The sequence below is a fragment of the Butyrivibrio sp. FCS006 genome (assembly GCF_000424525.1).
Lineage (GTDB): Bacteria > Bacillota > Clostridia > Lachnospirales > Lachnospiraceae > Butyrivibrio.
Window position 1 is genome coordinate 230,686 of record NZ_AUKB01000013.1, and the last position, 57,671, is coordinate 288,356.

At 45.6% G+C, this 57,671-nt stretch carries 47 protein-coding genes (2 of these 47 only partly in view); 45 read left to right on the top strand and 2 right to left on the bottom strand.

Going from position 1 to position 57,671, the window contains the following annotated elements; translation table 11 throughout:
• The 9 genes from G633_RS0105755 to G633_RS0105795 form a co-directional block, all read left to right on the top strand.
• Positions 1-552, top strand: partial view of a hypothetical protein gene (locus G633_RS0105755; protein ID WP_026519333.1) — the 3' portion only. Its footprint begins 198 nt before the window's first position; the window shows 552 of its 750 coding nt (coding positions 199-750); its start codon lies off the left edge, out of view; it ends in the stop codon at positions 550-552.
• 77 nt (positions 553-629) lie between these two features.
• On the top strand, positions 630-1,241 hold the full coding sequence (locus G633_RS0105760; protein WP_022767737.1) for an Hpt domain-containing protein: 612 nt from the start codon (positions 630-632) through the stop codon (positions 1,239-1,241).
• A gap of 47 nt (positions 1,242-1,288) precedes the next feature.
• A complete protein-coding gene (locus tag G633_RS0105765; protein WP_022767738.1) occupies positions 1,289-3,424 on the top strand; it encodes an HD domain-containing phosphohydrolase in 2,136 nt (711 codons plus the stop codon).
• An 11-nt stretch (positions 3,425-3,435) separates the two neighbouring features.
• Entirely contained in the window at positions 3,436-7,695 is a 4,260-nt protein-coding gene (locus tag G633_RS17525; RefSeq protein ID WP_051199990.1) for a hybrid sensor histidine kinase/response regulator, read from the top strand.
• 24 nt (positions 7,696-7,719) lie between these two features.
• Positions 7,720-8,478 carry a response regulator gene (locus G633_RS17530; protein WP_022767740.1) on the top strand — a complete coding sequence of 253 codons (759 nt, stop codon included), beginning with the start codon at positions 7,720-7,722 and terminating at the stop codon, positions 8,476-8,478.
• A gap of 11 nt (positions 8,479-8,489) precedes the next feature.
• Positions 8,490-10,856: an HD-GYP domain-containing protein gene (locus G633_RS0105780; protein ID WP_026519334.1), complete on the top strand. Its 2,367-nt coding sequence runs from the start codon at positions 8,490-8,492 to the stop codon at positions 10,854-10,856.
• A gap of 216 nt (positions 10,857-11,072) precedes the next feature.
• Positions 11,073-11,216: a hypothetical protein gene (locus tag G633_RS19905; protein ID WP_155834919.1), complete on the top strand. Its 144-nt coding sequence runs from the start codon at positions 11,073-11,075 to the stop codon at positions 11,214-11,216.
• A 136-nt stretch (positions 11,217-11,352) separates the two neighbouring features.
• Positions 11,353-11,664, top strand: coding sequence for a hypothetical protein (locus G633_RS0105790; RefSeq protein WP_022767743.1), 312 nt, complete (start codon positions 11,353-11,355; stop codon positions 11,662-11,664).
• A 7-nt stretch (positions 11,665-11,671) separates the two neighbouring features.
• Positions 11,672-13,012 (top strand): GGDEF domain-containing response regulator, encoded by a 1,341-nt coding sequence (locus G633_RS0105795; RefSeq protein WP_026519335.1) that lies wholly within the window; start codon positions 11,672-11,674, stop codon positions 13,010-13,012.
• Here G633_RS0105795 and G633_RS0105800 read toward each other — a convergent pair.
• Entirely contained in the window at positions 12,993-13,844 is an 852-nt protein-coding gene (locus G633_RS0105800) for a MerR family transcriptional regulator (RefSeq protein WP_022767745.1), read from the bottom strand. The two genes, G633_RS0105795 and G633_RS0105800, sit on opposite strands and share 20 nt — an antisense overlap.
• A 113-nt stretch (positions 13,845-13,957) precedes the next feature.
• Between G633_RS0105800 and G633_RS0105805 the strand changes: the two genes are divergently transcribed.
• From G633_RS0105805 to G633_RS19140, 14 genes are all read left to right on the top strand, one after another.
• A complete protein-coding gene (locus G633_RS0105805) occupies positions 13,958-14,179 on the top strand; it encodes an acyl carrier protein (RefSeq protein ID WP_022767746.1) in 222 nt (73 codons plus the stop codon).
• Between the two features lie 21 nt (positions 14,180-14,200).
• On the top strand, positions 14,201-15,142 hold the full coding sequence (gene fabK / locus G633_RS0105810) for an enoyl-[acyl-carrier-protein] reductase FabK (RefSeq protein ID WP_026519336.1): 942 nt from the start codon (positions 14,201-14,203) through the stop codon (positions 15,140-15,142).
• Between the two features lie 3 nt (positions 15,143-15,145).
• Positions 15,146-16,081, top strand: a complete 936-nt coding sequence (locus G633_RS0105815; protein WP_026519337.1) for an ACP S-malonyltransferase — start codon at positions 15,146-15,148, stop codon at positions 16,079-16,081.
• Positions 16,074-16,814, top strand: coding sequence for a 3-oxoacyl-[acyl-carrier-protein] reductase (gene fabG, locus G633_RS0105820; protein ID WP_026519338.1), 741 nt, complete (start codon positions 16,074-16,076; stop codon positions 16,812-16,814). Before G633_RS0105815 ends, fabG begins: the two co-directional genes overlap by 8 nt.
• Entirely contained in the window at positions 16,807-18,045 is a 1,239-nt protein-coding gene (gene fabF / locus G633_RS0105825) for a beta-ketoacyl-ACP synthase II (protein WP_026519339.1), read from the top strand. Before fabG ends, fabF begins: the two co-directional genes overlap by 8 nt.
• Before the next feature lie 2 nt (positions 18,046-18,047).
• Positions 18,048-18,491, top strand: coding sequence for an acetyl-CoA carboxylase biotin carboxyl carrier protein (locus G633_RS0105830; RefSeq protein ID WP_051199992.1), 444 nt, complete (start codon positions 18,048-18,050; stop codon positions 18,489-18,491).
• 10 nt (positions 18,492-18,501) lie between these two features.
• Complete coding sequence (fabZ, locus tag G633_RS0105835) at positions 18,502-18,936, top strand: 3-hydroxyacyl-ACP dehydratase FabZ (protein ID WP_026519341.1); 435 nt, start codon at positions 18,502-18,504, stop codon at positions 18,934-18,936.
• Between the two features lies 1 nt (position 18,937).
• Complete coding sequence (locus G633_RS0105840) at positions 18,938-20,266, top strand: acetyl-CoA carboxylase biotin carboxylase subunit (protein ID WP_026519342.1); 1,329 nt, start codon at positions 18,938-18,940, stop codon at positions 20,264-20,266.
• A 3-nt stretch (positions 20,267-20,269) separates the two neighbouring features.
• Positions 20,270-21,109, top strand: coding sequence for an acetyl-CoA carboxylase carboxyltransferase subunit beta (locus G633_RS0105845; RefSeq protein ID WP_026519343.1), 840 nt, complete (start codon positions 20,270-20,272; stop codon positions 21,107-21,109).
• 15 nt (positions 21,110-21,124) lie between these two features.
• Complete coding sequence (accA, locus tag G633_RS0105850; protein WP_026519344.1) at positions 21,125-21,880, top strand: carboxyltransferase subunit alpha; 756 nt, start codon at positions 21,125-21,127, stop codon at positions 21,878-21,880.
• 42 nt (positions 21,881-21,922) lie between these two features.
• The gene (locus G633_RS0105855) at positions 21,923-23,569 is read left to right on the top strand and encodes an AMP-binding protein (protein ID WP_026519345.1); all 1,647 of its coding nucleotides are present in this window, start codon (positions 21,923-21,925) and stop codon (positions 23,567-23,569) included.
• Positions 23,570-23,748: 179 nt separating this feature from the next.
• Complete coding sequence (locus tag G633_RS0105860) at positions 23,749-24,162, top strand: EamA family transporter (RefSeq protein WP_022770954.1); 414 nt, start codon at positions 23,749-23,751, stop codon at positions 24,160-24,162.
• A 1-nt stretch (position 24,163) separates the two neighbouring features.
• The gene (locus G633_RS0105865; RefSeq protein WP_026519346.1) at positions 24,164-25,732 is read left to right on the top strand and encodes an amidohydrolase; all 1,569 of its coding nucleotides are present in this window, start codon (positions 24,164-24,166) and stop codon (positions 25,730-25,732) included.
• Between the two features lie 154 nt (positions 25,733-25,886).
• A complete protein-coding gene (locus G633_RS19140; protein WP_051199994.1) occupies positions 25,887-27,533 on the top strand; it encodes an esterase/lipase family protein in 1,647 nt (548 codons plus the stop codon).
• Here G633_RS19140 and G633_RS0105875 read toward each other — a convergent pair.
• Positions 27,522-28,202 (bottom strand): hypothetical protein, encoded by a 681-nt coding sequence (locus G633_RS0105875; RefSeq protein ID WP_026519347.1) that lies wholly within the window; start codon positions 28,200-28,202, stop codon positions 27,522-27,524. The genes G633_RS19140 and G633_RS0105875 overlap by 12 nt on opposite strands.
• A gap of 140 nt (positions 28,203-28,342) precedes the next feature.
• On the opposite strand from G633_RS0105875, the gene G633_RS0105880 reads away from it, so the two are divergent.
• The 22 genes from G633_RS0105880 to G633_RS0105985 form a co-directional block, all read left to right on the top strand.
• Entirely contained in the window at positions 28,343-29,518 is a 1,176-nt protein-coding gene (locus tag G633_RS0105880; protein WP_026519348.1) for an iron-containing alcohol dehydrogenase, read from the top strand.
• 36 nt (positions 29,519-29,554) lie between these two features.
• Positions 29,555-30,796: a hypothetical protein gene (locus tag G633_RS0105885; RefSeq protein ID WP_026519349.1), complete on the top strand. Its 1,242-nt coding sequence runs from the start codon at positions 29,555-29,557 to the stop codon at positions 30,794-30,796.
• Positions 30,768-31,664 carry an alpha-hydroxy-acid oxidizing protein gene (locus G633_RS0105890; RefSeq protein WP_022770920.1) on the top strand — a complete coding sequence of 299 codons (897 nt, stop codon included), beginning with the start codon at positions 30,768-30,770 and terminating at the stop codon, positions 31,662-31,664. Before G633_RS0105885 ends, G633_RS0105890 begins: the two co-directional genes overlap by 29 nt.
• Before the next feature lie 178 nt (positions 31,665-31,842).
• Entirely contained in the window at positions 31,843-33,786 is a 1,944-nt protein-coding gene (locus tag G633_RS0105895; protein ID WP_026519350.1) for an oxidoreductase, read from the top strand.
• A 117-nt stretch (positions 33,787-33,903) separates the two neighbouring features.
• Entirely contained in the window at positions 33,904-34,668 is a 765-nt protein-coding gene (locus G633_RS17540) for an alpha/beta hydrolase family protein (RefSeq protein WP_051199996.1), read from the top strand.
• A gap of 124 nt (positions 34,669-34,792) precedes the next feature.
• Positions 34,793-35,920: a class B sortase gene (locus G633_RS19145; RefSeq protein ID WP_155834920.1), complete on the top strand. Its 1,128-nt coding sequence runs from the start codon at positions 34,793-34,795 to the stop codon at positions 35,918-35,920.
• Positions 35,921-36,019: 99 nt separating this feature from the next.
• A complete protein-coding gene (locus tag G633_RS19150) occupies positions 36,020-38,326 on the top strand; it encodes an EAL domain-containing protein (RefSeq protein ID WP_081664695.1) in 2,307 nt (768 codons plus the stop codon).
• Positions 38,327-38,435: 109 nt separating this feature from the next.
• Positions 38,436-39,824 (top strand): alpha-amylase family glycosyl hydrolase, encoded by a 1,389-nt coding sequence (locus G633_RS17555; RefSeq protein ID WP_051200002.1) that lies wholly within the window; start codon positions 38,436-38,438, stop codon positions 39,822-39,824.
• Positions 39,825-39,850: 26 nt separating this feature from the next.
• The gene (locus G633_RS17560; protein WP_022770826.1) at positions 39,851-40,867 is read left to right on the top strand and encodes a LacI family DNA-binding transcriptional regulator; all 1,017 of its coding nucleotides are present in this window, start codon (positions 39,851-39,853) and stop codon (positions 40,865-40,867) included.
• A 161-nt stretch (positions 40,868-41,028) separates the two neighbouring features.
• The gene (locus G633_RS0105925; protein WP_026519351.1) at positions 41,029-42,336 is read left to right on the top strand and encodes an extracellular solute-binding protein; all 1,308 of its coding nucleotides are present in this window, start codon (positions 41,029-41,031) and stop codon (positions 42,334-42,336) included.
• A 69-nt stretch (positions 42,337-42,405) separates the two neighbouring features.
• Positions 42,406-43,767: a carbohydrate ABC transporter permease gene (locus G633_RS0105930; protein WP_026519352.1), complete on the top strand. Its 1,362-nt coding sequence runs from the start codon at positions 42,406-42,408 to the stop codon at positions 43,765-43,767.
• A complete protein-coding gene (locus G633_RS0105935) occupies positions 43,767-45,029 on the top strand; it encodes a sugar ABC transporter permease (protein WP_242838832.1) in 1,263 nt (420 codons plus the stop codon). Before G633_RS0105930 ends, G633_RS0105935 begins: the two co-directional genes overlap by 1 nt.
• A 23-nt stretch (positions 45,030-45,052) precedes the next feature.
• A complete protein-coding gene (locus tag G633_RS0105940; protein ID WP_035770776.1) occupies positions 45,053-46,897 on the top strand; it encodes an alpha amylase N-terminal ig-like domain-containing protein in 1,845 nt (614 codons plus the stop codon).
• Between the two features lie 17 nt (positions 46,898-46,914).
• Positions 46,915-49,209: a glycoside hydrolase family 31 protein gene (locus G633_RS17565; protein WP_242838833.1), complete on the top strand. Its 2,295-nt coding sequence runs from the start codon at positions 46,915-46,917 to the stop codon at positions 49,207-49,209.
• A gap of 159 nt (positions 49,210-49,368) precedes the next feature.
• Positions 49,369-50,337 (top strand): glycoside hydrolase family 88 protein, encoded by a 969-nt coding sequence (locus G633_RS0105950; RefSeq protein WP_026519354.1) that lies wholly within the window; start codon positions 49,369-49,371, stop codon positions 50,335-50,337.
• A gap of 69 nt (positions 50,338-50,406) precedes the next feature.
• Positions 50,407-51,309 carry an SseB family protein gene (locus G633_RS0105955; protein ID WP_026519355.1) on the top strand — a complete coding sequence of 301 codons (903 nt, stop codon included), beginning with the start codon at positions 50,407-50,409 and terminating at the stop codon, positions 51,307-51,309.
• A gap of 1 nt (position 51,310) precedes the next feature.
• Positions 51,311-51,919: a hypothetical protein gene (locus G633_RS19155; protein WP_051200004.1), complete on the top strand. Its 609-nt coding sequence runs from the start codon at positions 51,311-51,313 to the stop codon at positions 51,917-51,919.
• 21 nt (positions 51,920-51,940) lie between these two features.
• Positions 51,941-52,570, top strand: a complete 630-nt coding sequence (locus G633_RS0105965) for a cation transporter (protein WP_026519356.1) — start codon at positions 51,941-51,943, stop codon at positions 52,568-52,570.
• 263 nt (positions 52,571-52,833) lie between these two features.
• On the top strand, positions 52,834-53,490 hold the full coding sequence (locus G633_RS19160) for a hypothetical protein (RefSeq protein WP_022766337.1): 657 nt from the start codon (positions 52,834-52,836) through the stop codon (positions 53,488-53,490).
• A complete protein-coding gene (locus G633_RS0105975; RefSeq protein WP_026519357.1) occupies positions 53,483-55,420 on the top strand; it encodes a Mu transposase C-terminal domain-containing protein in 1,938 nt (645 codons plus the stop codon). Before G633_RS19160 ends, G633_RS0105975 begins: the two co-directional genes overlap by 8 nt.
• A gap of 3 nt (positions 55,421-55,423) precedes the next feature.
• Positions 55,424-56,422 carry an ATP-binding protein gene (locus G633_RS0105980; RefSeq protein ID WP_026519358.1) on the top strand — a complete coding sequence of 333 codons (999 nt, stop codon included), beginning with the start codon at positions 55,424-55,426 and terminating at the stop codon, positions 56,420-56,422.
• Positions 56,403-57,671 carry the 5' portion of a hypothetical protein gene (locus tag G633_RS0105985; protein WP_026519359.1) on the top strand. Its footprint extends 60 nt past the window's final position, so 1,269 of the gene's 1,329 nt are visible here — the first part of the coding sequence; it begins with the start codon at positions 56,403-56,405; its stop codon lies off the right edge, out of view. The genes G633_RS0105980 and G633_RS0105985 overlap by 20 nt, the downstream gene beginning before the upstream one ends.

Consider the following 57,671-nt stretch of genomic DNA (forward strand, 5'->3'; position numbering starts at 1 on the left):
CTACTTGGAATATATGCCGATGAATTCAAATCCATGGTAATGATAGGGGTAATAGGAAGAGGACTTTCGAGAGACAAATTTGTTATCGGGAAATTCCTGGACCTGTGCGTGTTAACGGTGCTGATGGAGGTCATTACCATTATCTATGTTTTTATACTAAAGGCTGCATTTGGAGCGACATTTGCACCAATTGAGACCAGATTCCTCATTGTATTATTTATAATTGAATTCCTTCAGACAATAGCCTATGTTACAATAGCAGCTTTTTTCTATTTCCTTTCGGAAAATGCGGCAATAGGCCTTTTTGCGTATCTTACATTCCAGATAATAATTCCTCTCTCCCTTGAGCTGATATTACAGATGACCAATCTCGCCAAATATCATGCAGAGAGATATTATGTCGATGGCATGATGTCTGTTGCAGCCTCAGATTTCATAATGGGAGATTTTGTAGGTGGAATAGGATATGTTCTCGAAGCGATACTGATCTACATCATCGGAGCTACCGGGATAACAATGCTGATCTTCAGGAGAAAAGAGCTTGAATTTTAAGAATGACCATTACATTTATCCGGCAAATATTCTATCATATACTTGTATTTAAAGTTTTGATATGAGAGGAAATAACCATGGAGCTACCTGAATCTTTGAAATGGATCAATGAAGTTGAGGACATTGATCCGGCTGAGGGCATGAGGAATTGTGGCCAGCCTCAGCAGTATATCAAGTTTATCAGGACTTTTTTTGATACCCTTGAGAACCGTATCAAGGAGATTAGGGACGCTTTTGACAGCGAAGATATTAAGACTTATACCATCAAGGTACATTCTCTAAAAAGCACAGCCAGGATAATGGGGGCAAAAGAGCTCTCGAACCTCGCAGAGGAGCTGGAACACGCAGGAGATGAAAACAACAGGGAAAAGATCACTGATAAAACTCCGAAGCTTCTTGAGGTTTGTGCTTCTTTCAAAGAAAAACTATCACCAATAGAATCTATAAATGACAATGGCAGAGACGCTAAAAGCGATAAGCCTTTCATATCCGAGTCTGAGCTTGCCGGCGCTTATGCAGCCATTGCGGAATTTGCACCCCAGATGGATTACGAAGCAGTAGAGATGGTCTTATCTGAGCTAAATGAGTACAAACTTCCGCCGGAGGATGAAAAAAAAGTTAAAAATTTAGAAAAACTATTAAGAAATTTTGATTGGGGAAATATAGAAGCGATGGTTGTGGTAAAATGATAATAGACATGCGCTTTATCGTACTCTATACCCGTGGATGGTGAATCATGGCTGAATATAGATATCCCAGTCCAACAAAAGGCGGAGCCGGCATCAGAATTGTGCTTGCATTGATCGGAGTCGTGGTCAATGTTTTGCTGTCTTTTGTGATGGGCAAAATCGGAATGCCACTGTTCTTTAATAATTTCGGTACCATCACTGTAGCCGCGGTAGGAGGCCTTTTCCCCGGCATTTTCACCGCAGTAATGACCAGTGCAGTATGCGGGATCTATTACCCGGAGGCTGTGTATTTTGGCTTTCTTAACGCAGTAATAGCCATATATACAGTGTGGTACATCAGAAAATACTCATTTAAAAAAATTTCCAAAGTTATAATCTATATTTTGATCGGAGCGTTCGTTGCCGGTACTGTAAGTGCTGTCATGAACTGGAATCTCCTTGACGGTGCAACTGTAGCCAGAAATTCTGAGTCTACGGTTCTTTTTGCTGCAGCAATAGGCGGAAATCTGTTTGCAGCTTACTATATCTACATTCTTTTCAGGTATTTTCTTGACCTTGGCATCTCTGCAATTGTTGCTGTAGTCCTTCTTAAAATAATCCCAAGCAGCGTTCAAACCAGGTTTGAGAGGGGAAACTGGAAACAGAAGCCACTTAGCAAGGAAGAGATCGCAGAACTCAAGGAATGGGGAAAATCCACGCAGAAGAGCATGGGTAACAGGACAACTGCCATTGTCATAAGCACATCTCTTTTACTGGTGCTTGTGACAGGATGGACCGGCTTTAGCCTGTACTTTAGTAATACCAAGCAGGAGAAGACCATTGATGCATTAAATGCGCTGAAACTTTCTGCAGAAGTTATCGATCCGGACAGGATAAACGATTACATTGCAGCAGGAGAGGGAGCTGAAGGCTATCTTGAGACCCAGGAACTTCTTAAAAAGATCAAGGACTCATCACAGTCTGTTGAGAACCTCTTTTTTATGAAATTTGAAGATGATGCGGGACGAAGAATCTTTGACCTGGACGGCGATAGCGTAGAGACCATACCGACAAAGATCGAGTATGAAGAGGGATTCATGGAGCATTTGCCACAGTTCCTCGCGGGGGAAAATGTCGCTCCTCTTGAACACGGAAATATCAACAATTGGACGCGTTCAATTTTCCTACCCATAAAGGACAGCGCCGGACGTGTGGCGTGCTATGGAGTTGCAGATGTTTCCATTACTAATATGCGGGAATACATGAAGAGTTTTTCGATAAAGACATTCTTTATCCTTTTGGGATTCTTCATTCTGGTAATTGCGCATAATCTGTGGGTTACCAACGTTACCATGGTTTATCCCATAAGAAGTATGGCCCAGTGCGTGGATAATTTCTCGAACCTTGGTTATGAGCAGGAACAGCTTGATAAAAACGTAAGAAGTATCAGGTCATTGGAGATTGAGACCAAGGACGAAGTAGAGCAGCTCTATAACTCTATCTGTACCATGACCTTGAACCTCTCAGAGCAAATGCGAGACCTAAGAAGGCTCTCTGATACTACAGCCAAGATGCAGGACGGTCTTATCATAACCATGGCGGACATGGTTGAAAACAGGGATTCCGACACCGGAGCGCATATTCAGAAGACCGCTGCTTACGTCAAGATAATAGTGGAAGGATTGCAGAAAAAGGGATATTACTCGGAGAAGATCGATGCCAAGTTTATCTCAGATGTAGTGCGTTCTGCGCCTCTTCATGATATAGGCAAGATCAACATTCCGGATGCTGTGCTTAATAAGCCCGGAAAACTTACTGATGAAGAATTTGAGATCATAAAGACACATACAACGACCGGTAAAAAGATCATGGAGGATGCCATCAGTACCGTCAGAGGTGAGAACTACCTCAAAGAGGCCAGAAATATGGCAGCTTACCACCACGAGAGATGGGATGGCAAGGGCTATCCTGACGGACTTCACGGAGAGGTTATTCCGCTTTCAGCCAGAATAATGGCTGTAGCGGACGTATTTGATGCTCTTACATCTCCAAGAGTCTATAAGCCTGCATTCCCTATGGACAAGGCGCTCTCGATCATAACAGAGGGCTCGGGAACCCAGTTCGACCCCAAGTGCGTAGAGGTCTTTATGGAGAACCTGCCTGAAGTTAAGGTTATTTTGAAGAAGTACAACAGAGAAATGTAAGGAGCGGCGGATTGAAGAGAAGACGGATCAAAAACTTCATAGCGGCTTCTATCGGAGTAATGTTTATTGCTACTGCTGTGTGCGCGGGTTCTGTCAGCTCTTTTGCCACAGAAAGCGAAACAGGGCAGGAAACAGCAAATGAAGGCTCACAGAAGCTGGGCGGAGGCTATGCTGTATCGGGGCAGATCGGTTCTGTAGGATATGCCACGACGGTTTATGATGCAACAAACGGCCTTCCTACTTCCGATGCCAACTTTATCCTCGGCGCCAGTGACGGATATGTCTGGATTGGCAGCTACGGCGGAATCATCCGCTACGATGGCAGCGTGTTTGAGAAGATCACTTCCTCTGAAGGACTCACCAGCGGAAGAGGTCTGTTTGAGGACAGCCAGGGCAGGATCTGGGTAGGAACCAATGACAATGGCGTCATTGTGCTGGACAATGAGAGGGTGACCTGGATTACATACAAAGAGGGCCTTCCTTCTTCTTCCATCAGAGTTTTTGCTGAAGACAAGGACGGAAATGTATATATAGGAACTACCGCGGGAGTGTGCTTTGCAGATCCGTCACTCACTATACATGAGCTTTATGATGCCAGGATCAATGAGGAGAGGGTACTTAGTCTATGCAGTGACTCTCAGGGCGTTATCTACGGACAGACTAAGAATGGCATTATCTTTTCAATTGAGGACAAGATAGTTACGCAGTGCTACAGTACTCAGGAGCTGGGAATGGAGAACAGAATCTCCAACATTCTTACTGATCCGGATAAAGATGGATACGTATATATAGGTACTGAAGGGAGCGAGGTATACTATGGGCGCTTCGGAGATGTTGCTGATGATATGGCGCATATATCCGTGGCTCCGCTGAACATGGTTCACTGGCTCAATTATGACTGTGGCAGAGTATGGGTATCATCCATTAATCAGCTGGGATATCTTGAAGATGACGGGACTTTTAATCTGGTAAAAGACCTTCCGGTTGACAGCGGAATAGAGATGGTTACCAGTGACTATCAGGGCAATCTCTGGGTTGCTTCTTCTACTCAGGGAGCCATGAAGATCGTCACCAGTAATTTCGTGGATATGTCCCAGAAGACAGGCCTTCCGAGGAATGTAGTCAATGCAACCTGTGTGCATGACGGTAATTTGTATGTAGGCTCCAATCAGGGCCTAAGCATATTGGGAGAAGACAACCGGGTAATTGAGAATGAGCTGACAGAATATATAGGTGATGCCAGAATTCGCTGTATTATGGCTGACAGCGTGGGGAACCTATGGATATCTACTTTTACAAATGGGCTTGGTCTTGTTTGTTACACAAAGGATGGAGAGATAACAGGTTTTAATACAAAAAACGGAATGCCCAGTGATGAGGTCAGATGCACCATAGAGTCCCAAGATGGTTCTGTTCTGGTAGGTACGAATATCGGCATGGTAAAGATCCGTGACGGACAGATTGAGAAGGTGGTTGCTGACGATCCGGCCATAAGAAACACGGTATTTTTAACTCTTGAAGAAGGAGATAACGGTCAGGTTTATGCCGGAACTGACGGCGATGGCATTTATGTCATCAGCGATGCAGGAATCAGAAGAATCGGAAGAGATGACGGACTTACCAGCGACGTTATCATGAAGATAAAAAAGGACGAGACCAGAGGATTGTACTGGCTGGTAACATCCAATTCCATTCAGTATATGAAGAATGATATCATAACAGATGTTACGTCATTCCCATATAAGAATAACTACGACATCATATTTGATGAGATCGACGATGTATGGGTAATATCCTCTGCCGGAATTTATATGGTTTCAGCGCAGGAAATGGTCGATGATGACGTGACCGATTACAGGCATTATACCCTTGCAAACGGCCTTACCGGCACTCCGACCTCCAACTCCCACAGCGCGCTGGATGAAAGCGGAAACTTATATCTTGCCGGAAGGCTTGGAGTATGCAAGGTCAATATCAAGCATTTCTTCGAGGAAAGAACAACAGTCATGGCCAGAGTTAAATCCGTGTATATGGGCGATAAGAATATATTGCCCGACAGCACCGGAAAATATTATCTGCCATCCGGAACAGGACGTGTAAGGATAGCTGTTTCGGTTCTGGATTATACACTCACCGATCCTCCTGTAAGGATTTATATGGAGGGTGATGAGGACGACGAAACTCTGACTCTAAGAAGTGATCTTCAGGATATTGAATACACCGGTATGGAAAGCGGAAATCACGTACTTCACATACAGGTTCTTGATCATACCAAGAAGAACGTGGTGCTGGAAGAGACGGTAAATATCAACAAGAAGGCGCGTTTTTCAGACCTTAAGATAGTCAGGGCACTGATGGCTATTGCGATAGCTTTTTTGGCAGGTGCCATTGTATGGAGATTTATGAAAACCACTGTCATCAGAAGACAGTATGATGAGATCAAGCAGGCCAGAGATGATGCTGAGCGTGCCAATTCCGCCAAAACAAGGTTCCTTGCGAACATCTCCCACGAGATCCGTACGCCTATCAATACCATCATGGGTATGGATGAGATGATCATGAGAGAGAATCCCAAGGATGTGCCCAAGGGCTATTTCCTTGCAATGATAAACTATGCGCTGGATATCAGGAATGCATCGGAGACGCTCCTTGGACTTATCAATGACCTTCTGGATATTTCCAAGATTGAGTCCGGTAAGATGCATCTGGTGGAACAGGAATACGATGTTCAGGAACAGCTACGGTCCATCGTATCCATGATACGTGTCAAGAGTACGGAAAAAGAGCTTATGTTTGACGTCGTGGTTGATGAGCTTATTCCAAAGCGTCTCTACGGCGATGACGGCAAGATTAAACAGATAGTTCTTAATCTGCTTACAAATGCTGTAAAATATACTCAAAAGGGTGGTGTAGTACTTACTGTTTCAATGGATGAGAGAAACGGAGATGAGGCAAAGCTCAGGTTCTCCGTAAAAGATACAGGTATCGGTGTTAAACCTGAGGATATGGACAAGCTCTTTACCGCCTACGAGAGACTGGATGAGCAGAAGAACAGCGGAATCCAGGGAACCGGACTTGGCCTTGACATATCAAGAAGATTTTCAGAGCTCATGGGTGGAACTCTGACCTGTGAGAGTGTATACGGTGAGGGCTCGGAATTTATCCTTTGCCTTAGCCAGAAGATAATCGACCCGACACCGACAGGAATCTTCATGGAGCATGACGCATCGGAAGCAAAGGGCCCTTATGTGCCTAAATTCGTGGCTCCTGATGCCGACATTCTGGTTGTCGATGATAATCCGATGAACCTCAATGTCATAAAAGGTCTTTTGAAGGCTACCAAGATGTTTGTTACCACTGCTTCAAGTGGTCCTGACTGTCTTGAGAAGATGAAGTCCACCAAGTTTAATGTAGTACTTCTGGATCACATGATGCCGGGAATGGACGGAATTGAGACAGTGGCTCATATCAGAGAGACGGATCCCGATATTCCGGTATATGCGCTGACAGCCAATGCTACAGCAGGAGAGGCATTCTATAAGTCCAAGGGCTTTACCGGTTATCTGTCCAAGCCTATCGACAGTGCAGCTCTTGAGAAGGCCATAATGAAGCATCTTCCGGAGCAGATCATGTTCAAGCCGGAGCAGACGGATGCTGTGGCTGATATTGAAAGTATCCCGCCTGAGCTTAACTGGATTTACGATGTAAAAGAGATCAACGTGGACGAGGGAATCAAGAATTCAGGCGGAATTTCGCAGTTTATCTTCTCACTGAAGATGTTCCTGGATACCATCGATGGCAATGCAAAGGTTATAAGTGATGCCTATGAGGCAGAAGATATAAGACTTTACACCATTAAGGTGCATGCCCTTAAGAGTTCCCTCAGGATAATCGGTGCGCAGGAGATGTCCAAGCTTGCCGAGAGCCTTGAGGAAGCGGGTAACAAGAACAACAAAGAGTTTATCGATATGTACACCGATGACCTGCTAAAGGGATATCTGGAGTTCAAGGATAAGCTCTCGGCGCTTGATGATAATGAAGGCGCAGATGATGATGCTGATAAGAAAGAGATTCCGGAGGATGAGCTTAAGGATGCGTATGAAGCCCTTAAGGAGATGATTCCTCAGATGGATTTCGACGCAGTGGAGATGATCCTGAATCAACTCAAGGAGTACAAGCTTCCTAAGGAAGATAAAGATAAAATGTCGGAGCTTGCAAAAATGCTAAAAGTATTTGATTGGGAAGGGATGGAAGAATTGCTTAATAAGTGATGCTTCCGCAAAAAAGGAGAGATTATGTTTAATGACCGCATGATCGTTGTAGGAGAAAAAGAATCGTTCCTCGTTAGGGTGCTAATAGGGAAAACAAAGGATGCAGGGATAGAGTGTGAGTATGTGCCCTGTATAGTAGATGAAGTAAATCAAAAACTTGAAGGTGTAAAGCTAATCACTTTATACATGGATAGTACGTCGATTGCGCAGGAGGAGGTTCTTCACTTTCTTTCGGATAACGTGGAAGAGCGAGGTCAGCAGATTGTCCTTATAGCAGAGCCAAATGATCTTCCGCAGATTAAGAGCCTTATACCGGAACATCTGGTATACAAGGTTTTCCCACGCCCTGTGGATAACGCGGCTTATGTAAAGACCATAACAGAGTATTTTGAAAAAGAGAAAAACGGTGAGTTCAAAAAGAGCATTCTGATCGTAGATGATGACCCGAACTATCTTGGTCTTGTCAGGGAGTGGCTAAAGGATACCTACAAGGTGTTTATGGCAAATTCAGGACTTCAGGCCATTAAGTGGCTTGGAAAAAATTCAGTCGACCTTATTCTTTTGGATCACGAGATGCCGGTAACCAGTGGCCCACAGGTTTTGGAAATGCTAAGGAGCGACGAGGAGACCAAGTCAATCCCGGTAATGTTCCTTACCGGAAAGAGTGATAAAGAAAGCGTTATGAAGGTGGTTTCTTTAAAACCCGAAGGATATTTTCTTAAGAATATCCAGAAGGATGAGCTTTTGGACAAACTCAATGAGTTCTTTATACTTCACAAGTAAAAGGGTGTTCAATGATTGCATTTATTAGAGAATACCAATTGAATATTATGCTCCTTTTGTGCGGAGCATGCGGAATGATGGCTATTCTTCTTCTTATGACAAGGTTTCTGGACGCTAGAAGGAAATGGGCACTGTTTCTGATGGAAATTGTTGCATTCTTCCTGCTATGGTTTGACAGGCTTGCTTATGTTTACGCCGGAGACACCAGCCAAAAGGGTTATATCATGGTAAGGGTCAGTAACTGCGCAGTGTTCCTGTTAACCAGCGCTGTAGTATTCTCTTTTAACATTTACCTTAAGAACCTGCTTACCGATATAAAAGATCGGAAGGTCACCTCAACTCGTTTAAATGTTGTAGGCATTGTTTCCTTCTTTGGCATGATTCTCGCTGTTGTGTCTGCATTTACGAACATTTATTATTATTTCGATGCAAATAACAGATATTTCAGAGGACGAGGATTCCTTATAGCTTATATTATTCCGGTAATCTGTCCCATCGTGCAGTATACGGTAATAAGACAGTACAAGAAGTACGTCAGTAAGCTTATTTACACATCGCTTGTTCTTTACATTTTTGTTCCGATAGCATGCGGAATAATCCAGATATTCGCTTATGGAATCTCACTCGTTAACATGGCGATGGTTGCCGTTTCCGTAAGTTTGTATATCTTCACATACCTCGACATCAATGACACGGTGGAACGTGCCCACGCTGTGGAATTGCAGAATATGCAGGGAGAGCACAAGCGAATGCAAAGGCTCTTTGACCAGACTGCGAAGGCATTTGTATCTGCTGTTGAGAAGAAAGATGATTTCACCAAGGGTAATGCCGTAAAGGTCGCTGAATACGCCAGAAAGCTTACTGCGCGTTGCGGTCTTGATGAGGACCATTGTGAGAAGGCTTACTATGCAGCACTTCTCCACGATGTAGGTCTTATCGGTATTCCCGATTCGGTCATCAAGAATGAAGAGGATCCCAACAAATGGGATATTGAGGCGTTCAGACAAAAGCCCGTCATAGGAAAAGAGATCCTGTCTAATATCACAGAGTTCCCATTCCTCAGCGTTGGAGCTTATTCCAGCCATGAGAGATATAATGGAACAGGATATCCCGAGGGACTAAAAGGAGACGAAATACCGGAGATTGCCAGGATCATTGCTGTGGCTGACGCCTTCGTAACAATGACCACCAAGAAGAGATATCGTGACGCAAAGCCTGATTTCGTTGCCAGAGAGGCCTTTGTAAAGGGCGCCGGAATTGAGTTTGATCCTGAATTTGCAGGTCTGATGGTCAAGATCATAGACGAGGAGTCCAGTGGCAAGATCCATGATGACATATCTCTTGTAGAAAAAGAGCTGACCTGCCACACCTACAGAGACTTTATCAGTATGGGTATTCCGGTTACGGGCAATATCACGAAGATCAGGTTTAACAGCAGTACTGTAGAGGATCCGACAAATGCCTTTTCTGCGCCGTCTATCGTTCTGTTTGACTCCTATGATCGCCGTGTTCACGACAATAAAAAGGCCATTAGTGCCTATCATTATCAGGAATATGGTGAGATATGGTTTGATGACCATTACATAAGTACCAGCGCCAGAAGGATCAAGGAGATCAAGCTCGATGATGCAGCCGGATTTGAGAAGCTTGGTGAAGGACAATACGAGATCATTGCGGCTAAATATGACGATCATATCAAAGTCACCATGAGATGCAGTGATTACGAGAAGGAAGATATCATCTCTGTAATGGACGGATCAACCTCGGTTTATATCGGTATTACCGGTGAAAACTGCAATATAAGAAATATCGACATTGAGCAGACAGAAGAAGCTGTGGATGAGACCTATGTCCCCAGAATTTCCGATGAAATAAGTTATATCGACCACATGGAATCTGACATTAAGAATATTCAGATAAGTCAGACCAGATCTGCTGCTACCGATGGGATTGAGCTCAAGAACAAGATGCGCATTAACTTCCATGCCATGAGCCTTCCTGTAGCAAGTTTTATCTGGCATTGTCCGTATATTGTAATTTTCTCGTCCGACAACGGACAGGTATTTGGAGAGAATTACCATGAATACGCGCTCATAAAGATAAACGGAGAGAATGAGATAAAGGATCATTACTCCGAGAATAACTTCACTATGAAGAAGAAAGACAGCTTCCCGGGCTGGGAGGAATGGAAGGAACAGAACAAGGAAGGAGTGGAGTGCGAAGTAACCTTTGAGCGCAAAGGTAATACCATAATTACCACCACAGAGAATCTCGGAATTTACATCGAGAACACGACTATAATAAAAGAGAATCCGGGTAAAGTCTACGTTGCTCTCACAGGAGACAGGGTTGCACTTACCGACATAAGACTGAGATAAAGGGCTTGTTTAAGCCCTTTTCTTGTGTGATAAATCTGTGATATTTCTTTTGCTAAGATATATACATAATAAAGAGCAAGAGAAACGGAGGGAAAAGATATGATGATCATTGATAAGATTTTAATGATGATTGGAATCTACAGGAAGAGATATATCATCTGCCCTATACATAGATAATTATTACAGAATATCGGTAGAAAAGGAGGGAATGAGCTTATGGACAGTAGATACCCTATTTTTAGCACAGTTCAGATGAAATATATCGAGGATAACAACGATATCTCAAGCTCCGGTGAGGTTGATTTTAAGAAAATTGAGGATGCACTTTTAAAGTTCGCAGATGATATGATCAAAGCCTGATAAATATACAGCCCTGGAACCGAAAGGTTTCAGGGCTTAATTATTGCGTAAAGACGCTGACACTTTTATAATATATATATCTACTTTTTTACGTATTTATGTGGGTAGAACAAAACATTTTGAAGTGAGGTAATCTATGGCAGATAAGATGGATCTGATCAACCAACTGGCAGCATCAATGGGGGCCGGAGACTTTGCCAAGACCAAGTATGAGGATTCAAAGTATGATCCGCAGACAGGAACTCTTTACTGTGACGGGATCATGATCACAAAGCCCATAATCGAGAAGGCAGAGCAGCATTTCAGGGCCCTTAAGTCAAAATGCAGTTACGATGATCCTGCTTCACGAGAAATGGCCATGATCTATCAGGTAGCTCTTGAGGGAATCAAGATAATGAGAGCCAGTGGTCAGGAAACCATGAAGGAAGATAAGGGAGATAACAGATAAGCTGCCTATGAAGGAATACAGAATTGTCGTAGTTGATGATGATCCGGTCAGCCTAAATCATGCCAAGATGCTGCTGACTGAGGAGAACATGCAGGTTACCTGCATGAATTCAGGCAAACTACTTCTCAAATACATAGAGAAAAATATTCCTGATCTCATTTTGCTTGACATCGTTATGCCTGATGTTGACGGATTTGAGGCATTTATTATGGTGCGCAGATTCGAGGAACATACAGGGAGATCTCGTATTCCCATAATATTTATGTCCGGAGCCGATGACAGTGAAGCAGAGGAGATGGGCCTTGTTATGGGCGCATCAGACTTTGTGAAAAAACCTCTCAATAAGGATGTCCTTGTAAGGCGTATCGAGAATTCCATCAAGAACAACAAGAGGATGGAAAACCTTGAGGAAGAGGCTACTGTAGACAAGCTCACCGGCCTTTTGAACAAGGCAAGAGGTACGGATAGAGTAACCAAGCTCTGTAAGAGAAAGAACGGATCTCTCATGATCCTTGACCTTGACAGTTTTAAGCTGGTAAATGACCTTTTCGGGCATGAAAAGGGCGATCAGATATTAAAGGGCTTTTCTGAGATCATCAGAAAGAACTCCCGCGAAACCGACACGCTGTGCAGGATTGGCGGCGATGAATTTATGGGCTTTTATGATGATCTTTTGGATGAGAGGGCTGTTAGTAAGCTGGCAAAAAGGCTCAACGAGCAGCTCCGGAAAAAGGCAGTGGAGATTCTCGGAGAAGACAACGGAATACCCCTTGGAATATCCATAGGAGTGGCAATGGTGCCGGAATGCGGCAGAGAATATAATGATCTTTTCGCCAAGGCAGACAGTGCGCTCTATAAGGTAAAGCAGAACGGCAAACACGGTTACAGTGTTTACGGTTATGACACCAACAGTGATAACCCTGACGAGACCTCAGAGAACAAGCTGGACAGAATGGTCCAGATACTTGAGGAGAGAAACAGTAAGTCCGGAGCTCTGTTTTTGGGAAAGGACTACTTCTCCGCAGTTTATAAATATATCATGCGCTTCTACAGGAGATATGGCGGAGATGCCACTATCCTGTTGTTTGAGTTGGATTGCCCGGGCGGTGATATGCAGCGCATATCGGACACGGCAGACCAGTTCAGTACCATTGTGGAAAAGGCCCTGAGGATGAGCGATATCATGGTCCAGAACGGCACTCAGAGTTTTCTTGTAATGCTGACAGAGTGTGGCAAGGAAAACTTTGATCTGGTCATATCAAGGATCCTTGCAGCATTTAAAGAGACGGAGTTGGGTAAGGACGTTCCCGTAAACTACGTCTATAAATTCAGCGTTGCACAAAAATAAACAGATATTTGTAGTAGGTGTGCTCTTTTTCCTTGTCATAAAGGTTTATGAGACTAACAACGTACAGATCAGAACAGGCTTTTAGCCTGTTCTTTTTTATGTAATTAACCATTTTCTGATAGGTCTTCTCGATGTCTTTTACCTGATTGTCCTGGTGACAGCAGACGGCAAGCTGACCCTCTGCAGGGAAGGTCTCCACGTTGTCGGCAGCAAGGAAGGAGAGACTGATTATGTTGTTGTATACGTAATGCTTTTTAAGCAGATCCTCATAGGCTATGGAAACGCCTGTGGGGAAGGTGGAGAGGGAATCCTTGTCAATGGACTTTGAGAGGTGCACGGAGATGTCCTTGGCGATATCTGCTGTGTGGTGGGCATAGTCCTTGTTTTTTATCTGTGTTCTGCTGACACTGAGCTGTGGCATATCCATAATAAAAGGCGTTCCCTGCTTGTGCCGGCCGAATTCGCCAAGGATCCACATGCCGAGGTGAAGGGCGCTTATCTTCTTGTTTATGCGGTAGAGTTCGCGCTGCATCTCAAGGATCTTGGAGTTTGCCATTTTCTCGATTGCTTCTCTTGAGGAGGAGTGCACGAGGTCTCTGATCTCCGCAATACTGCAACCGGCCTGTCTCATGGTGGATATAAAGAAAAAAGAGCTGATCTGTGAGGCTGAGTAGTAGTGATAGCCGTTATTCTTATCAACCTTGGGCCTTATTATGTCCTGTTCATAGTAGTGCCTTAGAGTGTCTCTTGTGGTCCCACATAGTTTTGCAAACTGGCTTACAGTGAGGGAGTATTCCTGTTCGTCGTCCTTATAATCGCTAAAAGTCGTCATAAAAAACCTCATAAAATTCACAAAATTTGTTATTGACTTGGGGGTTACCCCCAAGATTATTGTAACAGGGAATTGATAAAAAATAAACATTTCACACTTAAAGGAGAGAAAACATGAAGGACGTTAAAGGAACAATCATTCGTATAATCGCTGAGTATCTTGATAAGGACGAGGCAGAAGTTTCGCCATCTGCAACTTTCACAGAGATAGGCCTTGATTCTCTGGACATCATGGAGCTTGTAATGCAGATGCAGGAAGAGCTTGACTGCAAGATCGAGCTTTCACAGGAGATCACAACAATCGACAAGCTCGTAGAGCTCATTGAGAAGCAGTAAAGGGTCTGAGAGGAAGGATAAATGAGTACGAATCCGATTTGCGAAATGCTTGGGATTAAATATCCGGTCATTCAGGGAGGAATGGCCTGGATAGCAGACGCTAAGCTCGCAGCAGCCGTATCAAATGCAGGAGGACTGGGGCTTATAGCTGCCATGAACTCTAACGGAGAGCAGCTCCGTGAGCAGATAAAAAAGGCCAAAGAGCTGACGGATAAGCCCTTTGGCGTAAACCTGATGCTGATGAGCCCCTACATAGAAGAGGCTGTTTCCGTTGTCTGTGAGGAGGGCATAAAAGTCGTGACCACCGGTGCCGGAAATCCGGCAAAGTACATGGAGCAGCTAAAGAGTGCGGGAGTTAAGGTGATCTGCGTAGTTGCCAGCGTTGCCCTTGCAGTAATGGTTGAAAGAATGGGCGCAAGTGCGGTTGTTGCAGAAGGATGCGAATCCGGAGGCCACGTGGGCGATACCACCACAATGGCTCTGGTGCCTCAGGTTGTGGATGCCGTGAACATCCCTGTCATCGCCGCCGGCGGAATAGCTGACGGAAGGGGCATGGCTGCAGCATTTATGCTGGGAGCGCAGGCAGTGCAGATGGGAACAAGGTTCCTTACCGCCAGGGAGTGCAATGTCCATCCCAACTACAAGGAAAAGGTCCTAAAAGCCAAGGACAGAGACACCATCGTGACCGGAAAGAGCTTGGGACACCCTGTAAGAGCACTTAAGAACCGCATGACAAGAGATTTTCAGGCAAAAGAGCTTGATCCTGCCACTACGCCGGATGAACTGGAGAAGATGGGAGCAGGCGCTTTAAGACGAGCAGCTATCGAGGGCGACGTTAAGACGGGCTCTTGTATGTGCGGACAGATCGCGGGACTTGTCAATTCCGAGGACAGCTGCGAGGAGATAATCACAGGCATTTGCAGAGATGCGTGTGCGCTTCTTGGAAGAAGCTTAGAGGAGTAATAAATGGGAAAAGTAGCGTTTTTATTTGCCGGCCAGGGAAGTCAGTACCCGGGGATGACAAAGGATCTATTTGAGAATATACCCGAAGTTCACGATTTTTACGGGGTTGCGGAGGCTATCCGCCCCGGAACTCTGACACAGATGTTTTCGGGAACAGAAGAAGAGCTTAAGAAAACTGAGAATACTCAGCCTTGTCTTTTCCTGGCTGATATTGCCGGGGCTCTGGCTCTTATAAAGAATGGGATAAAGCCTGATGCTGTGGCAGGGTTCTCCCTTGGAGAGATCGTTGCCCTGGCTGCTTCCGGAGCTCTTAAGAAGCAGGAAGCATTCAAGCTTGTCTGCAAGAGAGGAAAGTTCATGCAGAAATCCGCAGGGGAAGTGGACGGTAAGATGATCGCAGTGATGCGCATGGACAGGGATGAGCTTAAGACTCTGTGCAAGGAAGCCGGCGTTTATCCTGTAAATTACAACTGTCCGGGACAGATAGTTGTCTCCGGCGAGAAGGAAAAGATAGAGACGCTTAAGGAGAGACTGACAGAGCAGAAGGTAAGGTTTGTAGAGCTCGCAGTTGGCGGAGCGTTCCACACGCCTTACATGGATGGCGCGGCTAAGAGCCTTAAAAAGGAGCTTAAAGAGGGCAAGATATATAACCTGAACAAGGCGCAGATACCTCTTTATGCCAATAAGACCGCAGAGCCCTACTCAGGAGATGAAGAGGAGATGATATGCACCATTTCCGACCAGGTAAAAAGCAGCGTCAAGTGGGAGGAGACTCTTACAAACATGGCCAGAGACGGTGTCGACACCTTCATAGAATGTGGCCCGGGCAAGGCTCTTTCGGGATTTGTTAAAAGAACTGTTGAGGGAGCAAAGATATATAACGTATATAACATGGAATCCCTTCAGAAGGTTATTGAGGAGCTTGGAAAAGATGCTTAAAGGAAAGAATGCCGTTATTACAGGCGGAAGCAGAGGAATAGGAAAGGCAATAGCCCTTGAGTTTGCAAAGAACGGTGCGGATATCGCCATTATCGCAACCAGAGAGAGCAAGGCGTCGGACGAGACTTTGAAAGAACTTGAGAGCTTCGGGGTCAGAGCCAGAATGTACTACTGCGATATCAGGGATGCAGAACAGGTGGAGAGCGCAGTTCAGGAGATCATTGCAGACTTCGGAACCATTGATATTCTGGTGAACAATGCAGGGATCACCAAGGACAATCTGCTTCCGAGCCTCGGGATAATGGATATCGATAACGTGATTGACGTCAATCTCAAAGGCTGCATGTTTGTCACAAGGTCTTTTATCAGAAATTTCGTAAGACATCGCAAGGGAAGCATTATAAATATCAGCTCTGTTGTCGGACTTATGGGCAACAAAGGGCAGACAAACTACGCGGCTTCAAAGGCAGGAATCGTGGGCTTTACCAAGTCCGTTGCCAAGGAGTACGGAAGAAAGAACATCAGGTGCAACGCCATTGCACCGGGATACATAACGACTGACATGACGGCGGCTCTTTCGGAGACTCAGACTGAGGAGATAAAGAGTGAGATCCCTATGGGCAAGCTTGGAAGCCCTGAGGATGTGGCGCGTCTTGCGCTGTTTTTGGGAAGCGAGATGAGTTCTTACATCACGGGAGAAGTCATCAAGGTAGATGGAGGAATGTATGTGTAGAGTAGTTGTGACCGGAATGGGCGTTATAACGCCGGTTGGAAATGATCTGGATACTTTCTGGGATAGCCTTAAAAAGGGAGTATGCGGAGTAGATAAGATAAAGAGGTTTGATGCTTCGGGGCTGAAGGTGAGCCTGGATGCGGAGGTCAAGGACTTTAATCCCAAGGATTATTACGACAGCATGCAGGAGATCAGAAAGTCGGATCTTTACATGCAGTACGCCATGGCAGCTGCCGGGCAGGCTGTAAAGCAGAGCGGGATTTTGGAGTCTGACCTCGATAAAGAGCGCTTTGGAGTGTATATAGGATCAGGAATAGGCGGAATTAACACCACTATTCGCGAGCAGAATAAGCTAAGGGACAAGGGACCTGAGATGGTCTCACCTTTCTTCGTTCCCATGATGATCAGCAACATGGCTGCAGGAGCGGTTTCAATCAAGTTTGGAGCAAAAGGCCCCACACTTCCGGTGGTTACAGCCTGTGCGACTTCAACGCACACCATTGGTGAGGCTTACAGAGCCATCAAGCACGGCTATGCCGATGCAATAATCGCAGGCGGAAGCGAAGCCAGCATCAATGAGCTGGCTATGGCCGGATTTGTGAACTGCCAGGCGCTTAATCTTGCCGAGAATCCTGAGGAGGGAAGCCTTCCCTTTGATAAGAGAAGAGGCGGCTTTGTGATGGGTGAAGGCGCAGGGATCCTGATCCTTGAGGAATACAACCACGCTAAAAAGCGCGGAGCAAAGATCCTGGCTGAGGTTGTGGGCTACGGAAATACCGCGGATGCTTACCACATCACAGCTCCGGACCCTGAGGGAAGCGGAGCCATAAGAGCCATCAAAAACGCTGTGGAAGAGGCCGGAATCAGTGAGGGCGTTGAGATATACATCAATGCCCACGGCACCGGAACACATCTCAATGATGCTATGGAAACAAAGGCCATAAAGGCCGTTTTTGGCAAAAAAGCTTATGACCTGCATATAAGCTCCACCAAGTCCATGACAGGCCATATGATGGGCGCTACAGGCGCAGTAGAGGCCATTGCTTCCGTGCTGGCGCTTGAGGACGGAATAATCCCACCAACCATCAACTACAAGGAAAAGGACGAGGAGTGCGACCTCAACTACACTGTGAACGAGGCGGCTAATGTGCCTGTTGAGTATGCCATCAGTACTTCCCTTGGATTTGGCGGACATAACGCGTGCATTGCATTTAAACGATATGAGGCGTGAAGATGACTAATTCGTTAAAAGACTATGAGGATATGTTTAGAAGGCTGTCTCTATCAGAGCTTGAGGTAGAAGATGGGGATTTTAAGCTGAGGATGAAAAAAGAGTGGAACACTCCGGCCCTGGAAGCTGTTGCGGCGGAGGGTGCGGTGCAGATTCAGGCTTCTGAGATGGCTCTGGAGCCGGCTAAGAAGACGGAAGCTGAGTCTTTTGCAGTATCGGGAGTAGAGGTTAAAGCGCCGCTTCTTGGCGTTTTCTACGGAGCTGTCGGTGGCAAAAGAGCTGTCAAGGCCGGCGATAAGGTTGAAAAGGGCGATGTTTTGTGCACTCTTGAAGCCATGAAGATGATGAACGAGGTCAAGGCCCCTGTCAGCGGAACAATTAAGCAGGTACTTGCTGCAGAGGGTGATCTTGTGGAGTTTGATCAGGTTCTTTTTGTCATTGAGTAAGGAAGGAAATATGGACAGAGAAGAGATTAAGGGGATTCTCCCCCACAGGGAGCCCATGCTTTTGGTGGATGAGGCTTATCTTAACGAAGATGGTTCGGCGACGGGCTATTACCATGTCCGGGGAGACGAGTTCTTTTTACAGGGGCATTTTCCGGGAAATCCGATTGTTCCCGGAGTCATCCAGTGTGAGATGATGGCCCAGTCCGCCTGCATCATGTTTGCGGACAGGATGAAGAATAAAGGCACAACTCCGGTATATACGGGTCTTGATAAGGTCAGATTCAGGGGCATGATAAAGCCCGGAGACACCATTAAGATTGATACAAAGGTCCTTAAACAGAGCCATCCGATGTATATGCTGCACGGAGAGCTCAGTGTTGACGGGAAGAGGTGCATGAGCGGCGATTTTTCTTTTGCCATATTGGAGGAAAAGGAGAGAAACTAAGATGTTTTCTAAGATCCTTATTGCGAACAGAGGCGAAGTTGCTGTCAGGGTCATCAGAGCCTGCAAGGAAATGGGAATCCAGACTGTGGCTGTCTATTCTAAGGCTGACAGTAACGCTCTCCACGTGGAGATGGCGGATGAGAGCTATTGCATAGGCGGACCCATGGTAAAAGACAGCTATCTGAACATGGACGTTATCATTACCGTGGCAAAAAAGACCGGAGCAGAGGCTATTCATCCGGGCTACGGTATGCTCTCGGAAAACCCTGAGTTTGCAAGGAAATGCAGGGAAAATGGCGTTGTGCTGATCAGCCCCGGAGAAGAAGTCATGCACAAGATGGGACAGAAAGAGGTTGCCAGGGAGATTGCAAAGAGCGCCGATGTTCCTGTAACACCGGGAAGCGAGATTTTAAGTGGTGCTGACGATGCTCTTAAGTGGGCCGGGGAGATCGGATATCCTGTGATCCTTAAGGCCAGAGCCGGTGGCGGTGGAAAGGGCATCAGAGTAGTACGTGAGGAAAAAGAGCTTATCCCGGCCTTTGAACAGGTGAAAAAGGAAGCCGAAAGCTCTTTTGCCGATGACGCAGTCTTCATGGAGAAATACTTAGAGAACGTCAAGCACGTTGAGGTCCAGATAATCGCTGACTGCAAGGGAAAGGTCCTGATCCTCGGGGACAGGGACTGCTCAGTGCAGAGGAAGAACCAAAAGCTCATCGAGGAGTGTCCTGCGCCGGTTTTATCGGAAGAGCTAAGGGGCAGGATGTATGAGGCGGCCAGGAGACTGGCTGTGAAGGTGGGCTATGTCACCGTGGGTACCGTGGAGTTTCTGGTAAAAGGGGACAAGTTCTTTTTCATGGAAATGAACACGAGGCTTCAGGTGGAGCACTCCGTGACAGAGATGGTCTGCGGAATTGACATCGTTGAATGGCAGATCAGGACTGCTGCGGGGGTTGAGCTGCCCTATGAGCAGGAGGATATAGGCAGGAAAAAGCATGCCATCGAGTGCAGGATCTGCGCCGAAAATGCCAGGGATTTTACGCCTTCTACGGGGAAAGTGGAGCTTCTGCACGTGCCCGGGGGCGTTGATGTCAGGTTTGATTCAGCTCTTTATCAGAGCTATGTGGTTACGCCCTTCTACGACTCAATGCTGGGTAAGCTCATTGTGTGCTCTGATACCAGGGATGGGGCCATTCGCAAGATGAAGAGTGCTCTGTCGGAGTTTGTGCTGCTGGGTATTGACAACAACAGGGATATGCACATGAAATTCATGGAAAACGGCAGGTTTGTCATAGGTAACTACGATACGGGGATCTGTCAGAAAGTGTTGTAAGATATGGAGCTTAAAAGCTTATTTTTAAAGGCGAATAATGAGCTTGAGAATACTGAGAACAGGCCGAGGAGCAGGCGTATAACCTGCAAGAAATGCGGGAAGCAGGTGTCTGTGGCCAGGATCAGGAAGAACTTTTTTGTGTGCCCCGAGTGCGGGCATTATTTCCCGGTTAGGGCAAGGAGGAGGATCCTCATGCTCACGGATAAACGAAGCTTTATCGAGATGGACAGGGACATGGAGTCCAGGAATATCCTGGATTTTCCCGGATATGAGGAGAAACTCGTTGCTGCCAGGGAAAAGAGCCGTGAAAACGAGGGAGTTATCTGCGGAGAAGCCACTATTGGCGGAAGCAGAGTATGCATTTTTGCCATGGACAGCAATTTTATGATGGGATCCATGGGCGCTGTTGTGGGCGAGAAGATAACAAGGCTCTTTGAGTATGCGACGGAAAGACATCTGCCGGTGGTGGGAGTAACCGTGTCGGGCGGCGCAAGAATGCAAGAGGGAATGGTTTCTCTCATGCAGATGTCCAAGATTTCCGCGGCGGTTAAAAGGCACGACAGGGAGGGGAATCTCTATGTGGTGCTCCTCACCAATCCAACTACGGGCGGAGTCGATGCCTCTTTTGCCATGCTGGGTGATATCACTTTGTCGGAACCCAGGGCCAGAGTGGGATTTGCAGGGCCGAGGGTGATTGAGAAGACGCTTAATCAGAAGCTCCCTGAGGGGTTCCAAAAGGCCGAGAGGGTGCTGGAGTGCGGATTTATTGATGCGATAGTGCCACGCCAGGAGCAGAGGGAGTATCTTGACAGGATATTAAAGCTCCACGGTTATGGTGCGTAGAGGTGGTTTTGAGAAATGAATGATATTGAGATAGTTAAGGCTGCCAGGTCGGAAAACAGGCTTACTTCCAAGGATTTTCTGGGAGGTATGGTCAGGGACTTCGTGGAATTTCACGGGGACAGGCTATTTGGTGAGGACAGAGCCATAATCGCCGGCATTGGCAGGATTGAAGATATAGCGGTTACTGTGATCGGAATCGAGAAGGGCAAGAACACCGAGGAGCGCATTGAGCACAACTTTGGAAGTGCTATGCCCGAAGGGTACAGGAAGGCCCTTAGGCTCATGAAGCAGGCTGAGAAGTTTGGCCGGCCGGTTGTCTGTTTTGTGGATACGGCCGGTGCGTACTGCGGAATTGACGCAGAGGAGAGAGGCCAGGGAAGGGCGATTGCGCAGTGTCTTGCTGAGATGTCGGATCTTGAGACGCCCATTTTGTCCATTGTTATCGGAGAAGGCGGAAGCGGAGGAGCGCTGGCTCTTAGCCATGCGGACAGGATCTGGATGTTGGAGGATGCGTATTTTAGCGTTGTTTCGCCGGAGAGCTGTGCAAATATCCTCTGGAAGAGCACGGAAAAGGCGGATGTGGCTGCTGCTGCGCTGGGACTGACTGCAGATAAGCTCTATAAGCTGGGGCTTATTGATAAGGTCATAAGAGGCGTGGATATGCAGGAGCTTACAGGGGAGATTGCCGGACAGCTAAGGGAGCTTCTCGGGGTGCCGGCCGGGGAACTGGTTATGCAGAGGTACAGGAAGTTCAGGAAAGTCGGATATTGAAGACAGATATGGAAATTAAGGGACTGAGGAAATTTAGGGATTATGGGAATGATCTATGAGGATTTCTATAAAGAAATAAAGGATGCACAGGGCAGGATTGTGGACGTTGAGCTCAGCTACGGCGAGGACTTTAACTTTGCTTATGATGTCATGGACAGGTTTGCAAGTGAAGTTCCGGGGGAATTGGCTCTTTTGCATAAAACCGCAGATGGCAGGGTTACAAGGTTTACGTTCGGGGATATCAAGAGGCTGTCGGATAAGGCGGCTAATGCGCTTAAGGGGCTTGGTGTAGGCCGTGGAGACAGCGTTATGCTGCTTCTTAAGAGGCGATATGAGTTCTGGATCAGTATTCTGGCTATTCACAAACTGGGAGCTGTGGCCATACCTACTTCGCATATGGTTTCGGCGGAGGATATAAGGGAGAGGATGAAGCTCTCAGGGGCTAAGGTTGTGATATGCGTAAATGCCGATGATATCTGCGACAAGGTGGAGGAGGCTGTAAATGGGCTTTCTGCCACTATGGTCGTGGTCGGGGACCGGTATAAGGATGAGCTGGGATTTGGAAATCTGGTGGAGGGAGCCGGGAGCTCTTTTGCCAGAGTAAAGACCAGCGTGTCGGATCCGATGCTGTATTACTTCACTTCGGGAACTAATGGGGCGCCAAAGGCGGTGATACATGACTTTTCGTATCCGCTGGCGCATATTTTTACGGCTAAATGCTGGCACGGCGTAAAGCCCGGGGGTCTTCACCTTACTGTGGCGGACTCCGGATGGGCCAAGACTGCCTGGGGCAAGCTCTATGGCCAGTGGTTCATGGGCGCTGCCATCATGGTCTACGACTATGAGCAGTTCTATGCCGGGGATATGCTGCGGCTTTTGGAGGAGGAGCAGGTGAATACGTTCTGTGCGCCTCCTACTATCTATAAATATCTGGTGCTGGAGGACCTTGGCAGGTATGATCTGAGCCATCTGCACTTTGCGACTACGGCCGGGGAAGCTATGCCAAAGGAGATTTCTGCGAAGTTTAAGGCACTGACGGGGCTCACGGTCCGGGAGGGCTTTGGCCAGACAGAGACTGCGCTCCAGGTCTGCACACAGGTGGACGGGGAGCAGATTCCGGGCAGTATCGGCAAGGCTTCGCCTCTGTACAGGGTGGAGCTTGTTGATGAGAATAATAAGCCTGTTCCTGCCGGTGAGGAGGGCGAGATTGTCATCGTTCCTAAGGATGGCAAGCGTCCGGCCGGTGTCTTTGCCGGATATCTCGGGGATCAGGAGCAGTATGACGAGGTCTGGGAAGGCGGAATCTACCACACCAAGGACATGGCTGTTCAGGATGAGAATGGAAATTTCTTTTTCGTCGGCAGAAACGACGATGTTATTAAGTCAAGTGGCTACAGGATTGGCCCATCCGAGGTCGAGGACATCCTGATGCGCCACCCGGCTGTATTTGAGTGCGCTGTTACAGGCTACCCCTCTAAAAATCGCGGAGCGCTGGTCAAGGCCAGCGTTGTGCTCCGCGACGGCTTCGTGGGAGATAACAAGCTGGCGGTAGAACTTCAGGACTTCGTCAAGAAGAGGACCGCCATCTACAAATATCCCCGCATGATCAAGTTCGAAGCTACCCTTCCCCACAACGCAAACGGCAAGATCCTCCGCTCCGCCATCCGCAGAGCCGACTACGCAAAATGAGTCACCGGGGACGTTTCAGTTTGACTCATTTTGAGACACCGGGGACGTTTCACTTTGACTCATTTTGAGACACTGGGGACGTTTCAGATTGTCTCATTTTGAGACAATGGGGACGGTTCTCTTTGACTCCCTTATGGACGAGAATTGTGCTAACATGGATGTATGGAGGAGGCGTAGATATGTGGTTCTGGTTAGCACTGGGGTCGGCGATATTTGCTGCACTTACATCAATACTTGCAAAGATTGGAATTGAAGGGGTAGGATCAAATCTGGCTACGGCGATTCGCACCATGGTGGTGGTTGTCATGGCCTGGGGAATGGTCTTTATAACAAATCAGCAATCCGGCATACGATCAATTTCTCAAAAGAGCTGGATTTTCTTAATTCTATCGGGCCTGGCGACGGGAGCTTCCTGGCTGTGCTACTACAAGGCACTGCAGATGGGAGATGCTTCCAAGGTCGTGCCCATCGACAAACTTTCCGTTGTAATTACACTTGTTTTGGCATTCGTTTTTCTGCACGAGGATTTTACTGCAAAGTCAGCAATCGGATGCGTGCTAATAGGGGCAGGAACTCTGCTAATGGTGGTGTGATATGAAGGTATTTGAGGGGAATATTTTAACAGTTAACAAGGACAACGATGTCGCAAGGTTTCTGGTTGAAGATGGCGGCAGAATAGTATTTGTGGGAAAAGAGCTCCCGGAGAAATTCACTGATGTGGATAGAATTAACCTCGGAAATAAGGCTCTGATCCCGTCTTTTTGCGATACACATCAGCATTTTGCTTCTTTTTCGCAGTTCCACGCAGGGCTCAATGTCATGGAATGCAGCACGAATAAAGAGATCCTTGAGGGAATAAAAGAGTTTAAGGGCAGATGCAAGGAAAAGATCATGATCGCCTTCGGCGCATCGCCGTATTCTGTTGAGGAAAAGAGACTTGTAAGCAGGGAAGAGATAGACTCTGTCTGTGCTGAAAAGCCTGTTTTCATGGTCAAATACGATGGTCATGCGTGCGTGGTCAACAGCGCACTTCTAAAACTGGTTGACAGTAAAGTCAAGAATCTTCGCGGCTATCATCCTGATACCGGAGAAATGAATCAGGAAGCCTTTTTCGCGGTTTCTGACTACATTACAAATTCCATACAGATCCCAACACTTATTAAAAACATGCAGCGCGCGGTTGATTACCAGGCTTCAAAGGGTATAGGAATGATACATACCGTCAGCGGCGTTGGATTCCCGCTAAACATGGACATAACCATGGAAAAGCTGGTTGCAAAGGGTATACAGCACGGATTTCAGATAAGAGTCTTTCCGCAGTCACTTAACGTCAAGGTTGCGACCAGCAGAAACCTCCCAAGAATAGGAGGGTGCTTTGAGTGCGCTCTTGATGGATGCTTTGGTTCGCATGATGCGTCGATGAACGAGCCGTATGTTGATGAAATTGGCGGAAATGGCGTTCTTTATTACTCGGATGAGAAGGTAATCGAGTTCTGCAAGGCTGCCAACAGAGCAGGCCTTCAGATTGAAATGCATGCGATTGGTGATAAGGCCTTTGATCAGGCCACAAGAGCGATAAAGGCAGCGCTTGACGACTTCCCAAGGGATGACCACAGACATGGCATTATCCATGACTGTCTCCCAACCAGGGAAGGCATTGCCATTTGCAAGGAGTATCACATTCAGTTGCCGATGCAGATAGCCTTTGACAACTGGAAACAGGAGCCGCCGGAATATACTGAGAGCATTCTTGGGAAAGAGAGAAATTCCCGCCTTAACCCGGTTAGAACCTTCATGGAAGCCGGCTGCATAGTGTCCTTTGGCAGTGACGGCCCATGCACGGATCCGGACCCGATTGTCTGGCTGCACAAGGCTGTAAATCATAGCAATCCGTCGGAGGCAGTTTCCGTACAGGATGCCCTTCGTATGTGCACTTACAACGGTTATTACACAACTTTCGATGAGAAGGAGCGAGGCTCACTGGAAGAAGGCAAGATAGCTGATATGGTAATACTGTCAGAGAATCCGTACTCTGTACCGGCGGATAAGCTGATTAACCTTAAGGTAGAAAAACTGTTTCTTGGCGGAAAAGAGTATAGACCACAGGCTGGATCTGTGGCAGGCACAGTTCTGAGCGGACTTTTTTCGAACAAGAAAGCCTGATTGCGTGAGTCACTGGGGACGTTTCAGTTTGTCTCATTTTGAGACAAACTGAAACGTCCCCGGTGACTCAAAATGAGACAAACTGAAACGTCCCCAGTGACTCAAAAAATGAGCCCCTGACTCCGTCCCCGGGGCTCAAAATGAGGAAACAAAAATGGCAAGAGTCTTGAATTTCCTGATAATTATCCTGGAGCTGATTGCTTTCAAAAAGGCATTTAAGTGGCATGGTCTTAAGAAGAACTTTATCTACTACACGCAGATTTCCAACCTGCTGACGCTGGTTTCGTCAATTCTTCTGGTGATCTTTGGGGGAAAAGAGCCTGTGGAGGTGCTAAGGTTTATCAGCGTTTGCATGCTCATCATGACCTTCTTTGTGACAGCATGCATCTTGGTTCCGATGTCCGGAATGCTGAAAGAGCTGCTGTTTTCGGGAAGCGGTCTTTTCCATCATCTGTTAATTCCCATAATTTCTACATTTTCATATATGCTGATTGAAAAGCGGGTAAGCCTTAAGTGGATGTGGCTTCCGGCCACTGTAACACTCGCTTATGGCCTGGTAATGCTTTATTTCAACTATACAAAGCGCCTGGAAGGCCCGTATCCTTTCTTCCTGATAAGGAGCAACGGTGTGAAAATGACCGTTGTGTGGATGACTTGTCTGTTACTGGTCGTTAGCGCAATCTCTTTTGCCGTAGGATACCACAGCCCCAAGAAGTCTGATCTGAAGTTCATATTCGTGCATGGGCTCTCGGGCTGGGGAAGTTATGATACGCAGTACGAGTACTTCCCGTACTGGGGGACTTCTCACGGAGATATCATCAGGTACCTGAATGAAAAAGGCTATGAGAGCTACGCTGCCTCGGTTGCCCCTAAGGGAAGTGCCTGGGACAGAGCCTGTGAGCTATATGCTCAGCTTACGGGAACAAGGGTGGATTACGGAAAGGCTCACAGCGAAAAAGCAGGCCACGAGCGCTTTGGAACGGATTATTCAAAACAACCGTTATTAAATAATTTCGCAGATTCTAGGTTCGTACTTATCGGTCACTCATTTGGAGGGGCTACGGTAAGACTTTTTTCCGAGCTCATCAGAGACGGCTCTCAGGAGGAAATTGCCGCAACTGATCCGGATGATCTCTCGGACTTCTTTAAGGGAGGCGGAGGAGACGGGCTATATGCGGTAGTTACGCTGGCAGCGCCAACCAATGGCACGACAGCATATGACCTGTACGAGGATGAGTCTTTTGACGTATCTGAAATTTATGTGCCTGAGGAGTACATAGAGAAGAGCAAGCGCATGTCGGGCGTATCAACGCCTGTGTATGACGGACGTCAGCTCTGGGATTATGCGGCCTTTGACATGCATATAGACAATGCACTGGCCATGAATGAGACTATAACTACGTTTGACGACGTATTCTATTTTGCTTACCCCTGCGTATCGACAAAAGTGGGAGAAAATGGCCTTTTGGAGCCCAATCCGGAGATTACGGAAGGCCTTTTCATAAAGGGCTCAACCTACATGAGCAGGTATACCGGAACGACGGCAGGCGGATTTATAGTTGATGAGTCCTGGCAGCCAAACGACGGCCTCGTCAATACGGTTTCGGCCGGAGCGCCTATAGGAGCGCTCTACACGGAGCATAAGGAGGGGCAGCCTATAAATCCCGGCATCTGGAACGTAATGCCTGCCACAACGGGCGATCACATGTCCCTACAAGGAGGCCTTACAAAGCGGGTCAATGTGAAACCGTTTTATCTTAAACTGGTGAAGATGATAACAATGCTCTTTTTACCAGTCTGAATCCCAGTCAGTATATCCTGAGTCCCAGCTGTCGGAGCTCCAGCCTGAATCGTAGTCGTAGCTGGACTCATATCTGGAACCGCCGTAGCTACTGCTTCCACCGCCTCCGACACCTCCGAGACCGAAGATCACAACCAGTATCCAAACAATAATGGAAATGATCGCAGTAAGTACACGTGAGGATCCATCGCCATTACCGCCATTTCCTGAGCGTCCGCTTGAAGAACCTTCATAGCTTTCATCCATGCCGAAGTCAAGGCCGGAGCTTACCGGATGATCTTCGATATGGAAGTTTCTGATGCTCTCGGGCATTCCGGTATATGATGAGGAGCTCTCGTATTTGTTGCGTTCTCTTTCGGCCATCTCAGCTGCGTATCTGAGCTTCTGGTTCGCAATCTCGGACTGAAGACGGTCGTAAAGCTCTACAACGGCAAACTCTTCGTCGGTTCCGCGGTAGCGAATCGCACGGCTTCCGTCTGCCTTATTCTTGTAAACCACAAATTCTCCGGTTTTATCATCCTTGTAAATACCAAATGCCTTGGCACCGGTATAATCGAAACCTACGAAAAACCTGGTTTTGCTGGGTGTAAAGCCGTTTCTTTCGCAATAGTCTTTTAATTCTTCAATTGTTTTTGGGATTCCGCCATTAGCATAATCTGTTGTGCTCATGATCTTCTCCTTATGTGATTATCTGTCTTTCTAATATGTATACAACTAAGAGGCAGATATTGTTGCAAAAAATCTTGACCATGCCTTAGCCCTTAGATACGATTGTAAGTGTGATTGTTTAGCTTATAAGGAGGTCAGGAATGGACAACTTTCGATATTATACACCAACAGAAGTGATTTTTGGAAAAGAAGTTGAGAAGGAGACCGGGGAAACTGCCAAAAAGTACGGAAACAAGGCGCTCCTCGTATTCGGAAAAGGGAGCGTAATAAAGAGCGGACTTCTTGAGAGAGTAGAAAAATCTCTGTCCGCAGCCGGCATTGAATACAAGGAATTCGGCGGAGCCAAGCCAAATCCCACCCTGGCCCATGCTAAGGAGGGCGTAAAAGAGGCCCTTGCCTTTGGCGCAGATATGATAATCGGAGTGGGTGGCGGAAGTGCCATCGACACAGCAAAAGCCATAGCCCACGGAACTGCAAACCCTGAAAATGACCTGTGGGAGCTCTGGACTAAGAAGGTACCACTTACCAGATCCCTTCCTGTGGGAGCGGTTCTTACAATCGCAGCTGCAGGCAGCGAAATGAGCGACTCCGCAGTTCTGACCAACGAGGAGATCGGCAAGAAAGCCGGCATAAATACTGACTTTAACAGATGCAGATTTGCTATTGTAAACCCTGCACTTGGTGCAACTCTCCCTAAGAATCAGATAGCTGCAGGTGTTACAGATATCATGATGCACACCATTGAGAGATACTTTATCCCGGACAGCCACTGCGATATGACAGACGAGATTGCAGAGGGGCTTCTCAGGACAGTCATAAAAAACGGCAGGATTGCAGTAGAAGATCCGGCCAACTATGATGCGATGTGCGAAGTTTTCTGGGCATCAAGCCTTTCACATAACAACCTCACAGAATGCGGAAGAGGCAAGGATTTCTCGGTTCACAAGCTGGGGCATGCACTCTCGGCGCGCTTCGACGTAACTCACGGTGATTCCCTCGCAGCAGTATGGGGCTCCTGGGCAAAAGAGCTTTACAGGGAGGCACTTCCCAGATTTGCCCGCTACGCAAGGAAAGTGTGGGAGGTTTCGGAGACTGACGATGAGAAGGCAGCTCTTTTAGGAATAGAAAAGACCGTGGAATTCTTTAAGTCAATCGGAATGCCTGTAAGTCTGAAGGACCTGGGCATCAACCCCACTGAAGAGGATCTTAAGGCTCTTTCGCTGGATGCGACCATGCAGGACACACTAAAGCTTTCAAGAATAAGACCTCTGTCAGCGGAGGATGTTAACAGGATATATCATAAGGCTATTGGATGATAGCCAAATTATAAGGAATAGGGATATTAGTAGTACATGCTTAAAAAATTAAATGAATTTGGTGAGCGCGGAGGCATTATAAGAAAAATACTGGCCTTTGTGGCATCTTTAGTGCTCATATTTGGAAGTTTTGCAATCGGTTTTCTTGTTTCGCTTTACTTGTGCGCGATTATAGATGAAACGATAGGATCGGCTGCGCTTACGATGTTATCTATATTTACGCTTTTGCCAATAGGAGGTCTGGGACCGATATTTCTTTTGGCATATGGACTTCCCGGAAAGCATAAGAGCAAGGAGGAAGAAAAGGAAGAAGAAAAGGAAGATTATTCTGTTTTTTCTACCAGCTTGCCGCTCAAACCCAATAAATTCGGCGAATTGCCACATTTTGGAAAAATGTTTGGTTCCTTGTGGTTAAAAGAGCTTTTGCGAGATGAGGTATTTCATCGCTATACCTACCAGTCGGGAAAAGAAGCCCGTTTTCTGAAGGTCAGTGAGTCGGGAAAGTGGATTTCTTTTTGGGGAGGATATCTTCCGATAGACCTGATAATCGGTTACAACAAAAGGAAAGCTGAACTATATACTGTTGATGGAAACACTATCTTGCTTCCGTTCATTGCTCATAGCACCATTTTTAGCAGAGAACTTGAGAACTTTTTCAAAGAAAAAGGCGAGTATTATACAGCTGTACCTGAACATGCATGGCTTGAATTTGCGGGTACCAACGGGGCGATAGATGAGGCTCTTGCAAAGAAAGACTGGGGTGCATTTCGATATCTCTGGGAAAAGAATCTCCTGAACAAGCATAAGAAAAAAGCTGGTAGCAACACTGATATTTATGAGAGGGTTCTTTCAGATAAGGAGGTCAAAAGGATAGTCAGGGATGTCAAAGCAGGGGATGAAGATCTTTTAACCTATCTGAATTTTGACAGGTACAAGAACGATCAGAGCGTATGCAACGGTGTTGAGCTCTTAAGACTGCTTGGATATCCCAAAAACGTCGAGGGGGTTGACTTTCTTTTTGACTGTCTGGGAGATGTTGATGAGCCGTACTTTTTCATGGCAGTAGAGGTTTTAAAGATTTACCCTAAAAAGGTTCGCGAGGAGCGAATTGAGTACTATGCAAAGCTTGCACATGAGAATGGTGATGTTGAGAAATTCGGCGGCTTATTATATCTGGCAAAAGAGCTAAAGTACGAAATCAAGTATGTTGATAAAATGAAGAAAATGGAAGATAAAAAGGAGGAAGAAAATGGCTTATACCAGGCAAGCAGATGCTAACGTGATAACACAGCAGTACATGGATTCAATACTCATTGAGTCAAGGTACATCGATTCAGTCAAAGCAAATACGGAAATAGAGTTTCTGGGGGAGTCTTTTTCCATGCCCGTTATGACACCGGCTTTTTCGCATCTTAGTTACTACAACGGCCGCGAAAAGACCGGGCTGGAAGAATATTCGGAAGCTGCAAGAGACTTAAATATCCTGAATTTCTGCGGAATGATGGAAAACGATCAGTTCAAAAAGCTTGTCGATACCGGCGCAAAGACCATCAGGATCGTTAAGCCCTATGCGGACAATGGTAAGGTAAAAGACCAGATGCAGTTTGCGGAGTCGGTTGGCGCGTTTGGAATCGGTATGGATATTGACCATATCTTTGGAAATGACGGCTATGACGTGGTTGTGGGTGAGGAAATGAGCTTCCAGACCTCAGAAATGCTGCATTCCTATGTTGAGCTGACAAAGCTTCCTTTCGTTGTAAAGGGCGTCCTCAGTGTCGCAGATGCAGTAAAGAGCGCTGATATCGGAGCAAAGGCCATCATTGTCAGCCATCATCACGGCCGCGTGCCTTACGCCGTACCTCCGATGGTTGTCCTTCCTGAGATAAAAGACGCTTTGGAGGGCAGGGACGTTAAGATAATCGTCGACTGCGGAATCGCAACAGGCGCAGATGTGTTCAAAGCTCTGGCACTTGGCGCAGACGCAGCAGCTGTTGGAAGATCAATGCTTCCATCCCTTGAGAGTCAGGGAACAGCCGGCGTATGTGAGTTCATAAAGGGCGTTGGAAATGAGCTCAGATATATAATGAGTTCCACAGGATTTGAGAATGTTTCAGACATCGACAGCTCAGTGCTGTATCAGATTTAAGAAAAGCAGCAACATATAATTTTGACCTCCACTTAAAGGTGGGGGTCATTTTTTTTACCAAAAAAATAGACAAATATGGCGAGGCAAGTTTGTCGATTATAATGATTGTGCGCTATTATATAGTGCGCTATCATATAATAAGCATAACTTATATTTATGCAGAAGGAGGATTTCTTTTATGGCTTTTACAAAACTATTTGAAGAGGGGAAGATTGGCAAACTTACACTTAAGAATCGTGTAGTTATGCCGGCTATGGGAGTTGGTCTTGCTGAGCCAGACGGTCATGCCAATGAGCATATCATCCGCTACTATGAGGAGAGGGCAAGAGGTGGCGTAGGCCTTATTATCACTGAGGTTACCAGAGTTGAGCCTATGTACGGAACAGCTTGTCCGTGCCAGCTTGGAGCTTATAAGCTCTCTCATATTACCGGAATTCAGAGGCTCACAGACAGAGTTCATCGCCATGGAGCAAGAATATTTATGCAACTTCATCATCCGGGAAGAGAGAATCACGCAATTCAGATAGAAGGAAGACAGATTGTTGCACCATCCGAAGTAATGTGTAAGGTATGCCAGGAGATGCCGAGAGCTCTTTCAACAGAAGAGGTTGAAGGTCTTGTTAAAGCCTTTGTGAACGGCGCAGTTATTGCAAAGGCAGGTGGAATGGACGGTGTAGAACTTCATGGTGCACACGGATATTTGCTCAATGAATTTATGTCCCCATATACAAACAAACGTGAGGATAAGTACGGCGGCTCTTTTGAAAAGAGACTTACCATTATGCAGGAGATTATCGCAGGAATCAGGGAGCAGTGCGGACCTGACTATCCTATATCAGTAAGAATCAGTGCCGATGAATTCGTAGATGGCGGACTTAAGATAGAGGATACAGTCGAGATCGCAAAGTGCCTTGAGAGCTGGGGAATCAATGTTATCAACGTTTCAACAGGTATATACGAGTCATCAACTACTATCGTAGAGCCTGCTTCATTTGCTCAGGGCTGGAAGAAGCATCTTGCACTTGCAATCAAGGGAGCTGTAAGCATTCCTGTTATTGCTGTTAATAATATAAAAGAGCCTTCAGTTGCCGAAACACTCCTTGAAGAAGGCGTATGTGACTTCATTGGTGTTGCCAGAGCAAATCTTGCAGATCCCGAGTGGTCCAGAAAGGCTGAGTGCGGAAAAGAAGCAGAAATCAACCGTTGCATAGGCTGTCTTAACTGCTTTGGAGCAATCGGAGCAAATGGCCATATCAAATGCACAGTGAACCCAAGATGCGGAAGAGAAGTTGAGTTTGACAAGATAAACAGAAACGGTGATGGCAGAACTGTAGCAGTAATCGGCGGAGGTCCGGCCGGAATGGAAGCGGCGCTCACGCTTAAAGAGAGAGGTTTTAAGCCTGTTATTTTTGAAAAAGAAAACGTACTCGGCGGACAGCTTAATCTGGCAGACAAGCCTGTTCTTAAGGACAAGCTTGGTGCTTACAAGAACGGACTTATTGCAAGAGTTGAGAATTCCGGAATAGAGGTAAGGCTTGGAACAGAGGCTACAGTAGAGAATGTCAAGGATGTAGATCCTGTGGGCGTATTCCTTACAAGCGGCGGAACACCTATCATTCCTCCAATCCCTGGAATTGACGGAAGCAATGTTATCACAGCTGAAGAGTTCCTGAGCGGAGCAAAAGATGTAAAAGACGGCTCTGTTGTGGTTATCGGCGGCGGAAACACCGGTATGGAAGTTGCAGAGACCCTTTGCTACAAGGGAAGAGAAGTAACTCTTGTCGAGATGCTTGACCAGATCGGAAGAGGTCTTTACCCTTCAGTTCTTGTGGACTACATCACAAGAGTGACCAAGCAGGGCGAGAAGATCTGCACAGGTCAGAAGGTTCTTTCTGTAGATGATAAGGGAATTGTTATCCAGAGTACCAAGGACCACACAGAAGCAAGAGTTGATGCAGACAATGTTATCGTTGCACTTGGTGTAAAATCCGAGAATGCGCTTCTTAAGCCTCTTAAAGAGCTCGGAATCCCGGTTCTTGCTGCAGGTGATGCAAATGTTCCCGGAAGGATCATGGAAGCAACTCTCGACGCAGTAAATCTGGCATACGGATTTATGGAATAAGAAATAAGGGAAAGAGTAAATAGTAAGCAAAGACTTCCTTCGCTCGTTTTAGGGGCGGAGGGAGTTTTTTGCTTACTGATTTGGAAGATTTTTGCAAATGGTGGTAAGATTGATGATATGGAAAATAAAACTTATACATCAATTAAAGAAGAACTTGAGGTAACCAAGGAAAATGGCCGGGTCATCAGGGGGGTGATATACAGACCGGATGACGAAGGCTCTTTTCCCACGGTTATATTTGCCCACGGCTTTGGGTCAAACTATAGAGAGCTGATGCATCACGGCGCAGGATATGCGGAAAGCGGCATTGTATGCGTGTTCTTTGACTTCTGTGGCGGCGGAATGGAGTCTGCAAGCGACGGAACCATGCAGGAGATGACGGTCATGACTGAGGCTGCGGACCTCGTGGCAGTTATGGAGAGTGTAAAGTGCCTGCCATACGTGAACAAGGACAGCCTGTATCTTCAGGGTGAGTCCCAGGGAGGGCTTGTTTCCGCGATTGTTGGCCGCGCTTATACAGAAGACGTCAAGGGCCTTATTCTCTGGTATCCGGCTTTTGTCATCCCGGATGATTCCAGGAAGCGCCTGGAGCGAGGCGATACCGAGGTGTTCGGCATGAAGCTCAGCCCCGATTATGACAAGGTTGCAGTGGATATCGATGTAAAAGACCTGCAGACGGGCTTTGGGAAACCGGTACTCCTGATTCACGGTAACAAAGACGACGTTGTGCCGATAGAGTACTCCAGGACTGCAGCTGCCAACTACGGCTACGCAACGCTGCGCGAGGTAAAGGGCGCAGGACACGGCTTTGACGGCAAGGACTCCGACATGGCGAGGGAAGCGTCTGTAGATTTTGTGAAGATTTATGAGCATATTTCGTGATTGACAGGTAAATGGAAGGATGCAAGGGGCTGTCCCGTGCGTCCTTCTTTTTCATGTAATTTTCATTTTGATTTCAGGCGCTCATGTGATATGATTGTCAGGTTGAAATGAGAGGTTATAAGTTTTGCATTTAGTAAGTAGATTAGAAGAAACGAAAAAGAGCTTAATACAGGGATTTATGCTTGCTGTTAAGGGCTTTAATGAGAAGCACAGAGGTACAGCTAAGGCTGTAACAGTCCTCGCGCTGGTGCTGATTGCACTAATTAGCGCTTTGTTTACATGCGCTATATTTGTGTGCTCTCTTTTTGATAAGACAACGTCTACGGGTAAGAGAATAGTAGGAATTGCAATGGCTGCAGTGCTGTTGTGTGTGGCGATTTTTGCATCGCAGAGGATAACAGGGCTTGAAAAGCCTGTTACAGTAGATTCCGGAGAGAAGATATCGCAGATAAGCAATGCTTCAAAAGAAAAAGAGATAGAAGCAGTAAGTATAGGCACTGAAGATACAGATGTAAATACTAGCGATAATGTTGAGATAAGTACGGTAGATGCTGGTGCGGAAAAGCAGATTGATTCCGGCTCTGAAGAGCAGAATGAAGCAGCCACTGAGGCCACAGCCCCTGCAACAGCTCCTTCAGAGACAGAGCCCGCCCCCACCCCCTCAGCATCCTGGAACACTGCCGACATAGACCTTAAACAGCTCATGGAAGCATACCCCGAGATGATTGGCTGGGTATATTTCGAGGATGGACACATCAGCTATCCTATCATGCAAACAAGCGATAATGAGAAATACAGAAGCCTCGATTACATGGGAGATGAAGCGCCCACAGGCGCTATTTTCCTGGATTATCGTTCAGCAGCGGACTTTACTGATGCCAATTCCATCATCTATGGCCATAATATGAAGGATGGCACGATGTTCGGATCCCTCAGGGAGTACCGAAAAGATCCTGCCTATTACAATGACCATATGTATTTTCAGATCATTACGCCTGAAAAGGCCTACAGATACCTGATCTTTGAGTACATGGACGTCGCTGAGAACTATGTTCTATATGATTATGTCTCAGATGCTGCGCTTGAATTTGTAAAAGATGCAGAGCCCGTAAGGATCAAGTCCTACATGGATTCTGAGATTCCTGTCAAGGAAGACAGTAAAGTTGTTACCCTCTCAACCTGCACCAGAAAAGATGACCTCCAGTTCGTTGTCTTAGGTGTTCTGGTAGAAGAGGACGACAGGTATAACTAATATCTGAAATTCATTAAAGTTTGATTAATTCGCGCAATTTTGACACATATTTTTCCAAATTAAGTATAGAATTTAAGTGTATAGGTATGTCCATATACAATGCTTTGGAGGCTGCGCGAATTGATCAGATATACGATTGTTTTTATATTTGCATTATTGATCGTTATATTACTGCTCTGTAGTTGGGCCTCTCTGCGCTCAAATAAGCCAATAGGCAAATCGGTATGCCTTCTCTGTCTGGCGCTTATTCCCCCTGATCTCGGAAATATGCTGATCATTGGCACCACCACAAAAAGTGTTGCGCTGGTGGGCTGTTATATCTATTACATTGGCATGGATCTTATCATGTACGCACTGATAAGGTTTACCAACGAATATTGTAGTGTACAGAATTATAAAGAAAAGAAAAAACGGATTATGCCAATCTGGATTAACTATGTTCTTGCTGTTGATGTAATCCAGATACTTATCAGTATAGTCACCGGACACGCCTTTATATTGCAGGAAGTTGAGTCCTACGGACGGCCTTATTTCCTTATGAAACCGCTCTGGGGACTGACCGGACATATCCTGGTCTGCTATGCAGTAATAGCAATCGTAATGATCGTCTTCCTTAACAGGAGCATGAAGGTATCCCTGCTTTATAAGGAGCGTTATATAGTAATACTCATCAGCATGATCATCGGCGCACTCTGGCAGTCTTATTATCTTATTTCGAGGACCCCGATTGACAGGTCAATGCTGGGATTTGGAGTAATTGGCCTCTTGATCTTTTACTTCTCAATTTATTACAGACCCCTTCGTCTTTTGGACAAGATGCTTGCTGATATTGTATCCGATTCAAAAGAAGCTGTAGTACTTTATGGACCGGAAGGCATATGTATATGGGCAAACAACCCTGCCAGGAAGCTTACTGGGATAAATCATGATGATTTTGAGGAAGTTTCCAATACGCTTATATCTCTTTTTGGTGATATAAGAAAATTCCCTGAGGAAAAAGACACTGAGATTACCCTGGGTGCACTTGGAAATGAGCGCTACTATATGGTGGCTCACGGAAAGTTCTACGACAGGAACAACAGGCCTGTTGGCTCATATGTCAGAGTCAGAGATATTACAGAGGAAAAGCACCGCATTGAGATGGAGATGTATGCTGCCAATCACGATGCGCTTACCGGTGTTTATAACAAGGAATACACCGTTAAAGTGATATCGGATAGGTTAAAACAGCATGCGCTGAAGGATTATTACGTTGCGTGCATATATATCTGCGATTTTAAGATGTTCAATGATGTGTTTGGACGTGAGTTCGGAGATGCAGCGCTTGTGCAGATTTCGGACTGGATGAGAAGCTATTCGGATAAATCCTGTGTCTACGGACGTATAGCAGGTGATGCATTCGGTTCGTGTCTTCCCAAGCAGGCCTTTTCTCAGGAAATCGTAGAGCGAGATCTGTCGCGCTTTAAGGTAAGGCTTGGAGATATCGAGCAGCATCTTGTGGTACATGTTGGATTCTGCGAGATAGAAGAGGACGATACTGATGTAGCTGTTCTCTTTGACAGGGCTATGTCTGCCCTCGATTCTATCAGAGATGATTACAGAAGACACGTTGCGTTCTTCGATAAGAAGATAAGGGAAAAGATGCTGTGGAATCAGAAAATTTCAGCACAGCTTGATGTCGCCATTGAGGAGAACCAGATTGTGCCATATCTGCAGCCTATAGCTGATAAGAGCGGAAAGATTGTGGGAGCGGAGGCTCTTGCAAGATGGATCCACCCCGAATACGGCTTTATGTCGCCTGCCGACTTCATACCACTGTTTGAAGAAAACGGAATGATCACAGACCTGGATAAGCATATATGGAAATCAGCCTGCGAGCTTCTCTCGCACTGGGATGAGAAATTCCCGGGTGCTTTTATCTCAATCAATGTTTCTCCCAAGGATTTCTACATGACGGATGTCCTTTCGGAGATCATGAGTTATGTCATGAAGTACGACATTGATCCTCGTAACCTCAGGATCGAGGTTACAGAGTCCAGCATGATGAGGGATACCGATGACAAGATGAGGATCCTTGAGGAGTTCAGAAAGCAGGGCTTCATCGTTGAAATGGACGATTTCGGCAGCGGCTATTCATCTCTTAACATGTTAAAAGACATGCCGGTTGACGTTCTTAAGATCGACATGAATTTCCTCGGAAAGAGTAGTGATGAGGAGAAGTCAGATATTATAGTTAAAAACGTCATCAGGCTTTCAGAGGATCTTCACATTGTTTCCCTTGCAGAGGGCGTAGAGACAGTGGAGCAGTTCGACAGGCTCAGCGAGCTCGGATGCCATCTTTTCCAGGGCTATTATTTCTCAAAACCTATACCTGTAGCGGATTTTGAGGCCATGCTTGAAAAGTAATAAAACATATCATTTTAGGGACTTGAAATAGAGTCCCTTTTTTTGTATAGTGAAAGAGGTTAATCGCTTAATGTAATGTTTTTATCACATTTACAAGGAGCGATATTATATGAAGTACGTTAATAAATTTGTTGCCGCATGGGTTTTACTTGTGGTAACTGTTTTTTGTGCAGGCTGTTCTGCTGCGAAACCTTATGAGATTCCAACGGAAACAAGGGCTCCGGAGTGGACAAGGACTGCAGTTCTTTACGAGGTTAACCTGCGTCAGTACACGAAGTCAGGAACTATTAACGAGTTCTCTGAGCACCTCGACACTTTAAAAGATATGGGCGTTAACACCCTTTGGTTTATGCCCATTCATCCTATTTCTGTTACCAACAGATCAGGCAGGCTGGGCTCATATTATTCTGTCAGCGATTACCGAGATGTTAACCCCGAATTCGGGACAAAAGAAGACTTTAAGGCACTTGTGGATAAGGCCCATGATATGGGATTTCACGTTATGCTGGACTGGGTTGCCAACCACACAGGCTGGGATAATGCCTGGATAACAGAGCATCCCGACTGGTACACACAGAAGGATGGCAAGATCATCTCACCTGAGGGCATGGGATGGCCCGATGTTGCAGATCTTAACTACGACAACGCCGATATGCGAAAAGAGATGATAGAGTGCATGAAGTACTGGGTAACAGAGTACGACGTGGACGGTTTCAGGTGCGATTACGCACCCGGAGTTCCCGAGGATTTCTGGAGAGAAGCCAGGATCGAGCTTGATAAGGTAAAAGACATTTACATGCTCGAAGAGGATCTCGGAGGCCAGGCGGCTGCGAATCTCGAGTACGGCTTCGATTCCAATTACGCCACAAAGGTCTATGAGACGCTTTTAGCTGTTGCCAAGGATGGCAAGACAGCTGACAAGATAAAGCTCTACATGCCGGCTACAGATAACAATACATTTCCTATGTATTACCTTGATAACCACGACGTTAACTCCTGGGACAGGACCATAGATGAGGCTTTTTCTGAGGAAACGCTGCCTTCCATGTTTACTCTTATGTTTACCCTTCCCGGAATCCCCATGATCTATTCGGGAGACGAGATAGCGTATAACAAGAACATAGCTTTTATGGAAAAAGACACTATAGACTGGGGCAGGACAGGCAAGGATTACAGGGATCTGATAAGTAATCTTTCTCAGATCAAATCGCAGCACCCGGCTCTTTACAGTGATAACACAGGCGACGGATTTGAAATCCTAAACCTTGAAAACAAAAATGTATTTGCATTTAAGAGAGTAGCGGGAGACGATGAACTTATCTGCATTTTCAATATGTCAAAGAGAGAGCAGAAAGACATTGATCTTAGCAGCGTGATAACAGGGGAAGAGGAAGTTGTCTTTTCCGGCAAAATGGACAGTTATAATGCTACGGGAGAGCTTCCTACAGGTGTTTACACCTTCTCACCCTGGGAGTTTTACATAATTGCGACCAAGTAACCTCAAAGGCCGCATCGGAGGAAAAAATGAACTTAAAGACAATTGCTCAAAGAGCAGGGGTTAGCACTGCGACCGTTTCAAATGTTATTAACGGTAATAACCACAAGGTTTCCGAGGAGACCAGACGCAGGGTTAACGAGATCATCAAAGAAACCAATTATAAACCAAATGCCATGGCGAGATCCCTTGCTAAGAAGGAGAGCCGTATCATAGGCCTTGTTATCCCGTATCTTGGCGCGGATGAAGACTTTTTTACCAATCCCTATAACGCCCATATTATTGCTGCTATAGAGAGATGCGTAAGAAACGAAGATTACTATCTCATGATGAGATGCGTACACGATCCGAGGGAGATCATACCTCTTTTGTCGTCCTGGAATGTAGACGGAGCCTTCTTTTTAGGCATTTTCCCTGACGAGGTAAAAGAGATTAAGAAGCTTATCGACTCACCGGTGGTATTTATCGATACTTACGCTCCGGGAGAGGGGATTGTTAATGTCGGAATTGAGGATTATCGCGGAGGATACCTTTCTGCAAGATATCTTATAGGTAAAGGGCATAAAAACCTTGCGCTGGTTACACCTGTTATTGGCGAAGAGGGCGTAATCATGGAGAGATACAAAGGCTTTGCAACAGCATGCAAGGAAAGCGGTGTCTCTTTCGGGGAGAGCAATATCTTTTACACGGATACCACATATATAAATGCGGTTGAAGCCGGGCAGAATATCGGATTTTCAAACGGTGGCTACACAGCAGTTGCCTGTTTGTCGGATATAGTTGCATTTGGTGTTATCGAAGGACTTTCCCAGTGCGGAATCAGAGTTCCTTACGATGTCTCTGTAATTGGTTTTGACAATTTGCCCAATTGCGAATATATGACTCCCAAGCTGACTTCCGTGGCACAGAACTTCGATGTCAAGGCTGAGAAGGCCTGGGAATACCTTCTTAGGATGATCAACGGAGAAAAGGACCTTGCAGTGGATGAAAGGCTTCCAATCAGGGTTGCGGAGAGGTTCTCCGTCCGTAATTTACTTGAGCAGTAAAAAACGTTAACCTTTTGTTAACCTCATTTTTTATACAAAACATAGAAACGGCCGCTGAGGGATTGACCCAAGGCGGCCGTTGGTTTATAGTCTACGTAAAGCGATTAACCAATACAAAAACCCAGTGCTTTGGGGAATAGTTAATTAGGAGGATTACGACAATGAAAATGAAAAAGTTAAGCGCACTACTTATGAGCGGAGTATTAGCAGCTTCTGCACTTGTAGGATGCGGAGACAGCGCACAGGGCGGAGCGACACAGACAGATAGCACTGCTCAGACTCAGACAGCTCAGGCTGACACAACCACTTCAACAGAGGCAGCACCTGTTGAGACTCAGGATGTAACACTTAAGATCTGGGTACCTGAAGAGGCTGTTGATGACACAGACGCAGCAGTTCAGGCATTCGATGATCTCCATGATGAGTTCAACATCACATACGAGATCGCAGTTGTAGGTATCGATGAGGCACCTCAGCAGCTCAACACAGATCCTGATACAGCTGCAGATATCTTCTACACACCTTCAGGCGGAGTTGCAGACCTTGTAAATAAGGGACTTCTTCTTCCTATCACAAAGGATTTCGAGACAATCGCATCTGACCTTCCTGAGAGTGCTCTTACAGCAGTAACAGTAGACGGTCTTACATATGCAGCACCTTTCTCACCTAATACATACTTTATGTACTACAACAAGGATCTTCTTACAGCAGATGATGTTAAGAGCCTTGAGACAATCCTTTCAAAGGACACAGGTGCTAAGTACAACTTCAGTACTAACGTAACAAACTCATGGTACATCGAGAGCTTCTTCCTCGGCGCAGGATGCACACTCTTTGGACCTGACGGAAAAGACCCTTCAGAGTGCTCATGGAACAATGAGACAGGTCTTGCAGCAGCAGAGTACATCATTGATCTTGTAAACAACCCTAAGTACCTTGAGAACAAGGATGGTGTTGGCGGAGCAGAGTTCAAGGATGGAAACCTTGCAGCTATCACAGACGGTGCTTGGAGCGCTCCTTCTTACAGAGAGTCACTTGGTGACAAGCTCGGCGCAGTAGCACTTCCTACAGCAAACATCGGTGGCAAGGACGTACAGCTTTCAAACTTCGTTGACTTCAAGACAATCACAGTTAAGTCAACAACTGCTTACCCTCTTGCAGCTCAGCAGCTTGCAGTATTCCTTGCAAACCCTGAGAACAGCCTTATCAGATACCAGAACCAGGGTGATGTTCCTGTACTTAACTCACTTGCATCTTCTGCAGAGATCGCAAACGATGAGGTTGCAGCAGCACTCAACGTACAGGCTTCAAAGGCTACTAACCAGCCTTCAATCTCCAAGATGGGTGATTACTGGACACCTGCACAGGCATTTGGTGAGGGCGTTGTTTCCGGCGAGATCACAAAGGCAAACGCTCAGGAAAAGCTTGATGCACTTGTAGACAGCATCACAGGAACACTTGCAGAGTAATAACCTGAAGTGACTTCTTTATCGGGGCTGCATCTGCAGCCCCGATATTTTCAATATAGGGAGCTCAAAATGGATAGAGAGTATAAGCGCAGAAATTTCATCACGACTTTTACAAAAGGGGACATCTTTTCTAAACTCAGCTATATCTTCTGCGGTCTTGCAAATATCAGATATGGCCAGGTTGTAAAGGGACTTTTGTTCTTTTTACTTGAAGTATGTTACTTTGTTTTTTTGTTTACCACCGGTATTAACCTGATACATAACTTAACAACCCTGGGCGAACATGAGCAGGGTATGGCCTACAATGAGGCACTTGGCATCTATGAGATGCAGGCAGGTGACAACTCAATGATCATCCTCCTTACCGGAGTAGTAGCGATAGTTGTCACAATCTGCTTTGTTGCAATATGGCTCTTCTCGATCTCATCAGGTGAAAATGCCAGATTTAACCATGATCACGGACATCATATCAATAACTTTTTTGAAGATGTTAAGTCATTAACCAATGAAAATATTCATTTCCTGCTTCTTGCAATACCTGCAGTAGGACTTTTAATATTTACCTTTACGCCTCTGATCTATATGATCCTCATGGCGTTCACCAACTATGACAATGAGCATCAGCCACCCGGACACCTTTTTGACTGGGTTGCACTTGATAACTTTAAGACACTTCTTTTATCAAGTGATAAGCTTTCACAGACATTCTGGCCGGTACTGGGCTGGACCTTTATCTGGGGTATCTTTGCAACCTTCAGCTGCTACTTTGGCGGAATGATCCTTGCTATGATCATCAATTCAAAGGGCATTGAGTTCAAGAAATTCTGGAGAACAATCTTTGTAGTAACCATGGGTATTCCTGCATTTATCTCACTTAAGGTTGTGGGAACAATGCTTGGAGAAAAGGGTATCTTCAATGTACTCATTCAGAAATGGGGCTGGACAGCTTCTGCAGTTCCGTTCCTCACCCAGGCCAATTATGCGAGAGTTTCAGTAATTTTAGTCAACTTCTGGATCGGTGTTCCTGTTACCATGCTGATGGTCAGCGGAATTCTTATGAATATTCCGGCAGAGCTCTATGAGAGCGCCAGGATTGACGGAGCAAATCCCTTCGTAATTTTCAGGAAGATAACCTTCCCTTACATGCTCTTTGTTACAACACCTTACCTGATCGCAAATCTGATCGGTAACTTCAATAACTTCAGTGCTATTTACTTCCTGACAGGTGGTGGCCCGATGACCCTTGATTACTATAAGGGCGCAGGTAAGACGGACCTTCTGGTAACCTGGCTGTACAAGCTGACGGCTGATACCAACGACTATAACCTGGCAGCTACGATCGGTATCCTTATCTTTATAATTTCAGCGACATTTACACTGATAACCTTCCAGAGATCAGGATCCATGAAGAATGAGGAGGGCTTCCAATAATGATGAATAAAACAGTTATAGGACTTAAGCTGGAGTACTTCCTTAGAGCCCTTGTGGCAGTAATACTTAGCTTTATTTCACTGCTCATTCCTTTTACAAGTAAAGAAGCGGGCAGCAAAAACATGATAAGCACAGCGCTTTCTCTTTTATCAGCAGATGGTGCTGCTAAGATATCTTTCTTCCTTTACCTTGCAGTAATACTTACTGTAGCTTCCCTGGTTCTTGGAGTGATCTCTTACTTCAAGACCGGTGTGAAGATTGTAAAGGCATGGATGTTTGTTCAGATATTTGCAACTTTCTTCTGGACAACACTTCTGTTTGCAGTCAAGATCATCCTTGAAGAGGGCGGAATTGAGGACAATTTCCTCTTAAAGAGCGCCGGAATCGGCTTCTGGACCGGCTTTGTTACAGCTTACTGCAGCCTTGTTTTTATCATGAAGCTGGCAGAGGTAAATGTAGGCTACATAGTGCTTACAATTCTCGGAGTAATGTGGATGTTCCCGATTCTCTGGATTCTCCTTACAGCACTCCGTGCAGAGCAGGGCTACTATGTGGGATATTTCTTCCCCAAGCACCTGACACTTAAGAACTTTTACGATCTGTTCCACAACTCTGCAGTGCCTTTCGGAAAATGGTGGGTTAACACCATGATAGTTGCAATCTGCGGATGCGTTCTTAACACGCTGATCGTTTTAGGTACTGCATTTGTACTTAGCCGTACAAGATTCAGCGGCAGAAAGCCTTTCATGAACATCCTTATGATCATCGGAATGTTCCCGGGCTTCATGTCCATGGTAGCTTTGTACAACATCTTAAAGGGCCTTGGTCTGAATCAGAGCATAGGCGCCCTGATCATTGTTGGAGCTGCAGGAGCAGCAATGGGCTATCACATCACAAAGGGATACTTTGATACAATCCCCAAGGCTATCGATGAGGCAGCTATCATTGACGGAGCTTCAAGACTTCAGATATTTACAAGGATCACCATTCCTCTGTCCAAGTCCATCATCGTTTATCAGGTGCTTGGTACTTTCCTTGGAGCATGGTCAGATTACATCTTCCCAAGGCTGCTCTTTGGCGACAGACAGAGCTCTTACACGGTTGCTGTAGGTCTTTTCTGGATGACTGACTTTAGAAGAATTGATTCCTACTATACACAGTTCGCAGCCGGTGCAGTAATTATTGCACTTCCTATAGTTATACTGTTCATCTGGCTTCAGAGATTCTACGTTGAAGGTCTGTCAGGTTCAGTTAAGGGCTAATTACAGTATTTACGAGGTTTTTAATGAGAGATTGGACTAAAAGTATATACAGCGACGGAACGGAAGGGTACGTAAGTAACCCTTCCCCTGTGCTGGGCGAAGAGATAACAATCCGCCTGAGCTTGTTGAGCGGAGCTCCTGTAAGCGATGTGCTGGTTTGGAGGATTGTCAACGGCGCTGAGACCTACATTCCCATGGAAAGGGAAAAGAGCTGTGGCGGCCTTGACTACTATTGTGCAAAGACTACGCTTAACGAGCCCATTTTGAAGTACCATTTTGTGCTGGTTACGGAAGATGCGGCTTTCTTTTACACGCAGGAAGGCGCTCAGACCACTGTTCCTGACTACAGGCATGATTTCGTCATAAGAACAGACTATGTCAAACCCGACTGGGTTGACGGAGCTGTCTTTTACCAGATTTTCCCTGAGAGATTCTGTAACGGGGATCCTTCAAATGATGTAAAGGACGGAGAATACGAGTATTTCGGCCGCAAGTGCATCAAGATGCCGGACTGGAATATGGCTCCGCTTCCTGTGGAGGAGTCCTGGGGCATGGATTTCTTCGGAGGAGACCTGAAGGGGGTAAAAGACAAGATTCCGTATCTGAAGGATCTCGGAGTTAATGTCATTTACTTAAACCCTATATTTACCGCATATTCTACCCACAAGTACGACTGCATAGATTATTTCCATGTTGATCCGCACTTTGGCGGAGATGAGGCTCTTGCTGAGCTGTCTGATGAGCTTCACAAAAACGATATGAAGCTGATCCTGGATATTTCTGTAAATCACACGGGCAGCGAGCATGAGTGGACCAGGACCAAGAGAGAGTTCTATTTTAAGGATGAGGAAGGTAATCTCAAGGGCTGGGCAGGCGTAAAGAGCCTTCCGTTCATGGACTATCGCAATGAAGAGCTTAGGGACCTGATTTATAGGAAAGAGGACAGCGTTCTCAGAAAATGGCTTCGCCCGCCATATAACATCGATGGCTGGCGCTTTGACGTTGCGGATGTACTTGGCAAGAATGATGACGTTCAGGTTGCCGATGAAGTCTGGAAGGAAATCTGCGAAGCTATCAGGCAGGAGAAGAGAGATGCTTTCATCATAGGAGAGCACTGGGGCGACTGCTTTGAGTATCTTCAGGGAGATCTCTGGAACACGCCTATGAACTACTACGGATATGGGCGCGTTATCAGACAGTTTGCCGGACTTCCGGATCTCTTTTTACAGAGAAATGAGACCATCATGAAGGCAAAATACGTCATGACCGCGGAGGATGTGGTTAAGAGAAGTGATGATCACTACAATTGCCTTCCTCAGGCTGTGGCTGACTGTCAGATGAATCTCTTTGATTCTCATGATGTTTCACGAGTTCACAACTACGGGGAGATCACTGATGAGAAGTACAGGGGCGTAGTTCTTTCGTACCTGCTCTTTACGGGAATTCCCTGTGTTTACTACGGTGATGAGCTGGGAATCGACGGACACACCATAAGCGATGCCGGCTGCAGATATCCTATGCCTTGGGATAAGGCTACGGATAAAGATAACGAGCGATATGGTCTGTATAAGCGTATGATAGAGCTTAGAAGGACAGTACCTGCCTTTGCAAAAGGTGGAAGAAAGGTGCTTCTTGCAGACGGTAGTATCCTTGCCATAGCCAGATTCCTTGGTGGTGAGAGATATCTCGGTATCATTTCCATGGAGGATGAGGAAAGGGAAGTTACCGTTCCTGTGTGGGAAATCGGTGCATCCGGGGCTGTGGGCAGCGTGGATGAATTCGGCAGGTCTTTTGACGCAAAGAGTGATAACGGAGATCTGAAGATAAAGGTTCCGGCCTTCGGAGCATATATCATAAAGCTTGACTAAATTTGGGAGAAAACGTAATGGACTACATGGTTTGCGGCGATAAATACAGGATTTCCGTGCTGACAGACAGGCTGATAAGGCTTGAATACAGCGAAAACGGGCAGTTTGAGGACCGCCTTACAATGATGGTGGCCGGCAGAGATTTAAAGTGCGAGGCGCAGAGCGTAAGGCGCGAGGATGGACTTCTTTTTGTGGAGACAAAAGAGCTGCTTCTTACCTACAATGAAAAGGAGTTTGCATCAAACGGTCTTTCAATTGAGCTCAAGAACTTTGGAACCTGCTGGCATTACAGCCACGAATTTACCGGCAGCGGCAGAAATATGCGTGGTACTGCCAGAACTCTTGATAACAAGGACGGTGGATGCGAGCTTGAGGCAGGCATATTCGGAAGAGACGGATATGCAATAATAAATGATTCTACCAGTCCTGTTATTGTCTACGATGAGGATAACAAGGACGGGAAGTTTGTTCAGAGAGAAACCGGAGCGCTGGATCTGTATTTCTTTGGATATGGAAAGGACTTCTACGGCGCGCTGAAGGACTTCTATGCGCTCTGTGGCAAGACTCCGATGATTCCAAGATATGCGCTGGGCAACTGGTGGAGCAGGTACTTTAAGTACACCGAAGAGAGCTATTACGAGGTTTTGGAGAACTTTGAGAAGGAGCAGATCCCTCTTTCCGTGGCGGTCATTGATATGGACTGGCATGTGACAGAGGTTGATCCCAAGTATGGAACCGGCTGGACCGGATATACCTGGGATAAGAAGCTGTTCCCTGATTATAAGAGATTTCTTAAGCACCTGCATGACTGCGGACTTTCGGTTACGCTAAATCTTCATCCGGCTGATGGAGTCAGGGCTTTTGAGGATATGTATAAAGAGGTGGCTACTTCCATGGGCATTGACCCTGAGACGGAGGAGGCTGTTGAGTTTGATTTCGAGAATCCGGCCTTCAGAGATGCCTATTTTGACAAGATCATGCATCCTTATGAGAAGGACGGCGTGGATTTCTGGTGGATCGACTGGCAACAGGGAACCGGCAGAAAAGCGGGAGATGTGGATCCGCTGATCCTCCTTAATCACTATCATTACAAGGATCAGGAGGGCAGAAATATCAGGCCCATGATCTTCTCCAGATATGCAGGCCCCGGAAGCCACAGATATCCGATCGGATTTTCGGGTGATACGGTCTGCACCTGGAAGAGCCTTCAGTTCCAGCCTTTCTTTACCAGCACAGCCAGCAATATAGGCTATGGCTGGTGGAGCCATGATATCGGCGGACACATGATGGGAGATAAGAGCAATGAGAGGCTCATCAGATGGATACAGTACGGCGTATTTTCGCCTATCATGAGGCTTCACAGTACCAGCAGCGCCTTCTTTAACAAGGAGCCCTGGACCGTTGAGGAGCCGTATCATACAGTAATGCAGGAGTTCTTGAGACTCAGGCACAGACTGGTGCCATATCTTTATACTGAGAATTACAGGGCTTATAAGGAAGACAAGCCTCTGGTAAGACCTATGTACTATGATAATCCTGACAATGCGGATGCATATTCCGTGGGCTCTGAGTACGGATATGGCGAGGAGCTTTTGGTTGGCGCAATTACCGAGCCTGTCGATGAGGGATTAAAGCTTGGAAGCGTGAATATGCTGATTCCGGAGGGTAGATACGCTGATATCCTTACAGGAAGAGTTTATAAGGGCGGTAAGAGAAGAAAGCTCTACAGAGATATAAATGCGATTCCTGTTCTTATGAAGGAAGGCGGAATCCTGCCTCTTGCCAAGGACGATCGCAGCAATACTACAGCAAATCCTTCAGAGATGGAGATTGTTGTTGTGGCCGGCGCTGACGGCAAGTACGAGCTCTACGAGGATGACGGTGTAAGCATGGATTTCCTTGGTGGCAAGTATGCCACAACGCTTTTTGAGGTATCCTGCAGTAGTGATAGCCTGAAGTTTACTGTTAATCCTGTGGCAGGCGATCTTTCACTTGTACCTGAGAAGAGGGATTATACGGTTAAGGTTCTGGGCGCGGTTTCTTCCGAGGGGGAGGAGATTGTTATAGAGCTTAAGGCTGTGGATGCTTCCAAAGGGTCTTTTGCCGAGGTAACAGGCATAAAGCTTGTCGGTAACGACCACAAGTCTGAAGTATTCAAGCTCCTTGACAGAGCATGGATCAGCAACATGGTCAAAGACATGGTGTTTGGTGCGCTTGGTCGCATGAACGATGCCGATTTCCTGACCTGGCTCTCCGGCGCAGACGTATCTGAGACGCTCAAGGACGCCATCGAAGAAATATTTGAAGATTAATTATAATGAGTCAATGTGAGTCACTGGGGACGTTTCACATTGACTCATTTTGTGTCACCGGGGACGTTTCACATTGACTCATTTTGAGACACTGGGGACGTTTCAGATTGACTCATTTTTGCATCTAAGGGACAATGTAATAAAGGAGTCAAAAGAGCCATGACAAAATCAGCTGAACCGACAAAAGTAATAAATGCCATGCTGGCAATGCAGAGATATCCGTGGGAGCAGGGAGTCTGCGCGCAGGCGCTATACGAGTATGGGAGAGAGGACCTGTATATTCCCATGGCGTATGATGCCGTAAAAAGGATGGACAAGAATGGACGCCTTGCGATGGCAGGCGGCGGAGAGGCTGTCTCGGATCCGGCATCTTGCGGAGAAGTGTGCCTTAGAGCCTATGAGAAGACCGGTGATGAGTTTTTCCTTCATGGGGCTAAGAGCATGCTTGAATACTTGCTCCATCGTGCACCGAGGACAGATGATGGCATTATCTGCCACAACGACGCATCTTACCACGAAGGATTTACCAAGTATCAGCTGTGGATTGACGGAATATACATGGTACCGCCGTTTCTTGCTGCGATGGGAGAGCTTGATGAGGCCCTTAGACAGATACGTGGGTACAAAAGACATCTCTACGACCCGGAGAATTCTCTTTTCTTCCACATAAAAGATGTGGCCTTAGATAAGTTTGTAAGAAAACTCCACTGGGCAACAGGCAATGGATGGGCGCTGATGGGTCTTGCCCGCGTGATAGAAGAAGCAGAGAAGAAGGGAAGAACGGACATATCAGATGAACTTATCCCATTTCTCAATGAACTGCTTGATGGTATGTTAAAATATGCCCGCGAGGATGGCAGATTTGGTGACACTCTCGATGACGAAATGTCTTTTGCTGACGGAACGTCCTCAATGATGATGGCTGCGACAGTATATCGCGGCATAAAGGGTGGATATATTCCGGCAGCCAGGAAAGCCGCTGCAGATAAGGCCTACGAGACAGTATCGCAGGCAATAGATGAGTACGGCCTCTTGCGAGAAGTCTGCGGATGTCCGGATTTCACAAGCGAAGGAACTTCTGCAGAAGCCCAGGCAGCATATATTATGGCAACAGCTTGGAAAAAATGAGACAAAGTGAAACGTCCCCAGTGTCTCAAAATGAGACAAAGTGAAACGTCCCCGTTGACTCACAAAAGTATGCTAAAATATAAAATGGCAGGACAGGGCATATTTAGCATAGAAAGGAGCACTGCTGTGAGTCGTGAAGTAAGAGATCCATTTCTTGAAGGAAACGAGATAATAGAGGAGACTATCGCTAAATTCCATGAGGATCAGAGCAATGAAAACCTCATTGCCGTTCTTGAGGGAATAAGAACAAGAATGCACGCTGACGGGCATTTTGTGATCCCTGTCGTGATCAATGAAGAGGATATGACTTACTCCTTCAGGGGCATTAATACCAATGACGGAAACACCTGGAACGTCGTGTTCACTTCAAAAGAGGAGTTCGAGAAAGGCCAGCCAAGTCAGGTGATATCGCACTTTATCGATGCTGCGCTCAAGGCCTGCGCCGAAGCTGATGTCATGGGCTTTATCGTAAATCCCTGGAGCAACGATGCTTTTATGCTGTCAAAAGAGCTGATCCAGGCGATACTTGATGCGGATGGAGGCGTTGAATACTCAGTTCCTGAGGATCCTATAACAAAAGAGCTCCTGGCTGATGGGTCATTCCTTACAAGAGCCGTGGAAATCTGCGTCAGAAACAATACTGAGCTAAACGAACTTAAACTTATGAAAATCCTGCGTCAAAGCGATGTCTGGGTTCCGTGTGTTGCGCTTCCCGATGAGAAAGTGGAGGGAAGGCTTAATATGGTTCCGGATATCCTTGAGGAGGACGGCAAATTCTACTTCCCGGTATTCTCTACTGCAGCTGAGATGGGCGAATATGGCGAAAACTTCTCCAGAATTCAGCGAAACTTCATGGATACCATAAAACTTGCCCGTAACAACCAGAGAGAAATCACCGGAATAGTTATAAACGCTTTCACCAATCAGTACATCATAGACAGAGATATGATGAACATGATAGAAGAGCTATAGTATGCTTGCTAAGGAAATCTTTAGAAAAATTCTTCATATACTGGCTTTTGCAGGCTTGATTGCGTGGCTTTATGCATTGGATGACTGGAGACATTCCGTTTTGATTGCCGCCTGTGCTATTCCTGTAATTTGTCCATGCCTGTTATTGTTGTCCAAAATTCCCGGAATAACGGAAGTATTTGTAGCACGAAGAAGAGGCGAATTTGCATACAGCTTTTTTGCATATGCAATGGCGTATATTGTGACTTCCACAGTTCTTTGGGGGTTTTTGGGGAAAAGAGAACTCGTGGTGGCAAGCTTTTTTGCATGGGCACCGGGAGATGCTGCAGCAGCGCTGATAGGTAAGACATTCGGAGAGCACAAGATAGGTATATTGAAGAAAAAGTCCGCGGAAGGATCAGGAGCCATGGCATTTTTTAGCTTTGTCGCAGTCCTGTGCGTATTGACGTACTTTAATCTCTACAGCAGCTTTTGGACTATAGTGATTTCTTTAATTACCGCTATATGCACTACTGTAGCAGAGCTTTTGGATGAAAAGGGACTGGACACATTCTTTTGTCCGGTGACGGCTATGGTGGTACTATCACTATTCGAACTGATACTCAGATAATAATGTAAGGACTGGAAGTGAATGAAAAAGGAAAAGAAGAGTGGATACAAAACCCTGCTGCTTTCGGTTATTTTAAGCTCTCCCGGACCACTTATCCTTGGCTATGGACTGACACTTGGGAGAAGCTCAACGCAGATTTCCGATTTCACCAGAAGGACAGCTGAATTACTGGCTTTGATCGCAGCCTTTGTGGTATACACTATCACAAACAAAGAAGAGGGGCGTGATGCTGCCTGGAAATCAGATGTTGAGCGAAAGAGCAATGTATTTGTGGGATTTATAATGTGCGTCAGTGGCATCAGTATGCTGATACTTACCTTTGCGTCCGATACGCAGGAAAAGGGCAATGTACTTCCCGCATTTTGTATAGCGTTGTTCGGCGCTATTGCAAATACGCTTTTTTATTTGAAATATCGTTCTTTATATAAGTCGGAGCATAATGCTATACTTGGTATCCAAGCCAGGCTCTACGGTGCCAAATCCATAGTGGATGTATGCGTTACGCTGACGCTTTTTACAGTTGTTATCATGCCGTCGTCTAAATTCTCATTTTATCTCGATATTATTGGTTCAATACTGGTTTCTGCATATATGCTAAGGTGTGGAATAATGACTATCCGCGAAAATTTAGGTATTAAAGTGTCAGATTAACCTAAAACAGTAAAATATACATATACGAGAAAGCTCACAACCATGGGCTTTCTTTTTTTTCACATTTTACATTACTCTCCATTTAGGTTAAATTTTTAAAGCTAAAAATCGTAAAAAGCTGTACCATTTAAGCTATTTTTGTAAAAAGCCGTAATTTTAAAGATAAAAGTGTAAAAAGCCGAATATGAGTGCCAAGGATATAATTATGCCGATAATATTATCGTTATATAAACTTAATTTTATCGATAGGAGGTGCACTAAAAATGTATCGATACGAGGAACCTATTTTCAGGCTGAGAAGTTCAAGCTATGGCAGTAACTATTGGGTATTTCACAGCAGAAAACTTCGGAGAAGAGTAGCAGTATTTTCTAACCTTGAATATGAGAATATTCTTACTCTTGAGATGAATCCTGATGTGGAGTGGTACTGTGAATATCCTTTGGAAACTACTGTCTATATAGGAGGGAAGGAGTCAAAGGTTCTGTTCAATGCATGGGTAAAATATAAAGACGGAACAGAAGAATATCAAGGTGTTGCATATCTTTGCAGTTCTGATGATAGTAAGGATCATGTGAAGGTTGCCTGCCAGTCGGCGTGGTGCTTACAGAATGATGTCAATTTTGTATTCCGAAACGAAAAGAATATTGAAATAGGACCTTTCTATATCCGAAATATATCGCTTCTTGCAGCCAGGGCCAGAAGATTCACAGCTTGTGGATTAAATGCAGACAGGATCTTCCTAAGTTTTATCCAGGCAAAAAGGCATATATGTATCGGTGAACTTGAAAAGATGGGGCGCCTAGAAAAGTACAGAGCGCTGGATTATATTTCAGATCTGTACTATAGAGGATTGGTCACACTGAGCAATATGAATACAGACTGCATCTCTGCAGATACGGAGGTGATCTCCATTGGCTAATAAAAAATATAATATCGAAGAACTCCGCCAGGCAAGGAGCATGTGGACTGAACCGCTTATCAGTACTGTCCCTGAATCTAAAAGAAGTAGGTATATGCTAAATAAGCAGGCTGTAGATATGTACATAGATGGCGAATCTGTAAAAAAGATTACTGAAATGACAGGTATCCCCGGTTCGAGAATGGTATCGCTGATAGAAAGATGTCTTTCTTCAAATGATGCAGGGAATATTCTTGGATATCACGGTCTTTTAACAGGAAGTAAACCCTTTAGAGAAACGAGATCAGGACATGGCAGAGAGTTTGATCAGCTTCTGGAGAAGTATCCTCAATTGAAAGAGTTCATAATAGGGTGTTATTTTGGTGACAGGAAATATACGCTTGTCAGGAACATGAACATAACATCACTTCACAGGTTATTTCTTAAAGAATGCCGCAATCTTGGCATCACAGAGTGGCAGTACCCATTTACTACAGAAAATCGTGGATATGTCAGCATGTGTGCCTACGTCCATAAACTTGAAGCTGATAACATTTCTTTAAATGCCAGAAGATTTGATAAAAATACTGCCCAGAAGCTTGCGTCTACAGGGATTGGGCACAGGCTTACAGTCAATCCGGTGGCTCCTTTTGCTACAGTACAGATTGACGGCCACATCATAGATATCGAGTATGTAATTGATGTACCCAATACAGACGGCACTGTTAGCAAGGTTGTTGCTACAAGGGCGTGGTTAATAGCCGTGATAGATATAGCAACAAGATGTATCCTTGGATATTCCCTTTCTCAGGAATTTAATTACGACCAGTATGATGTCATGGATGCTATTAAAAATGCCATCATACCGAAAACTCTGCTGGATCTGACCATCGAAGGACTTCAGTATCCATCTAATGGCGGTTTCTATTCAACCGCGTTTTCTGATTTCAAATATGCAGTCTTTGATTCAATAATGCTGGATAATGCAAAATCGCATCTGTCAGCATACACGGTAGGAAAACTTGTAGATGAGCTTGGCTGCTGCGTTAACTATGGATCTGTTGCAACTCCCGAAACAAGAGGAATTGTTGAAAGATTTTTCGGAACGCTAGAGTCCAGAGGATTCCATATGCTGCCATCAACAACCGGGTCAGATACCAAAGATCCTGTCAGAAAAAACCCTGAAAAAAATGCAATAAAATATGATGTCACATATGAACAGATGACTGAACTGATAGATGTTCTCATAGCTGAGTATAATAACACACCCCATAAAGGGGTAGATGGACTTTCACCCTTAGAGTGCATGAGCTGCAAACTGTTTCAAGCAGGGCTTTACCCATATGTGGCTGACGAAGATATGATCATATCAGTCATAGAACGTCTGAACATGAGGATGGACAAACGCACTGTCAGAGGTAGGGCAGCACATGGCAAACACGCATATATTCAGTTTATGGGTACTGAGTATCGTAGCAAGATACTCTCTGCCACTGAACTCTACCTTGGACAGTCACTGACCATCCTTTATGACCCCAGGGATATTTCCAGTATTGAGGCATATGATCAGGATGGCAGATATATAGACACGCTTAAGGCAAGTGGGGAATTCGGTACAAAATCACATTCCGTCAGGACGAGAAAGAATGCCCTGAAGCTTGCCAGAGAGCGTGGGAGATCAAAACTAATATTTGATACACCGATAGATGCATATATATCAAGCCTTGATGTCAAAGGAAAGAAAAGCCGGAGAAACGCTACCAGGGCAGATATAGTCAGACGTGAGATTAGCAAGGGCATAGCAGCAGAACAGCAAAGTGATAATACATTTAACCTGGAGACTGTACGTAAAAAACAGGAAACTGGGGCTGTACTAAGATATGAAGATATTAAAGGTCTTTCACCGGAAGACCTTTATACGTTGATGTTCCAAAGCAGAAAGGAGGGTTAATGCGTGTATTCTACAAAAGAAGCTGTATCAGCTAATAATATATCAGAACAGTTCATATCACAGATGACTATCCGCTATCTTACTTCCCGTAAGCTTGTATTTCCGACTAAGAGCATCCTTGATGAAGAACGGAGAATCAATTCATGGCTCGGCATAGGAGCTTGTGGGAGTATTACTTATGGAAGAGCCAGGATAGGCAAGACGGTGTGCATGAACTATGTAGCTGAATCCATAAGAAATCAATATGGGAGCCGTGAAATGGTCATTATATGGAATGTGACTGATCACCCCGAAACTGAGAGAAACTTCTATGCCTCGATACTTATGGCTATGGGCTATGAATGTCCCAGATACAGTACCGCACTAATACTAAAAGAACGAGTTCTTAATGAGCTTATATTACGTGCTCACGAGACCCCCTTTAAGAAAGCAGTCATGTTCATTGATGAAGCCTGGAAACTAAGGGAAAAGGATTTTTACTGGCTTATGGATTTATATAACAATCTTAGCGGAAAAGATATCCAGTTATCTGTGTTCATGTACGGGACAAGGGAACTTAAGGATCTTAAGCATTCCTTTAAACTTCAGGGCAAAGATCAGATAGTTGGACGTTTCATGATCAATGAAAGCCAGTTCTTTGGTATACAGGATCCCAAAGAGCTCCAGTTCTGCATGGCTTCGGTAGATAAACTTCATGTTTGCATTACAGACTATGAAATATTATCGGATGGACTTGTGGATTTTTATTTTCCTTACGCAGATGGTAAGACCTTTTTTGATATCAGCAATGACTTCTGGGAAGCATTTCAGAGTGTAAGGATCCAAAAGAGGATTGCGGCAGAAGATATTCCCATGAAATATTTCATAGATTCACTGGTGATCTGCCTCAATAAGCATGGAAAACTGGGAAGCAGTCCAATTGCATTCCCTACGAGAAAGGAACTTGAAAGTTGTGTAGCGCTTTCGGGCTATGGTGAATCAGATGATGAATACACTAAATAAAGAGGATTTACTTTTTTCCAGAAAATACAGATGGGATAAAAAATGGGTGAGACCTTATGAATCCATATTCAGCATTCTTGCAAACTTTTGCAGGGTCAACATATGTTCAAGTAAACATGCGCTCAAAATGCTTGGAGCTGAAGCGACCAACGAGAAGAAATATATAGAAGGATTTCAGATGGATGGACATTGCAGAAACAGTTTAGAAACAATCGAGTGCCTTAATAAAATTTTGCCCCAGTGGTATATAGACAAAATGGAAATCTTTGCGCATATGGATTATAACACTGCAAGATCTTATTTTGGTACATATCATATGCGAATATGCCCCAAATGCCTGAAAGATGGATATCATAGCATAATCCATCAGTTCCATTATGTAAAGACCTGCCCTTTCCACCCGGGAACAGGGACGGATGGGAGATTTGTTTTTGAACATAATTTCTATCACGCAGAAGGAATCAGATGCAGTCCGTATGAGAAAGGGACAGGATTTAATGCTTATTTATTACCCCTTCCTTGCTGCAGGACTAATCCAAATGACTTTTATGATACAGATGTGATCAATAGATCTTTTGAAAAATATGGGAAAGTGTACACTTCAAATATAAGTTATCTTTATTCACCTATTCTTTCTAAAGAAGCAGATAAAACGCCTATAATATCGAAAATGTATGTTGATCGACGCCCGGAAACATATGATTGTTTTCAAGCGAGTTTCTTCACGTGGTTTAATCAGCAGAATGTAGTATATAACCCATTTGAGCGCATAAAGAAGTTCTTCCGTATTATGCCTGCAGAGTATGACTCTTATGATATGGTTGACTGCTTTTTATTCGCAAAATATATGTCTATCATAGGCGAGGGCATTTTCTCACTGTCAGAAAACGATGTTAACACCTTACATTACGTGGACAGTATCCGTGATTCGGATATGACACTGCTCGCAATATGCTTCACATGGATAATGCAGGGCTTCGAAGAGCCCAGTGATGCTATCAGCGCAGCCTGCCTTGGACACAACATCCGGCCTGTAATGCAAAGAAATTTACGGTCATATACTCTGGAAGATGTTACTTGTGTAGGTGGGATGCGTTTTTACGAAATTGGCGAATCTGAAGCAGATAAAGTTTATCTTAAACTTTTCATCATGTCAGATATGATAGATGACCTATGGATCCAGTTCAAGAAATCAGCAACGTCTACAGGCGGAGTATATATATCTGATCCATGGAACACACTAATAATC

What these genes read in the sequence shown, in the direction of transcription:
- G633_RS19140 (WP_051199994.1), top strand. Translation starts at nt 25,887, where the DNA reads ATGGCAAGAGTCTTGAATTTCCTGATAATTATCCTGGAGCTGATTGCT.
- G633_RS0105780 (WP_026519334.1), top strand. Translation starts at nt 8,490, where the DNA reads ATGATTGCATTTATTAGAGAATACCAATTGAATATTATGCTCCTTTTG.
- G633_RS0105840 (WP_026519342.1), top strand. Translation starts at nt 18,938, where the DNA reads ATGTTTTCTAAGATCCTTATTGCGAACAGAGGCGAAGTTGCTGTCAGG.
- G633_RS19905 (WP_155834919.1), top strand. Translation starts at nt 11,073, where the DNA reads ATGGACAGTAGATACCCTATTTTTAGCACAGTTCAGATGAAATATATC.
- G633_RS17560 (WP_022770826.1), top strand. Translation starts at nt 39,851, where the DNA reads ATGAACTTAAAGACAATTGCTCAAAGAGCAGGGGTTAGCACTGCGACC.
- G633_RS0105880 (WP_026519348.1), top strand. Translation starts at nt 28,343, where the DNA reads ATGGACAACTTTCGATATTATACACCAACAGAAGTGATTTTTGGAAAA.
- G633_RS0105805 (WP_022767746.1), top strand. Translation starts at nt 13,958, where the DNA reads ATGAAGGACGTTAAAGGAACAATCATTCGTATAATCGCTGAGTATCTT.
- fabZ (WP_026519341.1), top strand. Translation starts at nt 18,502, where the DNA reads ATGGACAGAGAAGAGATTAAGGGGATTCTCCCCCACAGGGAGCCCATG.
- fabK (WP_026519336.1), top strand. Translation starts at nt 14,201, where the DNA reads ATGAGTACGAATCCGATTTGCGAAATGCTTGGGATTAAATATCCGGTC.
- G633_RS0105890 (WP_022770920.1), top strand. Translation starts at nt 30,768, where the DNA reads ATGGCTTATACCAGGCAAGCAGATGCTAACGTGATAACACAGCAGTAC.
- G633_RS0105795 (WP_026519335.1), top strand. Translation starts at nt 11,672, where the DNA reads ATGAAGGAATACAGAATTGTCGTAGTTGATGATGATCCGGTCAGCCTA.
- G633_RS0105830 (WP_051199992.1), top strand. Translation starts at nt 18,048, where the DNA reads ATGACTAATTCGTTAAAAGACTATGAGGATATGTTTAGAAGGCTGTCT.
- G633_RS0105925 (WP_026519351.1), top strand. Translation starts at nt 41,029, where the DNA reads ATGAAAATGAAAAAGTTAAGCGCACTACTTATGAGCGGAGTATTAGCA.
- G633_RS0105950 (WP_026519354.1), top strand. Translation starts at nt 49,369, where the DNA reads ATGACAAAATCAGCTGAACCGACAAAAGTAATAAATGCCATGCTGGCA.
- G633_RS0105895 (WP_026519350.1), top strand. Translation starts at nt 31,843, where the DNA reads ATGGCTTTTACAAAACTATTTGAAGAGGGGAAGATTGGCAAACTTACA.
- G633_RS17555 (WP_051200002.1), top strand. Translation starts at nt 38,436, where the DNA reads ATGAAGTACGTTAATAAATTTGTTGCCGCATGGGTTTTACTTGTGGTA.
- G633_RS17530 (WP_022767740.1), top strand. Translation starts at nt 7,720, where the DNA reads ATGTTTAATGACCGCATGATCGTTGTAGGAGAAAAAGAATCGTTCCTC.
- G633_RS0105860 (WP_022770954.1), top strand. Translation starts at nt 23,749, where the DNA reads ATGTGGTTCTGGTTAGCACTGGGGTCGGCGATATTTGCTGCACTTACA.
- fabG (WP_026519338.1), top strand. Translation starts at nt 16,074, where the DNA reads ATGCTTAAAGGAAAGAATGCCGTTATTACAGGCGGAAGCAGAGGAATA.
- accA (WP_026519344.1), top strand. Translation starts at nt 21,125, where the DNA reads ATGAATGATATTGAGATAGTTAAGGCTGCCAGGTCGGAAAACAGGCTT.
- G633_RS0105760 (WP_022767737.1), top strand. Translation starts at nt 630, where the DNA reads ATGGAGCTACCTGAATCTTTGAAATGGATCAATGAAGTTGAGGACATT.
- G633_RS17540 (WP_051199996.1), top strand. Translation starts at nt 33,904, where the DNA reads ATGGAAAATAAAACTTATACATCAATTAAAGAAGAACTTGAGGTAACC.
- G633_RS0105940 (WP_035770776.1), top strand. Translation starts at nt 45,053, where the DNA reads ATGAGAGATTGGACTAAAAGTATATACAGCGACGGAACGGAAGGGTAC.
- G633_RS17565 (WP_242838833.1), top strand. Translation starts at nt 46,915, where the DNA reads ATGGACTACATGGTTTGCGGCGATAAATACAGGATTTCCGTGCTGACA.
- G633_RS0105845 (WP_026519343.1), top strand. Translation starts at nt 20,270, where the DNA reads ATGGAGCTTAAAAGCTTATTTTTAAAGGCGAATAATGAGCTTGAGAAT.
- G633_RS0105935 (WP_242838832.1), top strand. Translation starts at nt 43,767, where the DNA reads ATGATGAATAAAACAGTTATAGGACTTAAGCTGGAGTACTTCCTTAGA.
- G633_RS0105865 (WP_026519346.1), top strand. Translation starts at nt 24,164, where the DNA reads ATGAAGGTATTTGAGGGGAATATTTTAACAGTTAACAAGGACAACGAT.
- G633_RS0105885 (WP_026519349.1), top strand. Translation starts at nt 29,555, where the DNA reads ATGCTTAAAAAATTAAATGAATTTGGTGAGCGCGGAGGCATTATAAGA.
- G633_RS19150 (WP_081664695.1), top strand. Translation starts at nt 36,020, where the DNA reads ATGCTTTGGAGGCTGCGCGAATTGATCAGATATACGATTGTTTTTATA.
- G633_RS19160 (WP_022766337.1), top strand. Translation starts at nt 52,834, where the DNA reads ATGTATCGATACGAGGAACCTATTTTCAGGCTGAGAAGTTCAAGCTAT.
- G633_RS0105855 (WP_026519345.1), top strand. Translation starts at nt 21,923, where the DNA reads ATGGGAATGATCTATGAGGATTTCTATAAAGAAATAAAGGATGCACAG.
- G633_RS0105790 (WP_022767743.1), top strand. Translation starts at nt 11,353, where the DNA reads ATGGCAGATAAGATGGATCTGATCAACCAACTGGCAGCATCAATGGGG.
- G633_RS0105875 (WP_026519347.1), bottom strand. Translation starts at nt 28,202, where the DNA reads ATGAGCACAACAGATTATGCTAATGGCGGAATCCCAAAAACAATTGAA.
- fabF (WP_026519339.1), top strand. Translation starts at nt 16,807, where the DNA reads ATGTGTAGAGTAGTTGTGACCGGAATGGGCGTTATAACGCCGGTTGGA.
- G633_RS19155 (WP_051200004.1), top strand. Translation starts at nt 51,311, where the DNA reads ATGCTTGCTAAGGAAATCTTTAGAAAAATTCTTCATATACTGGCTTTT.
- G633_RS0105765 (WP_022767738.1), top strand. Translation starts at nt 1,289, where the DNA reads ATGGCTGAATATAGATATCCCAGTCCAACAAAAGGCGGAGCCGGCATC.
- G633_RS0105930 (WP_026519352.1), top strand. Translation starts at nt 42,406, where the DNA reads ATGGATAGAGAGTATAAGCGCAGAAATTTCATCACGACTTTTACAAAA.
- G633_RS0105965 (WP_026519356.1), top strand. Translation starts at nt 51,941, where the DNA reads ATGAAAAAGGAAAAGAAGAGTGGATACAAAACCCTGCTGCTTTCGGTT.
- G633_RS0105955 (WP_026519355.1), top strand. Translation starts at nt 50,407, where the DNA reads ATGCTAAAATATAAAATGGCAGGACAGGGCATATTTAGCATAGAAAGG.
- G633_RS0105815 (WP_026519337.1), top strand. Translation starts at nt 15,146, where the DNA reads ATGGGAAAAGTAGCGTTTTTATTTGCCGGCCAGGGAAGTCAGTACCCG.
- G633_RS0105800 (WP_022767745.1), bottom strand. Translation starts at nt 13,844, where the DNA reads ATGACGACTTTTAGCGATTATAAGGACGACGAACAGGAATACTCCCTC.